Genomic DNA, 56,067 nt, shown 5'->3' with positions numbered 1-56,067 from the left:
GCCGCGGCGGCGTCAGCCACACGTCTTTCAGCGCGCCCAGGATGCCGGCCTGGTCCATGTGCTCGCGCGCGCACAGCCGTTCCACGGCAGCCTGTTCCAGCACCACGCGCACGTCGTACAGCGCCTCGAAGCGTTCGAAGTCGAAGGGCCGCGCCTGCCAGCCGCTGCGCGGACGCGGCAGCACGTAACCTTCGCGCTCCAGCCGCGCCAGCCCCAACCGCACCGGCGTGCGGCTGACGCCCAGCCGCGCCGCCACCTCGGCCTCGGTGAAGCGCTCGCCCGGCAGCAGGCGGAAGTCGAACAAGTCGTCTTTCAGGCGCTGATAAACCTGATCGGCCAGCGAGCCGGCCAGGGCCGGCGCCTGGCGGATGGCCGGAGCGGCCTGTGCGGATTCCAGGCGCATGCTCAGGCCACGGGGCAGGTCGCGTCTTCGGCCAGCACGATGAGCGGATCGCCCGCGTTCACCGGTTTGCCGGGCATGCAGCGGATCGCAACCACCGTCCCCGAGGCCGGCGCGATGACGGACAGCTCCATCTTCATGGCCTCGACCACCACCAGCGTGTCCCCGGCCGATACGCTCTGGCCCACCTGCACCGGGATCTTCCAGATGTTGCCGCACATGTCGGCGCTGACCAGGCTTTCACCTTCGCGCAACGCCGCCTCGGCTTCGGGTTCGGGCGCAGCGGCCGCTTGCTCCACCGCCGCGTCCTCGCTTTTCCACAAGGCCACCTCGGCGTCGAAGGCGCTCTTCTGGCGCGTCTGGAACGCGGCAATGCTGTCGGCCTCTTCATCCAGGAAACGCTGGTGCGCGGCGAAATCGAACACCTCTTCCTCGATGCGGACCGTGGCCCGGCCTTCGCGGAAGTCCTCGCGCAGCACATCGAGTTCGGCTTCCGTCACCGGATAGAAGCGCACCTGATCGAAAAAGCGCAGCAGCCAGGGCTTGCCGTCCTGGAACACCGGATTCTTCAGGAACTTGTTCCAGATGGGCAAGGTGCGTCCGACCAGCTGATAGCCGCCGGGCGAATCCATGCCGTAGATGCACATGTAGACCCCGCCTATGCCTACCGTGCCTTCCGCCGTGTAGGTGCGCGCCGGGTTGTACTTGGAGGTCAGCAGGCGGTGGCGCGGATCTATCGGCACCGCGCAGGGCGCGCCCAGATACACGTCGCCCAGCCCCATGATCAGATAGCTGGCGTCGAACACGATGTCGCGGACCTGCTTGCGGCTGGCCAGGCCGTTGATGCGCTGGATGAAGTCCACATTGTTCGGCAGCCACGGCGCGCTGGCGCGCACGGTTTCCTGGTAGCGCTGCACCGCGCCCAGCGTGGCCGAGTCCTCGAATGCCATGGGCAGATGGACCACGCGCGTAGGCACCTTGAGCGTGGCCACGTCGGCCAGGCCCGCCTCGATCCGCAACAGCCGTTCTATCAGCGCGCCCTGCAGGATGACGCGGCTGTCGTAGCGGATCTGCAGCGAGCGCACGCCGGGGGACAGCTCCAGCACGCCGGCGATGGGATCGGCGTCGAGCGCACCCATCAGCAGATGGATGCGCATGCGCAGCGCCAGGTCCAGCACGTTGTCGCCGTATTCCAACAGCAGGTAGCCGTCGCCCGCCTGGCGGTACGAGACCGCGGGCCGCGCGCCCTGCGCCGGCAGCGCCGCCACGATGGGTTCCGCCACGGCGGCTGGCGCCGCGGCTTGCGCGGGCTGCGCGGGCGCCGCCAGTTCGGCCACGCAACGGTCCTGCGCCGCCTCCAGCGCCACCGCCTGCTGATAATCGATGCGCACGAAGCGGATCCGGTCGCCCGGCTTGACCTGCCCGACCTTCCACAGTTCCGCGCGGGCGATGGTGACGGGGCAGACGAAGCCACCCAGGCTGGGACCGTCGCGCGTCAGGATGACGGGGCTGTCGCCGGTGAAGTTGATGCTGCCGATGGCGTATTCGCAATCGTGGATGTTGGACGGATGCAGGCCGGCCTCGCCGCCGTCCTCGCGCGCCCAGGTGGGCTTGGGGCCGATCAGGCGCACGCCCAGCCGGTTGGAGTTGTAGTGCACTTCCCAGTCCGCGGCGAAGAAGGCTTCGATGGCTTCGGGCCGGAAGAAGTCCGGCGCGCCATGCGGGCCGTAGAGCACGCCGATTTCCCAGGTGTTGCCGTAGGCTGGAATCAGCGCGGCGGGCGCCGCCTGCGGCTCGGACACGGGCGCGGCGGCGTCATCGGCAAGCTCGGGCCGGATCAACGGCAGCATGTCGCCCACGCGCAGCGTGCGGCCCGCATGGCCGCCGAACTGGCCCAGCGCGAAGGTGGAACGGCTGCCCAGGTAGACCGGCACGTCCAGGCCGTGGCGCACCGCCAGGTAGCTGCGGCAGCCCGACAGCGCGCGACCGGTGGCCAGCACCTGGCCCGAACGCACCGCCACCGGCGTCCACATGGGCACGGGTTCTCCGTCCAGCGTGGCGGCGCAGGTCGCGCCCGTCAGCGCCACGACGGCATCGCCATGAAAGCGCAAGGTCGGGCCGACCAGCGTGGCCTCGATGCCCGCGGCGTCGGACGCGTTGCCGACGATGCGGTTGGCCATGCGGAAGGCATAGTCGTCCATCGGCCCCGAGGGCGGCACGCCGATGTCCCAGTAGCCCACCCGCCCCGGATAGTCCTGCACGCTGGTGTAGGTGCCGGCGGCCAGCACCTCGATCGCCGCGGGCCGGTAGGCGAAACTCTCCAGGAAGCGCGTAGACAGGTCGCCTGCGCGAAAACGCGCGTCATCCACGATCTGCCGCAGATAGTCCAGGTTGGTGGCAATGCCGTGCAGGCGTGTGCGGGCCAACGCGTGCGCCAGCTTGTCCAGCGCGGCCTCGCGCGTATCCGCATGCACGATCAGCTTGGCCAGCATGGGGTCGTAGAACGCCGGCACCTCGGTGCCGGTCGCAACCCAGCCGTCCACCCTCACCCCTTCCGGAAAGAACACCTCGGTCAGCACGCCCGGCGAAGGTTGGAACTGGCGCAACGGATCCTCGGCATACAGGCGCACCTCGATCGAAGCGCCTTGCGGCGCGCGCGACATCGCGGCGTAGTCCAGCGGTGCGCCCGCGGCCACGCGCAGCATGCACTCCACCAGATCCAGGCCGGTGACGGCTTCCGTCACGGGGTGCTCGACCTGCAGGCGGGTATTGACCTCCAGGAAATAAAAGCTGTCGCGCGCCGGGTCGTAGATGAATTCCACCGTGCCAGCCGAACGGTAGTTGACCGACTCGCCCAGCCGCACGGCGGCGGCGTGCAGCGCCTGGCGCGTGGCGGCGGGCAGCAGCGGCGCGGGCGTCTCTTCGATGACCTTCTGGTTGCGGCGCTGCACCGAGCAATCGCGCTCGCCCAAGGCCAGCACGCGGCCGGCGCCATCGCCGAAGATCTGCACCTCGACGTGGCGCGCGTTGTCGACGTAGCGCTCGATAAAGGCGCCGCCGTCGCTGAAGAAATGCTCGCCCATGCGCTGCACGCTATCGAAGGCCGCGGTCAGCTCGGCCTCGTTGTCGCAGCGCGAAAGTCCGATGCCGCCGCCGCCCGCCGTGCTCTTCAGCATTACCGGATAGCCGATGCGTTCGGCCTGCGACAGCGCGGCGCCCAGGCTGTCCAGCAGGCCGGTGCCGGGCGTCATCGGCACGCCGGCCTCGGCCGCCAGTTCGCGCGAACGGTGCTTCAGGCCGAACTCGCGGATCTGCAGGGGCGTGGGGCCGACGAACGCGATGCCGGCGTCCTCGCAGGCCTGCGCGAACTCGGCGCTTTCGGACAGGAAGCCGTAGCCGGGATAGATGGCCTGCGCGCCATGCTTGCGGGCGGCCGCCAGCAACAGGTCCATGCGCAGGTAGCTGTCGGCGGCCTTTTCGCCGCCCAGCGCCACGGCCACGTCGGCCGCGCGCACGTGCGCGGCATTGCGGTCCGGGTCGGAGTAAACGGCCACGCTGCGGATGCCCAGCCGCTTGAGGGTGCGGATGGCGCGGACGGCGATCTCGCCGCGGTTGGCAATCAGAACGGTATCGAACACAGTGCGACTCCCTGGTGTCTTGCGGGGGTTATCGAAAGCGGAGATCAAGCCAGGCTGGCCAGATAGGCGCGCCAGCCGCCAAACTCCGTGATGTCGCGCGCGCCCTCCAGCCCGCGCGGCTCGCAAATGAAGCCCTTGACCTGGCGGCCGTCCGCCAGCTCCAGCGTGCCGATGCCCAGCGGCGCGGGGATCTCGGCCACGAAGGCGCCGAAGGCAGCCAGCGGCACATCCCAGAGTTCGACCTCGATGGGCGCGCCGCTCGCGGACTTCACCAGGCCGGGCTTGGGCGGCGTGGTATTGGCCAGGGCATACAGGCGGTAGTCGTCCGAGGTGCGCGCCGCCTCGACGAACACGGCGCGGCGCGAGGTCAGTTGGTGGTTCAACGGCATGCCGCGCAAGTGCGCGCCCACCACCGACACCCGCACCGTGTCGCGCGCGGGCGGGGCCGCATGCCCGGCCGCGGGCAGCGGCGCGCCGGTGGCGCCCAGCGGCAGCGCCAGGCGCGCCTGCCACTGGCGTCCGAACTGCGCCAGCGCGTGGTCCTGCCAGGCCATGCCGATCAGCGTGATGCCTGCGGGCAGGCCGTCGCCGCGCATGCCCGCAGGCAGCGCCAGCGCCGACAGGTCGGCCAGGTTGGTGAAGTTGGTGTAGGTCCCCAGCCGCGAATTCAGCGTCACCGGATCGGCTTCGAGCTGGGCGATGGTGTAGATCGAAGGCGTAGTCGGCACGACCAGCGCATCAAAGCCCGCCAGCGCCTGATGGATGCTGCGCGTCAGCTCGGCGCGCCGGTACTCGGCCTTGAACGCGTCCAGCGCGCTGTAGTTGGCGGCCTGTTCGACGATGCCGCGCACCACCGGATGGATGGCGTCAGGGCTCTGCTTCCACAACGCTTCCACGGCGGCAAAGCGCTCGGCCACCCAAGGCCCTTGATACAGCAGCGCCGCCAGCTCGTTGAACGGCGTGAAGTCGATGGGTTCGACCGTTGCGCCGCCCGCCTTGAGGTCGCTCACGGCCTGGTCGAACGCCGCCGCTGCCTGCGCATCGCCAAAGAACTCCAGCTGCGCGGGAATCGCCAGCCTGGGTTGCGCCGGCCAGGGATGCCCGCTGCCCACAGGCTGGGCGCGCGAATAGGGATCGCGCGCATCCCAGCCTGCCGCAATGTCGGCCACCAGTTCGGCGTCGTCCACCGTCAACGCGAACACCGACACGCAGTCCTGCGTGCGGCAGGCCGGCACCACGCCTGCCGCGCTGAGCCTGCCCTTGGTGGGTTTGAGGCCGACGATGTTGTTGAAGCCTGCCGGCACGCGGCCCGAGCCCGCCGTGTCGGTGCCCAAGGAGAAAGCGGCCAGGCCGCGCGCCACCACGGATGCGGAGCCCGAACTGGAACCGCCGCTGACGTAGTCCGGATTGAACGTATTGGGCACCGCGCCCAGCGGCGAACGCGTACCCACCAGTCCGGTGGCGAACTGGTCCAGGTTGGTCTTGCCCACCAGGATGGCGCCGGCCGCGCGCAGGCGGCGGACCACGGTCGCATCTTCCTCGGGCGTATACGCGAACTCAGGGCAGGCCGCCGTGGTGGGCCAGCCGGCGGCGTCGATGTTGTCCTTGATGGCGAACGGCACGCCGTACAGCGGCAGCCGCGTCAGGTCGCCGTTGGCCGCTTCCAGCAGCCCCTGCAGGGCATCGAGCTGCCGCGCCAGCATGGCGCCGTCCACGCGCTTGATCCAGGCCGTGTCCGGCGGGCTGCCGCGTTCGGCCCAGGCCGCCAACAAGGTCTCGGGCGTGGCGCCCTCGTTGCGATAGGCGGCCTGCCACTGCGCGATCGTCCAGGCGACGGGGCCTTTGTGCGTTGCTACGGCGTTCATGCTGGAATCCTTTCTTGTATACAAGTACGGATTCCCAAGCAATCGGCGTGCCATGTTGGCCGCCGCTGCGCGCACGCCCCTGTTCCCTGCGGCAACGCGCCGCTTGCGGCCTGAAGCCATCACGGCGGCGCGGCACGCGCGCACCGCCAGCGGGCGGCGCCCGCACCCATGTTGTGCATACGGCACCAGATCGGCCCCAGCCCGCTCCCGCGCTGTTATCGCCGGCGTCCGTCTTGTTTTCCCCCCCTTCATATAGCGAACCGCGCGTAGGCGCGCAGCTGGCATGCCTTTTGCTTTTAGGTCTTCGTTGTCGTGTGTTTTCAGATCGTTCTCGCCGGCACGGCCGGCCCATTCCATTCAGGAGTCACCATGAAACGCAGACTAGCCCTTAAGCAACTGACCGCCGTGAGCCTGTTGGCCATGTCCGGATGGATGCCGCAGGTATACGCCGCCGAGGACACCATCAAGGTCGGCATCCTGCATTCGCTGTCGGGCACGATGGCGATCTCGGAAACGTCGCTCAAGGACGTGGCCCTGATGACCATCGACGAAATCAACGCCAATGGCGGTGTGATGGGCAAGAAGCTCGAAGCCGTGGTGGTGGACCCGGCGTCGAACTGGCCGCTGTTTGCCGAGAAGTCGCGCCAGCTGCTGTCCCAGGACAAGGTGGCGGTTGTCTTCGGCTGCTGGACCTCGGTGTCGCGCAAGTCCGTGCTGCCGGTGTTCAAGGAACTCAACGGCCTGCTCTTCTACCCCGTGCAATACGAGGGCGAGGAACTGGAGAAGAACGTGTTCTATACCGGCGCCGCGCCCAACCAGCAGGCCATACCCGCCGTCGAATACCTGATGAGCGAAGACGGCGGCGGCGCCAAGCGCTTCGTGCTGCTGGGCACCGACTATGTCTACCCGCGCACCACCAACAAGATCCTGCGCGCCTTCCTGCATTCCAAGGGCGTCAAGGACAGCGACATCGACGAGGTCTATACGCCCTTCGGCCATTCCGACTACCAGACCATCGTCGCCAACATCAAGAAGTTCGCCACCGGCGGCAAGACCGCCGTCATCTCCACCATCAACGGCGACTCCAACGTGCCCTTCTACAAGGAGCTGGGCAATGCCGGCCTGAAGGCCACCGACGTACCGGTGGTGGCATTCTCGGTGGGCGAAGAGGAACTGCGCGGCGTGGACGCCAAGCCGCTGGTGGGCCACCTGGCGGCGTGGAACTACTTCCAGTCGGTCAAGAACCCCGTCAACGACGCCTTCATCCAGAAATGGAAGGCCTATGCCAAGGCCAAGAACCTGCCCAACGCGAATACGGTGGTGACCAACGACCCGATGGAAGCCACCTACATCGGCATCCACATGTGGAAGCAGGCGGTGGAACAGGCCAAGACCACGGACGTGGACAAGGTGATCGCAGCCATGGGCGGCCAGAAATTCAACGCGCCCGACGGCTACACCATCGAAATGGACAAGACCAACCACCACCTGCACAAGCCGGTCTACATCGGCGAGATCAAGGCGGACGGCCAGTTCAGCGTGGTGTGGAAGAGCAAGGGTCCGATCCGCGCCCAGCCCTGGAGCCCGTACATCCCGGGCAACGAAGGCAAGCAAGGTCTCTAACGCACCGGGAACAAGCAGCCATGCGCATCGCGGCATTCGCACTCTACTTGCGTCGTTTCCTGCTGGCATGGCTGGTGTCCCTGCCGCTCGCGGCCGCCCCGGCGGCGGCAAGCGGCGTGGACCCAGCCCTGCTGGCGCCGCTGACCGGCGACGACACGGACGCCAAGCTCCAGGCGATTGCCGCGCTGGGCCAGTTGCCCGAACCCGAAGCGGCAGCGGTGCTGCAGGCGCTGGGCGAGGACCGGCTGTATGCCGCCAATGACGGCCGCGTGCTGATCGGCAACGGCGGCACGCGCGCCATCGATGCGGCGACGGGCGCCGCCGCCGAGCTGCCCGCGGACGCGGGCTCCATCGGCATCAACAACCGCCTGCGCCGCGCCATCGAGGCCGCGCTGGCGGGTTCGCGCCTGTATTCCGAGCAGCCCGCCGAGCGCCTGGCTGCGGCGCGCCGCCTGCAGCAGACCGGCGACCCGGCGCGCCTGCCCATGCTGGAAAAAGCATTGGCATCGGAAAGGAACGAAGCCGTGCGCGACGCGTTGCTGATCGCGCAGGCCAACCTGGAGTTGAAAAGCAGCGATCCCGCCAAGCGCCGCCATGCGGTCGAGGTGCTGGGCGCCACCCGCAACGCCGCGTTTCGTCCCACCCTGGCCGCGCTGGCCGAGGCGCGCGACGGCGTTTACGCCGAACCCGATGCCGGCGTGCGTGAAGCTGCCGGCCGCGCGCTCAAGCAGATCGACCGCCACCTGGCCACCATCGAATGGGCCGGCAATCTGTTCTACGGCATCAGCCTGGGCAGCGTGCTGCTGCTGGCGGCGCTGGGCCTGGCCATCACCTTCGGCCTGATGGGCGTCATCAACATGGCGCATGGCGAACTGCTGATGATAGGCGCCTACGTGACCTACGTCGTGCAGACGGCGTTCCGCGCCTGGCTGCCGGGCTGGCTGGACTGGTATGTGCTGGCGGCGCTGCCGCTGGCCTTTGCCGTGACTGCGCTGGTCGGCATGGCGCTGGAGCGCACCGTCATACGCTGGCTCTATGGCCGGCCGCTGGAAACGCTGCTGGCCACCTGGGGCATCAGCCTGATCCTGATGCAGGGCGTGCGCACGCTGTTCGGCGCGCAGAACGTGGAGGTGGGCAATCCCGGCTGGATGTCCGGCGGTGTCACGGTGCTGGGCGGACTGGTGCTGAGCTACAACCGCCTCGTCATCATCGGCTTCGCCTTCTTCGTGGTGTTCCTGGTCTGGGCGCTGCTGAACCATACCCGCCTGGGCCTGTTCGTGCGCGCCATCACGCAGAACCGCCGCATGGCCGACTGCGTGGGCGTGCCCACTGGCCGCGTCGATATGCTGGCCTTCGGCCTGGGCTCCGGCATCGCCGGGTTGGCCGGGGTGGCGCTGTCCCAGCTGGGCAATGTGGGGCCGGACCTGGGCCGCGGCTACATCGTCGATTCATTCATGGTGGTGGTGCTGGGCGGCGTGGGCCAGTTGGCCGGCACCGTCATCGCCGCGCTGGGCCTGGGCGGCGTCAACAAATTCCTGGAGCCTTACGCGGGAGCCGTCATGGCCAAGATCACCATCCTCGCGCTCATCGTGCTGTTCGTCCAAAAGCGGCCGCAAGGCCTGTTCGCCCCCCGCGGCCGGAGCGTCGAATGAAACAGAACGCGCTGACTGACCTGAATCTGCTGACCCGCCGCCCGCTGTACTCGGGCCGGGTCTGGGCGGCCCTGGCCGCGGCCGTGGCGCTGCTGGCGCTGCTGCCCTTGCTGAATCTCGCTTTCCCGCCCGGCCATGCGCTGCATGTGTCGGCCTATGCCGTGGCGCTGCTGGGCAAGTTCATGTGCTACGCCATGGCGGCGCTGGCGCTGGACCTGGTGTGGGGCTATGCCGGCATCCTGTCGCTGGGACATGGCCTGTTCTTCGCGCTGGGCGGCTATGCGCACGGCATGTACCTGATGCGCGCCATCGGCCGCGACGGCGTCTACCAGAGCGACCTGCCCGACTTCATGGTGTTCCTGGACTGGAAGAGCTACCCCTGGTACTGGTCCTTTACCGAGCACTTCTGGTACGCCATGCTGCTGGTCGTGCTGGCGCCTGGCGTGCTGGCCTTCGTGTTCGGCTACTTCGCCTTCCGCTCGCGCATCAAGGGCGTGTACTTTTCCATCATCACGCAGGCGCTGACCTTCGCCGCGATGCTGCTGTTCTTCCGCAACGACACCGGTTTTGGCGGCAACAACGGCTTCACCGACTTCAAGCGCATCCTGGGCTTCGACATTACCGCGCCCGGCACGCGCGCGGCGCTGTACTGGATCACGCTGGCCGCGCTGGCGGGCGCGCTGGTCCTGGCGCGCGCGGTCACGCAGAGCAAGCTGGGCCGCGTGCTCACCGCCGTGCGCGACGCCGAGAGCCGGCTGCGCTTCATCGGCTACGACCCGCTGGGCTTCAAGCTCTTCGTCTGGACCCTGTCCGCGGTGCTCTGCGGCATCGCCGGCGCGCTCTACGTGCCGCAGGTCGGCATCATCAACCCCAGCGAGATGTCCACCGAGACCTCGATTGAAATGGTGATCTGGGTCGCCACCGGCGGACGCGGCACGCTGGTCGGCCCCATCATCGGCGCGGGCGCCGTCAACGGCCTGAAGACCTGGTTCACCAGCGTGCTGCCGGAATTCTGGCTGTACGCGCTGGGCCTCATCTTCGTGCTGGTGACGCTGTTCCTGCCCACCGGCATCGTCGGCCTGGCGCGCCGCATCTCCGCCCGCATCCAGGGGAACAAGGAATGAGCAGCACGCACATCGAATCCGCCGCGCTCGACGGCGGCCCCAGCGGCGATGCCGGCTACGGCCGCGTCAGCCCCAAGGGCCTGGACACCAGCCACGGCGCCATCCTCTACCTGGAAGGCATCACCGTCAGCTTCGACGGCTTCAAGGCCTTGAACGACCTGACGCTGGACATAGGCGTGGGCGAGCTGCGCTGCATCATCGGCCCCAATGGCGCGGGCAAGACCACGATGATGGACGTCATCACCGGCAAGACCCGGCCCACGGCGGGAACCGCCTACTTCGGCCAGAGCATAGATCTCACCACCCTGAACGAAGCCCAGATCGCGCATGCCGGCATCGGCCGCAAGTTCCAGCGGCCCACGGTGTTCGAGCAGCACAGCGTGTTCGAAAACCTGGAGCTGGCGATGAAGACCGACAAGCGCGTGCGGCCCACGCTGTTCGCGCGGTTGAGCGGCGAACAGATCGACAAGATCGGCGAGACGCTGGACCTGATCCGGCTGCGGCCCGAGGCGGCGTTGCCCGCCGGGCTGCTGTCACACGGACAGAAACAGTGGCTGGAGATCGGCATGCTGCTGATGCAGGAGCCGCAACTGTTGCTGCTGGACGAGCCGGTGGCGGGCATGACCGACGCCGAGACCGAACGCACCGGCGAGCTGCTCAACGAACTGCGCGGACGCCATTCGCTGATGGTGGTGGAACACGACATGGACTTCGTCAACCAGATCGCGGGCGACGGCAAGGTCACGGTGCTGCACGAAGGCTCGGTGCTGGCCGAAGGACCGATGAGCAAGGTGCAGGCCGATCCGCGTGTCATCGAAGTCTATCTGGGGCGCTGAGATGCTGGACGTGAACGCGATCGACCAATACTACGGCGGCAGCCACACGCTGCGCGGCGTCTCGCTGTCCTTGCGCCAGGGCGAATGCCTGGCGCTCTTGGGGCGCAACGGCGTGGGCAAGACCACTCTGCTCAAATGCGTGATGGGCGTGCTGCCGGTGGCGCACGGCAACATTGCCTTCGACGGCGCGGACGTCACGCGCCTGGCGCCGCACCAGCGCGCCGCGCGCGGCATGGCCTATGTGCCGCAGGGCCGCGACATCTTCGCCCGGCTGACGGTGGAAGAGAACATCCTGATGGGCATGGCGACCAAGCCGGCGGCGCGCGCCCGCCGCATCAAGGAAGAGGTGTACGAACTGTTCCCGGTGCTGCGGACCATGCTGTCGCGCCGCGGCGGCGACCTGTCCGGCGGACAGCAGCAACAGCTGGCCATCGCCCGCGCCCTGGTTGCCGAGCCCAAGCTCATCATCCTGGACGAGCCCACCGAAGGCATACAGCCGTCCATCATCAAGGACATCGCCCGCGTCATCCACATGCTGCGCCAGCGCGGCGACATCGCCATCCTGCTGTGCGAGCAGTACTTCGACTTCGCGCGCGAACTGGCGGACCATTTCGTGGTGCTGTCGCGTGGCGTCGTGGTGGCGCGTGGAGACCGCGCCGCCATCGACGGCGAGGACGTGCGGCGACATCTGTCGGTCTAGGACGGATACGAAATCGCATTTTTCACCGAGGGGCTCTGGACGGCGGCCCCAACTGCTCCGATATAATCGGGCGCCATGTGCTCCGCTGCCTACCTGCCCCGCCCCGCCGTGTGGATCGCGCTCGTCGCGATCCTGTGGGCGTCGTTGGCGCCGTCGCTGGCGAATGCGCTGAGCCTGTCTCCGGCCAGCCACAACGCCCATCGCATCAGCGTCGACTTCTGCACCAGCGAAGGCGCGGGGCAAGCCTCCCTGACCCTGGAGGTGCCGGGCGGCAACGATAACGGCACCCAGGCGGACAGTCACGGCGACAGCCATCACTGCCCGCTGTGCCGCAACCCCAATGCCGACGTGGGCATACTGCCCACGCCTGTTCCCGTCGTGCCTGCTCCTCTCGGGCGCGCCATCACCTATCCGCCGCTGTTCTTCCTTGCGGCGCATCCTCTTCATGCCTGGAGCGCGGCCCAGCCGCGCGCACCGCCAGCGGTCTGAGCCTGCGCGCCCCGTCGCCTGATGGCGATCGCTGCGCGCCGGTACGCCGTCACCCCATCGCCACGTTGCGTCCGCGTCTCCCGCGCGTGCGCACGCGTGCCGCCATTCAGGCTCATGCGCTCCGGCCAGTCCCGTCCGTTCCAGGCGGGGACTTCCTGGCGCGCGGGCCGGACCACCGGTTCCAGACATGAAGAAAACCACGACCTACACCCTGCTGCTGGGCGCGCTCGCCAGCGGCTCCGCCCAGGCCCTGACCACGGAACCCGCCGTGCCCACCCTGGCGCCCACCACCGTGCACGGCGCCGCCGCCGAAGAGCCCGCGCCCAACGGCCCCATCGACCTGAACGTACGCGACAGCACCGGCAGCCGCCTGGGCCTGACCCTGCGTGAAACGCCGGCCAGCGTCACCGTGATTTCGCGCGAACAGATCGAGGCGCGCGGATCCTTGAACACGCAGGAGATCGCCCGTGGCATCCCTGGCGTGGACAATGCCTCGCCGCCCGGCAACGCGGGCGCGGTCAGCTACCGCGGCTTCGCTGGCGGCCAGGTCTCGCAGCTGTTCAACGGCATTTCCGTGCAGTACGACTCCATCGCCGCGCGGCCGGTGGACAGCTGGATCTACGACCGGGTCGAAGCCATCGGCGGCCCCTCTACCTTCCTGTTCGGCGCGGGCGCGGTGGGCGGCGCCATCAACTACGTCACCAAGCTGCCCGAGCGCGACACCTTCTACGACGGCCAGCTGCGGGTGGGATCGTTCGACAGCCGCCAACTGTCGGTGGGGCTGAACCAACAACTGGCGGGCGAACCCGGCGGCCGCGGCCACTATCTGCGCATCGACGCCAACACCGGTTCCAGCCACGGCTGGGTCGATGGCAACCATTCCCGCGCCAGCCAGGTCGCCGCCTCGCTGCTGTCCGACCTGGGCGCGGACGTGACCCAGACCTTCGCCTTCGAGTACCAGCGCGAACAGGTCGACCGCCCCTACTGGGGCACGCCGCTGAAAACCGACGCCAACGGCGTGGTGCAGGGCACGGGCCGCATCCTCGATGGCACGCGCTTCAAGAACTACAACGTCAACGACGGCCTGTACGAGCAGTCGGTGCTGTGGGCGCGGTCGCTGACCGAATGGCGCGCCGGCTCCAATCTGACCTTCAAGAACACGCTCTACTACTACCGCGCCGAACGCGATTACCGCAACCTGGAAAACTACCGGCTGAACGCCGGCAACAGCCTGGTGCTGCGGTCCGGGGCGCTGTTGCAGCGCCACGAACAAAGCCTGATCGGCAACCGCGTGGAAGGCCTGTACCGCTCCACCCTGGCCGGCCTGCCCAGCGACTGGTCCTTCGGCGTGGACGTCAGCCAGAACAAGATCACGCGCTATCCCACCAGCCTGCCCGGCCAGGTCGACGCGGTCGATCCCTACGACTTTTCGCCCGGCGATTTCTACGACATCCCCGGCATGAAGCGCGGCCACGTCGCCGACCGCGACAACCGCATCCGCACGCTGGCGCTGACCATGGAAAACCGCACCACGGTGCTGCCGGGCGTGGCCATCGTATCGGCATTGCGCAAGGACTTCATCGACCTGGACCTGACCAATCGCCGCGCCGTCACCGCGGCCTCGCCCGCCAGCGCGCAGCGCAGCTACTCGCCGCTGACCGGGCGGCTGGGCGTGAACTGGGAGCTGAGCCCGGAGGCCTCGCTGTATGCGCAGTACGCCACCGCGGCCGATCCCCCCTCGGGCATCCTGGCCACCGCCTCGTTCGCCGACGTGCTGAACAATGACAAGCTCACCACCGGCAGGCAGGCGGAAGTCGGCGGCAAGTTCAACTTCTGGGACGGCCGCGGTTCGGCCACGGTGGCGCTCTACGAGATCAAGCGCAAGAACATGGCGACCTCGGACCCGAACAACCCCGGCGTGAGCGTGCCCGTGGGCGCGCAATCGGCGCGCGGCATCGAACTGGCCGGCGGCCTGCAGCTGACGTCCCAGCTGTCCTTGCAGGGCAACGTCGCCTTCGTCGATCCCAAGTACGACGATTTCTCGCAATCCGTGGGCGGCGTGGCGGTCTCGCGCAACGGCAACGTGCCCACCAATACGCCGCGCCGCCTGGCCAACGTCTGGCTGGACTATGCCTTCCTGCCCGACTGGACCGCCAGCATGGCCGCGCGCTACGTGGGCCGCATGTACGCCGACGCCGCCAACAGCGTCTGGACGCCGTCCTACACCGTGTTCGACGCGGCGCTGTCGCACCGCATCAACCGCAACCTCAGCGTAACGGCCCGCGTGCGCAACCTGACCGACAAGGTCTACGCCGCGAACGCGACGCCGACCATGTACTACCTGGGCGCGCCCCGCTCGTTCGAGCTCACCTTGCAGGCCCGCTTCTGAGCGGCTTGCCAGGACAGACCGCCATGAACACGACGCTCCCCCCCTCGACCCGCCATCGCGCCGGGCCGCCGCTGTCGGCGCGCGCCAAGCGCTGGCTGTACCTGATCCATCGCTGGGCAGGCATCGTGCTGTGCCTGTTCTTTGCCATGTGGTTCATCTCTGGCGTGGTGATGATGTACGTGGGCTATCCCAAGCTCACGCCGCAGGAACGCCTGGCGCACTTGCCCGCGCTGGATTCCGCGGCGATCACCGTCACGCCCGCGCAGGCGCTGGCGGCGGCGGGCGCCAAGGACGCCGCCGGCATGGTGCTGGCTGCCGCGCGCGGCGGCGCGCCGGTCTACGTGATTCCCGGCGAGGCGCGGCGCGCACCCAGGATGGTGGACGCCGCCAGCGGCGCGCTGTTGCCCCCGGCCGACGCCGCCACCGCGCTGGCCACGGCGCAGGCCTGGTCCGGCGGACAGCACGCCGCCCGCTATCTGGGCACGGTGGACGAAGACGCCTACACCCATTCGCGCGCGCTGGGTCCGGACCGGCCGCTGCACCGGTTGGACCTGGACGATCCCGCGCATACGCGGCTCTACATCTCGTCCGCCACGGGCATGGTGGTGCTGGACGCCACCCGCGCCGAGCGCATCTGGAACTACGCCGGCGCCTGGATCCACTGGCTGTATCCATTCCGCGGCAATGCGCTGGACGGCTGGTGGCACGACATCGTGGTGTGGCTGTCGGTCGCCGGGGTGCTGCTGGCCGTGACGGGCACGGTGGTCGGCATCCTGCGCTGGCGCTTCTCGCGGCCCTATGCCAGCGGCAGCCGCTCGCCCTACCGCGAAAACATGATGCGCTGGCATCATTTGAGCGGCCTGCTGTTCGCGGTCATCACCATCACCTGGATCTTCAGCGGACTGATGTCCATGAATCCGTGGAAGCTGTTCAGCACGGGCGCGCCGCCCTTGGCGCAGGCGGCCTATGCCGGCGCGCCGGGGGACACGCTGGCCGCGCCCGGTCAGCTGATCGCCGCCCTGCCGGCCGCGCCGCGCGAATTGCGCTGGGCCCGCGCCGATGGCCAGGACGTAGTGCTGGCGCGCAGCGCCGCTGGCGCCCCGCTGGTGCTGTCGGCCGGCAACGCGCAGCCCCATGCGTTCGACCCGGCGGCCTTGCGCGCCGCCGCCGCCCGGCTGGTCCCGGGCGCCCGGCTCGCCAGCGCCGAAACGCTGCAGGCCTACGACTTCTATTACTACGCCCGCGACGAACACGCGATGCTGGGCCATGTCGAGAAGCCGCTTCCCGTCTGGCGGCTGGCCTATGACGATCCCCAGGCGACCTGGGTCTATCTGGACCCGCGCACGGGACAGATCGTGAGCCGGCAGGACAGCGGCGCGCGCACCAGCCGCTGGCTGTTCGCCTTCCTGCATAGCTGGGACTGGACCGGCCTCCTGGCGCGCCGCCCGCTGTGGGACGTCCTGCTGGTGTTCCTGAGCCTGGGCGGCGCGGCGCTCAGCCTGACAGGCGCGGTGATAGGCTGGCGGCGGCTGGGCAAGAAGCTGCGCGCCTGAAGCGCGGGCGCGGATGCACTATGCTCACAGCCTTGCATGACGATCTACCGGAAAGAGGAGCTTCCATGTCCGACGTAACCATCTATCACAACCCCAAGTGCGGCACCTCGCGCAACACCCTGGCCATGATCCGCAACGCCGGCATCGAACCGGAAGTCGTGCTGTATCTGGAAACGCCGCCCTCGCGCGCCACCCTGAAGGCGCTGTTCAAGAAGGCCGGCGTCAGCGTGCGCGAGGCCCTGCGTGAAAAGGGCACGCCCTATCAGGAACTGGGCCTGGACGACGCGTCGCTCTCGGACGATGCGCTGCTGGACGCGATCGAGCAGCACCCCATCCTGCTGAACCGTCCCTTTGTCACGACGCCGCTGGGCGCGCGCCTGTGCCGCCCGTCGGAACTGGTGCTGGACATCCTGCCGGCCCCGCAGCAAGGCGCCTTCGCCAAGGAAGACGGCGAAGCCGTGATCGACGCGCAGGGCAAACGCATCCAGAAGTAAAAGGACGCGGTCCGCGGCCTTTTGTAAGCGGACTGACGGCTGGGATCATTACCATCGCGGCAATCGTTTCATTACGCCGCGATGACAATTCATGAATTCCCTTGAAAGCCTCAACCAGTCCCTTTTTCTTTCGATCAACGCCGACCCGGCCACCCCGATCTGGCAGATCCACGCCGCCATGCTGGTGGCGAACCGGCTGATCCTGCTGGTCCCGGCCGTACTGGCCGCCCTGTGGCTGTGGGGCGGCCGGCCGCAGCGCGATGTGGCGCTGAAGGCGTTGGCCAGCATCGCCTTGGCGCTGTTCGCAAGCTACCTGTGCGGCGCACTGTGGCCGCACGCGCGCCCCTTCGTCCTCGGCCTGGGACATGCGTTCTTCCCGCACAAGGCGACGTCCTCGTTTCCCAGCAATCACACCATCATCATCGCCACGCTGGCGTTCGCGCTGATCTACGACCGGCGCTGGGCCGGATGGGGCTGGCTGGCGCTGGCCGCGGCCGTCCTGGTCGGCGCCTCGCGCGTCTACCTGGGCGTGCACTTCCCGCTGGACATCCTGGGCGGACTCCTGCTGGCGCCGCTGGCCGCCGGGCTGACCGCCATGGCATGGCGCCGCTGCGGCGAGCCCCTGACAGGCGCGGCGCAGGGCCTGTACCGCAAGGCGCTGGCCCTGCCGATCGCGCGCGGCTGGATCCGCGCCTGAAGGCGCGCCGCGCTCAGTTGATCGCGACCTTGGCGTCCTTGACCAGCTTGGCGTAGTTCTCGGTATCCGTGCCGATGCGGGCCTTCATCTCGGCAGGCGTATCACCGATAGGCACCGCGCCTATTTCCGCCATCCGCCGCGAGAAGTCGGGCGAACGGATGATCTTGACCATCTCGGCATTCAGGCGCCCGACCACGTCCGCCGGCGTGGCCGCCGGCGCCAGCACGCCGAACCAGGTCCCCATGTTGAAGGGTTTGAGGCCGGCTTCCTCCATGGTCGGCACATCGGGCAGCGCGGCCGAACGCTGATTGGTGGTGACCGCCAGCGCGCGCAGCTTGCCGCTCTGGATGTGCGCCAGCACCGGCGTCACGGTGTCGAAGGACATGTCGATCTGGCCGCCCAGCAGGTCGGTCGTCAGCGGGCCGCTACCCTTGTAAGGCACATGCAGCAACTGCACATGCCCTTCCTTTTCGAACTGCGCGCCGATCAGGTGTTGTCCCGTACCCATGCCGTTCGAGCCATAGGTCAGCTTGCCCGGCTGGCCTTGCGCCAGTTTCAGCAGCGACTTCACGTCCTGCGCCGGCAGCTTGGGATTGACCACCAGCACGTTGGGCACCAGGGCCACGGTAGTCACCGGCGCGAAATCCTTCTGGAAGTCGTAATGCAGGCTCTTGTAGACGCTGGTGGCGATGGTGTGGTGCACGGCGCCCATCAGCAGCGTATAGCCGTCGGGCGCAGCCTTGGCCACGTAATCCGCGCCCAGGGTCGAACCCGCGCCCGGCTTGTTCTCCACCACCACGGGCTGGCCCAGGCTCTTGGCGAGCTCCTGGCCCAGCGCGCGCGCCAGCACGTCGGTGGTGCCGCCGGCCGGAAACGGCACCACCAGGTTCACCGGCCGGGCCGGATAGCCCTGCGCCTGCGCGCCGCCGGCGATGGTCAGGCCCGCCAGGCAGGCCAGCGCCAGGACGCGCGCGGGTATCGTTCTCTTGTGCATGCTTGTCTCCTCGGTACGAATGGAATTCGCTTGTTGTCGTGGATCCCGCGGCGGGCCTGGGGTCTCGCGCCCCGGTCCCGCTTCAGGTCTGCTTCGGGTCTGCTACGCCTATGCGGCCTTGGCCCTGCCCGCAGCCGCCAGCTTCGCGCACACGGCTGCCGTGACCTGCTCCGTGGTGGCGGTTCCGCCCAGGTCGCCCGTATGCAGAGAGGGATCGGCGGTCACGCTTTCGATCGCCTGCATCAGCCGCGCCGCGGCCTGCGTCTCGCCCAGGTGCTCCAGCAGCATGACCACGGACCAGAAAGTGCCGACCGGGTTCGCCAGGCCCTTGCCCATGATGTCGAAGGCCGACCCGTGGATGGGTTCGAACATGGAGGGATAGCGGCGTTCCGGATCGATGTTGCCGGTGGGCGCGATGCCCAGGCTGCCGGCCAGCGCCGCCGCCAGGTCGCTCAGGATGTCGGCGTGCAGATTGGTGGCGACGATGGTATCCAGCGATGCCGGGCGGTTCACCATGCGGGCGGTGGCCGCGTCGACCAGTTCCTTGTCCCAGGCCACGTCCGGAAACTCGCGGCTCACCTCCAGGGCGATCTCGTCCCACATGACCATGGCGTGGCGCTGCGCGTTGGACTTGGTGACCACCGTCAGCAGCTTGCGCGGACGGGATTGCGCCAGCTTGAAGGCGAAGCGCAGGATGCGTTCGACGCCCGCGCGGGTCATGATGGACACGTCGGTCGCGGCTTCCAGCGGATGGCCCTGGTGCACCCGGCCGCCCACGCCGGAATATTCGCCCTCGGAGTTCTCGCGCACGATGACCCAGTCCAGCTGGCCCGGCGCGCAGCGCTTGAGCGGCGCATCGATGCCGGGCAGGATGCGCGTCGGGCGCACATTGGCGTACTGGTCGAAGCCCTGGCAGATCTTCAGCCGCAAGCCCCACAGAGTGATGTGGTCGGGAATGTGCGGATCGCCGGCCGAACCGAACAGGATGGCGTCCTTGCCGCGCAGCGCGTCCAGGCCGTCGGCCGGCATCATCACGCCGTGCTTGCGGTAATAGTCGCCGCCCCAGTCGAAATCCTCGAACTCGAAGCTCAGGCCGCCGTCCCGGGCCAGTTCCTGCATGATGCGCTGTCCGGCCGGAATCACTTCCTTGCCGATGCCGTCGCCGGGGATGGTTGCGATGCGATAGGTCTTCATATGCCGACTGGGCTCCTTGCTGGTGGGATGCTGTCGGCACTGTACTGACGCCCGCGAGCGGCGGGCGCAATGGAATTCAAAACATCTTTTACCTGGAGTTGAAGGTGGCGCGCGGGCGGGAAAAGCCAACGCGCAAAAAAACAGCGCCCGCATGTGGCGCTGTTCCAGGTGGCGGCCATGACCGGCCGCAGGCATGCAGCAATCAGCAGCGGCCGATGTTCAGGTCGGAGATCAGGTTGTTGAAATTCTGGCGCAGACTGTTGGCGTCGTCCTCGATGGTGGGACGCATCATCTTGAACGCACCGGTGCGCGCCGCGTCTTCCTTGTAGCGGCCATTGTTGGTGTGCTCCAGGATCTTGCGGCCGGAGGCCAGGAAGCCGTTGACGTTCATCATCATGCCGGTGCAGCCCTTGGCATCGGCCTCGCGCGTCTTCTTGTCGAAGCCCAGCGCCATTTCGTTCATCTTGTCCAGCTCCTGCTTGAAGGCCTCCTGGTCGGCGCCCAGGCCCTTGCCCTCGAACACGCCCGACGCCTTGTCCATCGTAGCCTTGCCGTAATAGACCATGCCGGCGCGGTAATAGGCGACCGTGTCCTTCTTGGCCTTTTCAAAGGCTTCCTTGGTGTTGGCCGTGTCCTTGATGGAGATGCCGCGGTAGAAGCCGTTTTCCGCCTTCACGACTTCGGTCAGCGCCGCGACGTAGGCCGGGCTCTTCTCGCGCGCCAGCGCGCCGTTGTCGGACAGGAAGGTCTTGGCTGCAGCATAGTTCTGCAGTTCATGGCTCAGCGGCGCCAGCTTGCCCAACGCATCCGAGAACGCCTTGGCGGGCGCGTCGATCTCGGCAATAGGCGTCGACATAGCCAGCGCGCGATCGAGCTTCTCCTTGGTGCGCTGGATCGTCGAGTCGTTGCTGATGACGAAATCCTTGAGCGGCTTGCCTTCCTTCAGCGCCGGGACGGCGTAGGCCTCGTAGCGTTCCAGCGCCTGCTCGAAGGTCGTGGAAATGCTGTTGGCGGTGTCGACGTACTGGTTGTACTTGATGATCTCGGACTGAGCGGTAGTCGGCTCGGACGCTTTCGCTTCCTTCTTGGCGCTGTCGTCGCCGCACGCGGCGAGCGCCAGCGTGACGGCCAGAACTGCGAACATGCGCAAGGGGCGCGGCATAAACATCTTTGATTCCTGTTGCGGGTTGCTCTGAAGGGGACGCATGATATGCCCTCCAGATGCTTAACACGCTACAAATCTATTCAACCCTGTCACAAGAATTTTCAAGCCATCTCTGCTCGTGATCCAGCAGCCAGCGCTTGCGGTGCAAACCGCCGCCGTAACCGGTCAGGGCAGCGTCCGCGCCCACGATGCGGTGGCAAGGCACGACGATGCCGATGGGATTCGCCCCGTTGGCCGCGCCCACCGCGCGCACGGCGGCGGGACGCGCGATGCGGTGCGCCAGCGCGCCGTAGCTGATCGACTGGCCGCCCGATACTTCCCGCAATGCCCGCCACACCGCGCGCTGGAAATCGGTGCCGCCGGTGGCCACGTCCAGCGCGTCGATGGCGCGCACGTCGCCGTCGAAGTAGTCCAGCAGCGCGCGCCGCGCGGGCGACGCCTGGACCGCATCGCGCAATTCGACCTGCTGCTTGCGGTACTGCCTGCGCAACAGCAGGTGCATGCGCGCTTCGTAGTCTTCCCAATCGACCGCCCGCAGGCGCCGCTGCTCGTCGCTCAGGACCAGCATCAGGCCGATGGGCGTGGGAACGCGCTCAAGAAAGAAAGCCTGGGTTTGGACGGGCATGGCGGACTCCAGCGTAGGTGATCGACCGTAGCACTATAGGCGTTGACGCGGGCTCTGCGCTGGCGGTTTTCGGACAGGAATGCCGCATCCACAACACTGTCCGAAAACCGCTAGATCCAACGCTCGCCGCGGCGTTAGCATGATCTCATGGACCTGAACCACGACGCCTGCTACAGCGCCATCCAAGTGCGCGACTCCCGTTACGACGGCCGCTTCTTCACCGCCGTGAAGACCACGCGCATCTATTGCCGTCCGGTCTGTCCGGCGCGCACCCCATTGTCGAAGAACGTCACGTTCTATGCCACCGCGGCAGCGGCGCAAGAGGCCGGCTACCACCCCTGCCTGCGCTGCCGGCCCGAAACCGCGCCAGAGGTCGGGCCGGGGCATGAGCTGCCCGATGGCGTGGCCCGCGCGCTGCAGCTGATCGAACTGGGCGCGCTGGACGAGGACGGCGTGGACGTGCTGGCGCAGCGCCTGGGCGTGGGCGAACGCCAGTTGCGGCGCCAGTTCCGCCAGCACCTGGGCGCCTCGCCCGTGGCCGTGGCACAAACGCGGCGCGTGCTGCTGGCCAAGCAGCTGATCCACGAGACCCGGCTGCCGATGGCCGAGATCGCCTTCGCATCGGGCTTTGGCAGCATCCGCCGCTTCAACGAGATCTTCCACGACCTGTTCGCGCGCGCCCCAGGCGACCTGCGGCGCTCCGGCAAGCCGGAAGTGTCGGCGGCGCAAGAAGGCGAGATCATGCTGCTGCTGCGCTACCGCCCGCCCTATGACTGGGACGCCATGCTGGCCTTCCTGCGGCTGCGCGCGATTCCCGGCATCGAGCAGGTCACGGACGACAGCTACGCGCGCACCGTCCTGCTGGACGGCTGCCAAGGCACGGTGACGGTGCGCCCGGGCCGCGGCGATGCGCTCGAGGCCACGGTGCGCTTTCCCCGGCTGCAGGCGCTGCCGGCCATCATCGCGCGCCTGCGCCGCGTCTTCGACCTGGCCAGCGATCCGGTCGCCATCGCCGCGCAGTTCGCCAGCGATCCCGTGATGACCGAGCTGATCCGCGCGCGGCCCGGCCTGCGCGTGCCCGGCGCCTGGGACGGCTTCGAGCTGGCCATGCGCGCCGTGCTGGGCCAGCAGATCACGGTGGCCGCGGCCATACGCCTGGCCGGCAAACTGGTGGCCGCGCACGGCGCGGCCATGGCGCGTCCAGAAGGCGCGCTGACGCATGTATTCCCCTTGCCTGAAGCCGTGGCGGCGGCCGAGCTGGCCTCGCTGGGCATGCCGCGCAGCCGCGCCGCAACCTTGTCGGCGGTCGCCGCGGCGGCGGTGGCGGACAGGCATCTGTTCGATGCCGCCGGCGGCCTGGAGGATGCGGTCCGCCGGCTGCGCACAATACGGGGCGTGGGCGAATGGACGGCGCAATACATCGCGCTGCGCCAGTTGCGCGAGCCGGACGCGTTTCCGTCCGCCGACATCGGCCTGATCCGGGCCTTGGAAAGGCTGGAAGCGCGGACCTATACGCCCGCGCAATTGCTGGCCCGCGCCGAAACCTGGCGGCCCTGGCGCGCCTACGCGGCGCAGCACCTGTGGACGGCCTGAGCGAACGCCGGGCTTACCACCGGTCTTCCGCGCCCTTCCTGAAATACGCCACCAGGAAGTCCACGAACATGCGCACCTTGGCCGACAGATGGTGCCGTTCCGGAAAGACCGCGTAGATGTCGGCTTGCGGCAAGGCGTAGTCCTCCAGCACCTGCACCAGCCTGCCGCTGCGCAGATAGCGCGCCAGGTCCCATTCGGCGCGCTGCAGGATGCCCAGGCCGGCCAGGCCCCAGGTCAGCGTCACTTCGCCGTCATTGCTGCTGAGGTTGCCGCGCACCTTCACGGTTTCGCTGCGGCGTCCCTTGGTGAAGCGCCACAGGCCGTACGCGGCTTCATTCTGCCGCAGCACGATGCACTGGTGCCGCGCCAGGTCGTGCGGCGTGGCGGGAATGCCGTGGCTCTTCAGGTAGCCCGGCGACGCGCAGACCAGGCGCCGGTTGGGCGCGATCTTGCGGGCGATGAGGCGGGTGTCGGGCAGGTCGCCGAAGCGCACGGCCACGTCGACGGCGTCCTGCACGAAGTCGGCCGGGCTGTCGGTCAGCTGTAATTGCAGCGACACCTCGGGATATTTCTGGGCGAATTCCGCAATCGCGGGCGCGATGTAGCTGCGGCCGAAACCCAGCGGCGCGTTGACCTTGAGCAGGCCGCGCGGGCTGTCCTGGCGGCTGGCGATCAGCTGGTCCAGGTCCTCGATCTCGCCCAGGATGCGGCGGGCGTTTTCCAGGTAGACCTCGCCTTCCGCGGTCAGGCTCAGGCGCCGCGTGCTGCGGTTGACCAGCCGCACGCCCAGCCGCGCCTCGATCTGGGCCAGCCGCTTGCTGACCGCGGCCGGCGTGACGCCCAGCTCGCGGGCGGCGGCGGACATGCCGCCGGCGCGCACCAGTTCGACGACCAGCTGCAACTCGTTGGAATGTCCCATGGCCCCTCCAGGTCCGCAGGGTGCGCGGCACCCTGGCGCGGGGCGGATCAGTCGCGGAAGTTTTCGAACTGCAGCGGCAGGTCGACGTCGGTCTTCTTCAGCAGCGCGATGGCGGTCTGCAGGTCGTCGCGCTTCTTGCCGCTGATGCGCAGCTTGTCGCCGTTGATCTGCGATTCCACCTTGAGCTTGGCGTTCTTGATGGCGGCGATGAGCTTCTTGGCCACCGGCTGCTCGATGCCCTGCTTGATGGTGACCTTCTGGCGGGCGCCGCCCAGGTTTTCGAGGGGATCGGCCACGTCCAGGCAGCGCACGTCGATGCCGCGGGCCGACAAGCGGCCGCGCAGGATGTCCAGCATCTGCTTGAGCTGGAAGGCGCTGGAAGCGACCTGCGTTACGACAAACTCGTCGAGCTCGAACCTGGCGTCGCTGCCCTTGAAATCGAAGCGGGTGGCCAGTTCGCGGTTGGCCTGGTCGACGGCGTTGGAGAGTTCGTGTTTGTCGACTTCGGAGACGACGTCAAAAGTAGGCATGACACGGGGTCCTGTTGGGTAAATGTTGAAAAAGGCGAATACCGGGGTATCGCCTATTTTACCGGCCCCGCAGCCCGAGTCACGCCGTCAGCACCAGCAGGCGGCCGGCTTGCAGGGGATGCGCAATCACCTGCGCGTCGATGCCGTAGGCCAGATACAGATTGGCCGGCGTCAGGACCTCTGCCGGCGTCCCCTGCGCGATGCCGCGTCCGCCGCAGAGCAGCAGCAGGCGGTCGCACCAGCGCGCGGCCAGGTTCATATCGTGCAGGATCACCAGTACGCCCGTATTGCCGGCATGGGCCAGCTCCCAGGAGCGCCGCAGCAGGTCGCCCTGATGCTTGGGGTCCAGGCTGGCGGTGGGTTCGTCCAGCAACAGGTAGCGCGGCTCGTCGCGTTCGCGCGCGGCATGGCATTGAACCAATACGCGGGCGAACTGGACACGCTGCTGTTCGCCGCCGGACAGCTCGGGATAGCGCCGCCCGGCAAGATGCGCCGCGTCGGCCTCTGCCAGCGTTTGCGTCACCAGCGCGTCCACCACGGATGGCGCCAACTCCGGGAACGGATAGGCGCCCATGGCGACCACCTCGCGCACGCTCAGGTCGAAGCTCAGCCCCGGCTTTTGCGGCAGCACGGCGCGGCGGCGCGCCTGTTGCCGGTGCGGCATGGCGGCAAGCGGGGTCTCGCCCAAACTCAGCTGGCCCGCATCGGCAGCCAATTCCGCTGACAACGCGCCCAGCAGGGTGGATTTGCCAGCGCCGTTGGCCCCCAGCAAGCCCACCACTTCTCCGGGGCGGATATCCAGCGATACATCGGTGAGAATGCGCGCTGCGCCGCGGTTCACGGTCACGTTTTGCGCGGAAAGCGTCATCCTATCCTCCGTCCGCGCGCCAGCAGCCACAAGAAGAACGGCCCGCCCACCAGGCCCGTCACCAGGCCGATGGGCAGTTCGGCCGGCACCACCACGGTACGCGCCAGCCAATCCGCGAGGATCAGCGCCAGACCGCCGGCCAGGACGGTCGCGGGCAGCAGCCAGCGGTGATTGGCGCCCAGCGTCATGCGCACCAGGTGCGGCACCACCAGGCCGACGAAGACGATGGTGCCCGTGGCGGCGACCAGCGGTCCCACGATGAGCGCACTGGCCAGCACCAGCCTGGCCCGCACGCGCTTGAGCGTGTAGCCCAGGTGCTGGGCTTCGCGTTCGCCCAGCAGCAGCGCGTTCATGACGCGCCACTGACTCATCAGCCACAGGCTCACCAGCAGCACCCACGGCCCCAGGAACGACAACACCTTCCAGTTCGCGCCGCCCAGGCTGCCCATGTTCCAGAACGTCAGGTCGCGCAGCTGCGCATCGGTGGCGACGAAGGTGAACAGGCCGATCAAGCTGAACGCCATGGCCGTGATGGCCACGCCCGCCAGCAACAGCCCCGCCACACCCGGCACGCGCCGGCCCACCGCGTAGGCGCAGAGCGTGGCCAGCAGGCTGCCGGCGAAGGCGGCAGGCGCGGTGACCCAGAAACCGCCGGACGTCAGCACGATGGCGGCCACCGCCCCCAGCGCGCCGCCCGCCGATATGCCGATCAGGCCGGGCTCGGCCAGCGGATTGCGGAACAGCGCCTGCATGGCCGCGCCGGCCACCGCCAGGCCGGCGCCCGCCACCAGCGCGAACAGCACGCGCGGCAAGCGGATGTCGATCAGCACATTGCGCCACAAGGCAGTCTCGGGCGTGGGCGCGCCCCACAACAGGGACGGCAGCTCGCGCAGGGGGATCGCCACCGCGCCGTTGGCGGTGGCGGCCACCACCGCCAGCATCAGGGCCGCTGCCAGCAGGCCCAACGCCAACGGCGCGCTAACGCGCCATGACATGCGCAACCTCCTGCTTGAGCTGGGTCAGCGCCAGCGGCAGGCGCGGTCCCATGCCCAGGATGAGCAGGTCGTCCATCACCACGATGCGCCGCTTCGCGGCCGCCTGGGTGGACGCGATGCCGGGCATGCGCAGGAAGGCGTCCATGCCGCCGCCGGCGTCCAGCGATGCCTGCGTCACGATGATCAGGTCAGGCGCCAGCGCGCCCATGGCCTCGGCGGACAAGGGCTTATAGCCATGCTGATCTTGCAGCACGTTCACCAGCCCCGCCAGGTGCATGACTTCGTTGGCGGCGGTGTCGCGGCCGGCGCCTTGCGGCGAGCCCGTGCGGTTGATCAGCAGCAGCGCCCGCGCGCGCGTCGCGGGCACAGCCTCGGCGCGCGCGAGCTCGCGCGTGACGTCTTCCACCATGCGTTCGCCCGCCGGCGCCACGCCCAGCGCGTCCGCAATGCCGCGGATGCGCGACTTGAGCGAATCCACCGACGGCGCGTCCGACACGGTGACGACGCGCACGCCGACGTCCGCCAGCCGCTTGAGCGAGTCCGGCGGGCCGGCCTGCTCAGAGGCCAGCACCAGATCCGGCTTTAGCGACAAGACGCCTTCCACGGGTACCGAACGGTAGTAGCCGACGCGCGGCAGCCTGGTCGCGGCCTCGGGATAGAGGCTGGAGAGATCGTCTCCCACCAGCTTGCCGCCCTGCCCCAGCTGATACACGATTTCGGTCACGGTGCCGCCCAGGGTCACTACCCGGGCGGGCGGCGCCGCGTACGCGCCGAGCGCGATTGCCCAGCCCGCCGCCATTGCCAACCATTTTTTCATCGCTACGTCCTTATGGGCTCAGGCGGCCAGCGGCACGCTGCACAGGCTGATCATCAGTTCGCGCCATTGCGTCAGTTCCGGCTTGCCGGGCTTGCGCTCGCCGAAGAACTGCGCGATCAGGTCGCCCGTCGAGGCATACAGCTCCAGCGAGGTGACCCAACCGTCCGAGGTCGGCTTGTTCACCACCCAGGCCGAGGCAATGGCGGTGGTATCCAGGTGCAGGTTGAACTTCGGGTCCAGCACGTTGTACCAGGGGCCGGTGCGGCGCAATTGCTGCACCGGGCCGGTATGGATCTGGATCATGCCGCGGTTGCCCACGAAGCACATGATGGACAGGCCGGACTGCGCCGCGGATTCGAGCATGCGTTCGACGGCATCGGCCGGCACCTGCTGCGCCAGATCCTCGCCCGCGCCCGCCAGGGCGGCCAGGCGCGACACCTTGAACTTGCGCAGCAGGGGAAAGAACTCGTGCGTGTCCTGCATGCCCAGCCAGGCTTCGCGCCACTGCGCGCTGTTCTCGACCCGGTCGGCGTCGGCGGCGGGCGCATAGGGCTGGGTCTCGGGCCATTGCGCCTCGCCCGCGAACTTGGCGACCAGGGCATCGTAGGCGGCGGCGTCGGTAGCGTCGGTGCGGTAGACCTTGTGCACCGCCACGCCCGCGCCATCGAAGAACTGCAGGCTGTGGCGGCCGTCCTGTTCGACTGCCCAGGCCGACTTCCAGGTCGTGAAGAACACGCGCAGGTCGATGTCCGGTCCGAGCACCAGGCCTACCGGACCTTCGGCCTGGATATCCTCATACACGCCACGGCGCTCGTGCACACACCAGTCGTTGCGGGTAAGCGCCATGACCGGGCCCAGCGTGCCCAGTTCGCGGAAGATTTCCTGAGGCGTGCCGTGCAGGGCCGTGGCCTTCAGGCCGCCGCATTGCGCCGCCACCCATTCGGCTTCGGACACTCCCAGCGCCTGCGCCAGATTGCGGGCGCGCAGCTTGGGTTGCGAGGCGGCCAGGGCCTCGTTGCGGGCGCGCAGTTCCTGGGCGCGGGACGTGAAATCGGTGTTGCTCATCGTGGGCCCTCCGGCCGTTGCTAAGGTTTGCGTAAACCGCCGCCGCCCCGGTATGGTCCGGACCGGCGGCGGGTCTGGATCAATACTGGTATGTCAGTGAGACGCGCAGGCTGCGTCCCGGTTCCGTGTACCAATCGACCGGCCGCGGAATGGCGATGGCGCCGGCGGTCGGCACGTTGATGGCCTCCCAATACTTCTTGTCGAACAGGTTGAAAACGCCCGCCTGCACCTGCAGGCCCTTCACCGCGGCCGGACGCCAATAGCCCATCAGGTCCACCACGCCGTAGCCGGGCGCCTGGAAATCGGGATTGCGGGCCGTGGCCGTGGCCTCGGGGTACTCGACCTTGTCGCGCTTCAGGGCGGTGGTCAGCATGGCGTCCACGCCCCACGCATCGCGGCTATAGCCCAGGCCCAGCACCGCCTTCAGCGGCGCCACCGAGTTCAGGTACTGCCCCGTGCTTTCGTCCTTGCCCACGGCCCACGCCAGCGAACCCCAGGTGCGCCAGCCGGGCGAAAACTTCCAGTGCGCGCTGGCTTCGGCGCCGTAGATGCGCACCTTGGCGCGGTTGACGTTGCCGGTCACGCCCAAGGGGTACTGTCCGGCCCAGCCCGGCTGCCACTGGGGCGAGGACGCGTTCAGCGGCACGTCGCCGTCGATGAAGTTCTGGTAGCGGTTGTCGAACAACGATACCGCGCCGCCCAGGGAATCGGAACCGATCTTGGCGCCCAGCTCCCAGCCCTTGCTGGTTTCAGGCTTCAGATAGGGATTGCCCACGCGCAGGTAGGTGCCGGGGCCGCCATAGTTGGTGTAGAGCTGCGTCGGGCTGGGCGCCTTGAAGCCGTATGCGTATTGGGCATAGAGGCTGAGTTCGTCCGCGGCCTTCCAGGTGGCCAGCAGCTTGGGCGAAAAACGGCTGCCGCTGTTGGACGGCGGCAGCGCGCCCGCGTTCGGGTTGCTTTCGTAGCTGGCCGTGGACTGCGGCTTCTGTTCGTAGTGGTCGTAGCGCAGCGCCGGCATGATAGTGTAGCGGCCGTCGGCGAAGCTGAATTCGTCCTGCACCCACAGAGCCCACTGGTTGCCCTTGGACTGCGGCACGTCGGCCTGGTTGGTGTGCAGCATGTCGCACAGGCGCGGACCCATCGGCGCCCGCGTGCCTGCCGGGATCGCCGGGCAATTGTCGTAGCCGCCGGAGTACTGCTCGGTCTTGTTGCCGTACCATTCCCCGCCCACGGTCCACAACTGCGACACCGACGCGCCTGCCAGACGCTTGGTGATCTCGGCATTGGCGCCGAACATGGTCTGACGGATGGAGTTGCTGCGGCCATATGGCCCGCTGGGATAGCCGTAACGGAACGGATCGCCCGGTATGGCGTAGGCCCGGGAATCGACGCTGCGCACGCCGCTCAGCGAGCTGTCCAGCTGCAGGCGCTGCCAATAAACGACCGCGCTGGCCGTGTCGATCAGGCTGTCCGCGCCGGGCGCCTTGTACGAGTAATCGAAGGACACGCGCTGGCGCTCGGTTTCCTTGCGGGTGCTGTTTTCGCCGTACAGATAGCTGGTGCCCGCGCCCTGCTCGAACATGCTGTCGATGTCGGCGTTGCGCTTGAAGTATTCGCCGGTCAGGCCGAAGCGGTGGCCGCCTTCGACGCGCTGCTGCAGCTTCAGAAGGAAGCTGCGCTGGTCGTAGTCTTCCGGGCTGGGTTCGCTGCGCTTGGGTCCATAGCCGCCGACGTCGCCGCGATTGTCCAGGGCATGGCCGTTGCGTACGCCCGCCTGCACCAGCCAGAACGTGTTGCTGTGGATCTGGCCCGCCAGCGCGGCGTTGGCGCCCCAGCTGCTGTCGGCCGTGTCGTAGTCGGTCTTGGCCAGCGCGCCGAAGGTCTTGCCGTCGGTCAGCAGGTCAGACGGTTGCAGCGTGTGCAGGTCGGCAGTGCCGGAAATCGCGCCAGAGCCGCCGCCGCTGGCGTCGGCGCCGCGCACGATGTCCAATCGCGACAGGCTGTTGAAATCCACCGCTTCCAGGCCGCCCTTCAGGCCGCGCGCGCCGTCGTCCAGCCATGGCAGGCGGATACCGTCCACGCGCGTCAGCACACGGTCCTGGTCCAGGCCGCGGATATTGATGCTGTTGGTCGTGCGGTTGAAGCTCACGCCAGGCTCGGCGCGCTTGCCGAAATCGCTCCAGTTCTTGACCTGCAGTTCGTCCAGGCGCTTGCGGTCGGTGCTGGTTTCCCAGGCCGGTGCGACCGGCGCGCCCTCGCCTTCCACCTGGACCGGCGCCAACTGCGTCACGTCCGCGGACAATGCCTGCAACACGTAAACGCGGGCGCTGCGCTCCTGCACACCCAGGCCGCTGCCCGCCAGCAAGCGCGCAAAGCCTTCATTCACGGAATAGACCCCGTCGAGCCCCGCCGTGCGGCGCTGGCCCACCAGCGCCGCGTCGAACAGCACCGTCACGCCCGCGCTGTCGGCAAAGCGCGGCAGCGCCTCGGCCAGCGCACCCGCCGGAATGCGATAGCCGCGCGCCTGCGTCTGCTGCGCGGACTGCGCCCACGCGGCCCTTGCGGGCAGCAAGGCGGCGGACACGGCAGCCAGCGCCAGGGCGGCATGCACGGCGGCGGCCAGGCGGGTCATGCGGCATTGCAGGCCTCGGGCGGGTCGGGAGCCGCTTGCGCGGCCGGCGGGAAGATAAGCCATGGTCGTCCTTTCGATCCAAAAGGTGTCGGCATTCGTTTGCCTCTACAGACCATGACCCTCGTGAAATCGGAATCGGACAGCTGGCCCTCCCCTTTTTTGTAACGGCGCGGATTCAGGCCTCGGCAGCCGCGCGCAAGGTGATCGTCACCCAGTACGGCGTGCGATAGCGCACCCGCACAGGCAAGGTCGCGGGCAAGGCCGCCAGGACCGCATCGGTATCGCGCACCTGGAACGCGCCCGAGATGCGCAGATGCGCGGCCTCGGGATCGCAACGCAGGATGCCGGAACGGTAGCGGCCCAGTTCGGCCGCGAAGGCGTCCAGCCGCATGCGGTTGGCGTACAGCACGCCGCGTTGCCAGTCGCTGGCATGCGGATCCGCAGGGGATGGCGGCGACGCGCCCGCGTCCGTCAGGCTGCTCTGCTGGCCGGCCTCCAGGCTGACCAGGCTGCGCGGATGCGCGGCGCTGCCGACGCGGATCCGCCCTTCCTGCACGCTGACGCGGCACACGCCGCCTTCTTGGCGCACGCAGAATCGCGAGGACTGCGCCTCGATGTCTCCCAGGCTCGTGCGCACCACGAAGGGCCGCGGCGCAGGCGCCGTGTCGGCCACGGCATGCACCGCGATCTCGCCGGCGCGCAGCCGCAGCAGGCGCGCCGTGGAGCTGTACATCACGTCGACGGCGCTGGCCGTGTTCAGCAGCAGCGTGGAGCCATCCGCCAGCGCCACTTCGCGCCGTTCGCCCGGCGCGCTGCGGTAGTCCGCGGTCCAGTCCAGCGGATCGGCGCGCCAGGCTGCCCAACCGACGGGCCCGGCCGCCACCAGCGCAATCAGCGTCTTGAGCGCGGCACGACGGCTTCCGAGTCCGGGGCGGTTCAAGGTGGCCATGCCCAGCGCCGCCGGGATCAGGCCGAAGCGCTCATTCACGCGCTGCGCGCGCTGCCAGGCGTGCTCGTGCTCGGCCTTGCTGGCGCGCCACAGTTCACAGGCCCGCTGGTCGGCGTCGGTGGCGCGGCCCGAACTCAGCCGCAGCAGCCAGCGCGCGGCCTCGCGCGCCACGCTGCGTTCGACGGCGGGCAGCTCGGGCGCCGCCTCGGCCTGCGGGTTCAGATCGACGCCATGATGCATTGTTCGAATCCCTTGGCGATGTAGCGATGCACGGTGCGCAGCGACACGTTCAGGCGGGCGGCGATTTCGCCATGGCTCAGTCCTTCCAGCTGCGCCATCAGGAAGGCCTGGCGGGCCGGCAGCGACAGGCCGGCCAACATCTCGTCGATTTCCTGCAGCGTTTCCAGGATGATCAGGCGCTGCTCGGCCGAGGGCGCCAGCGCCTCCGGCATCAAGGCCAGGGCTTCCAGATAGGCCTGCTCCACCGAGCGCCGCCGGTGGTGGTTCAGCAGCAGGCGCTTGGCGATGGTGGTGAGATAGGCGCGCGGCTCGCGCAAGGCGTCCAGTTCGTGGCGGTGGCGCAGCACCCGCACGAAGGTGTCCTGCGCCAGGTCGGCGGCGTCGAAGCTGTTGCCCAGCTTGGCGCGCAGCCAGCCATGCAGCCATCCATGATGAGCGCGGTACAGCAGATGGACGTTGTCGCCGGCGGCGACCGCGGGATTCGGCACGGGTGGCTCCCTGAACTTTCAATCACAAATAGAAATCAATCTCATTCTAAATGCAAAACCATGATTCCGGTCAAGCCCGCGCGCCGCGCTTGACGGCGATATGATGGGGACGGATTCCTCCCTACAGGCCTGCCCCATGCTCTATGCCGCGCTCAAATTCATCCACCTGATGGCCGTGATCCTCTGGGTCGGGGGCATGCTTTTCGCGCACTGTTTCCTGCGGCCGGCGGCCGCGCAGCTGGAACCGCCGGTCCGGCTGCGGCTGATGGCGGCGGTGCTGGGGCCGTTCCTGAATGCGGTGCTGGCGGCCATTCTTCTGATCCTGGCGACGGGCGCGATCATGATCGGCCAGGAAGCCAGCCAGGCGGCGCAGACGGGCGGCGCCTTCTTCATGCCGCGCAGCTGGACCCTCATGGCCTCGGGCGGCCTGGTCATGACGGCCATCTACGCCTACATCCGCTTCGTGCTCTACCCGCAGCTGCGGGCGGCGGTTGCCGCATCCGACTGGCCCCAGGGCGGCCAGGCCATGGGCGGCATACGCCGCTGGGTGGGCATCAACCTGCTGCTGGGCATCGCCATCGTGGCCATCGTCTTTCTGGGGTAGCTGGATATCAGCCGGCGCCCGCGAGCTATCGGGCATGTGCAGGCTGGTATCGGAATTCTTTTGCTTGGTGCAATACGCATTACATCCGCGCTGGCCACACTGCGGATGACTCTCGCGGGCTTACACAAACAAAAGGAATCTCCATGATCAAGCGTGTCTTCCAGCTGGCCGCCCTCGGCCTGTTCGTTTCCGCCTCGGCCGCGCATGCCGCCGCTCCCATCGACAACAGCGCCCTGGACCAGACCGGGTTCCGCGAACACAAGGCGACCTACGGCGTGGTCTACCGCCTGCCCCAGGACGTCAACGCCATCCTGGACGCCAAGATCAACGGCACGCTGAAGGCCGACCTGCTCCAGCTGGGCCTGAAGACCGAGGCCGAAACGCCCAACATGCCGCACGTGACGGTGGTGCACATCCACAGCGCCGACCCTGAAACGCCCGCCCGCATGCTCAAGGCCCTGCCCAAGCCGCCGGCCCCGCTGCAGGTCACGCTGAAGAACTTCTATCCCACCGAAGCCGCCAAGGGCGCGGGCCATCCGTGGTGGCTGGACCTGGGCGTGGTCAAGAGCGGCCAGGGCTTCGAGGACATGATGCGCTACAACACCGTCGCGACCGCCGCGCTGGCGCCGCTGCGCGATGGCCCGCTGCCGCGCGTCACCGGCCCGGTCTACGCCAAGATGGGCGACGCCGGAAAAGACCTGGTCAAGACCATGGGCGTGAGCGGCGTGAACATCATGCAGGACGGCAAGGAAGTGCGCGCGCACAATCCGCACACCACGCTGGTCTACAGCATGGCGCTGTACGACACGCGCCTGCAGGACGCCATGAAGCAGGAGTCCGACAAGTTCAACGCCGTGCTGCCGGACGGCATCAACACCACCTTCAAGGACGTGTCCATCGTCGAGATCGGCTTCGCCGGCAACGTGGTGCGCGAGATCTACCGCGTCAGCCTGGAAGACGGCTCGGCCATCGACGTGGCGACGGGCAAGAAGGTCGGTTCCTAAGCCGCACCGGCTGCGGGAGCGTCCACGCGTTCCCGCAGCACCTCGCGGATCTGCCCGCGCAGCCAGGCCTGCAGCGGCGACGTATGCAGGCGCCGCGGCCACACCATCACCAGTTCGATCTTGCGCAGGCTGGCAGGCAGTTCCAGCGTCGCCAGGGGGAAATGCCGGGCGTGCACCCGCGCCACGCTGGCCGGCATGGTGGTGGCGTAATCAGTGTCCAGCAGCACATAGGGCGTGATGCCGAAGCCGGACAGGTAGGCCGAAAATTCCAGCCGGCTGGCATCCGGCTTGAGCGCGCGGTCGAAGTTGGTTTCGCGGCCATACATGTGCGCGAAGGCGAACCACTTGATGGACGGCAGATCCGCCAGCGCCAGCGCGCGCTTGCCTGCCCAGGGATGCCGCGCCGACACCACGCACACGCGCCGGTCCTTCAGCAGCGTATCGCGATGGAAACGCGCCGGCACCTTGCCGAACAGGCCGATGGCCATGTCCAACCGTTCCGCGTCCAGATCGTCCGGCACGAAGTCTCCGTGCACCGACTGGAAACGCAGCGTGATGCCCGGCGCGGCGCGGTGCAGCCGTTCGATCAGCGGCGCCGCCAGCAGGATCTCGCTGTGCGCGCCGGTGCCGATGTTGACCACGCCGCTGGCCTTGGCCGGATCGAAAGCCTCGGCCGGACGCAGCGCCGCTTCGATCTGCGCCAGCGCGTCATGCACCGCCGAATGCAGTTCCAGCGCCCGCTCCGTTGGAATGAATCGGCCCTTCACCACCACCAGCAAGGGATCTTCCAGCCGGCGGCGCAGGCGCGCCAGGTCACGGCTGATGGCGGGCTGCGTCTTATGCAGCAGGGCTGAACTGGCGGTGGCGCTGCGAGTGCGCATCAGGACGTCGAACGTCAGCAGCAGGTTCATGTCCAGCCGGCGCAGATAGGGCAAGGATTGGGCGTCGCTCATGCCGCCCATACTATGCCTGAAATGCATGCTTTGAAAATTCCATACCATTTTCGACATATATGGCTTGCGCAGCCAGCATTGGGCAAGGCCGCCGGCCTTGGCTACAGTCCGCGGCAGATCGGGGCCTTCCGCACCCGACCCGACTTTCCGGAGACTGCCGCAATGAACCCCTTGGGCCCGACCGCCGCGCGCTGGCGCGCTTCCCCCCGCCGCTGGATGGCGGCCGCGCTGGCCGGCGCAGCGCTGCTGGCGGGCGCAGCCCAGCCGGCCGCCGCCGCCTTCCCCGAACGCCCCGTGACGCTGGTGGTGCCCTTCCCCGCCGGCGGCACGCCCGACATCCTGGCCCGCATCCTCAGCGACAGCCTGGCCAAGCGCCTGGGCCAGCCCCTGATCGTGGAAAACCGCGCCGGCGCCGGCGGCAACATCGGCGCGCAGGCGGTGGCGCGCGCCGCGCCCGACGGCTACACCTTGCTGATGTGCGCCTTCGGCTGCACGGTCGCGCCCTCGCTCTACCAGCCCGCGCCCTACGACATCGTCAAGGACTTCGCGCCCGTCGCCATGGTCGGCACGGTGCCCAGCGTGCTGGTCGTCAATCCCAAGGTGCCGGCGCAGACCGTGGCCGAGCTGCTGGCCTACGCCCGCGCCCATCCGGGCAAGCTGAACTCGGCCTCGTCGGGCGTGGGCGGCTCGGCCCACCTGGCCACCGAACTGCTGAAGCTGCGCACCGGCATCGACGTGGCGCACATCCCCTACAAGGGCGCCGGACAGGTCGCGGCCGATCTGCTGGGCGGCCAGGTCGACATGTATTTCGACAACCTGCCGGCATCGCTGGCGAACATCCGCGCGGGCAAGCTGCGGGCCCTGGCCGTGGCCAGCGCCAAGCGCGCGCCGGCCATTCCGGACGTGCCGACCTTCGCGGAGGCCGGCGTGGCCGATTTCCTGATCACGCCCTGGTTCGGCATCATGGCGCCGGCCGGCACGCCGGACGCCACGCTGGCCGCGCTGCACCAAGCCTTCAACGACGCCTTGCAGGCGCCCGAGGTCGCCGCCAAGATGCGCGAACTGGGCGTGGAAACCGCCGCCGGCCCGCGCCAGGCGCTGGGCGACTTCGTGCTGGCCGAGACCGCGCGCTGGAAGGACGTGATCCAGGCCAACCACATCCGGGCGGAATGATGGCGGACGAACCCGGCCGCGCCGCATCGGACGCGCTCGCGCCGATCCGTCTGCGCGACATGGGCGCCTTCCATGTCGGCGGGCGCGAGGTCAGCTTATCCGGTCTGCCGCGGCGCGAAGTCGTCATGGCCGAGGGCGGCCAGCCCGTCGCGCTGGACCCCAACGGCACCTACCGCGTCGAGCAGATGTACGCGCAGTACTTCCTGGCCGAGCCGGCCAGCGGCCGCCCGCCCCTGGCCTTCTGGCATGGCGGCGGCATGACCGGCGCGGCGTGGGAGACCACGCCCGACGGCCGCCAGGGCTGGCTCCATGCCTTCCTGCGGCGCGGCTGGGACGCCTATCTCTGCGATGCCGTGGAACGCGGCCGCTCGGGCTACGCGCCGGTCCCCGAGATCTGGCCGGAAGGCCCCATCGTGCAGGCGCAGGAAGACTGCTACACGCGTTTTCGCATCGGCCGCCCGGGCGCCCGCCCCGGCCCCGGCAGCGCCTATGGCAATACGCAGTTCCCGGTGGAAGCCTTCGGCGAGCTGGCCGCGCAGATGGTGCCGCGCTGGGTGCATACCGACGCCGCCGTCCTGCGCGGCTATCTGGCCTTGCTGGAGCGGGTCGGCCGCATGATCGTCATCTGCCATTCGCAGGCGGGCGTATTCGGCATCCGCGCGGCCGCCGCCCGGCCCGATCTGGTGCGCGCCGTGGTGGCGCTGGAGCCGGCCAGCATCCCGGAACTGGACGCCGGCTACCGCACGCCCACGCTGATCCTCATGGGCGACAACATGGACACGGACCCGCGCTGGCCGCGCATGCGCGAGCGGGTGCGCGATTTCGCGCGGCGGCACGCTTGCGTCACCCTGCTGCCGCTGCCCGAACTGGGCATCGCCGGCAATTCGCACATGCTGATGATGGACCGCAACAGCCTGGACCTGGCCGCCCGCGTGCACGACTGGCTGATGGCCCTGCCGCCCGCCTGACATCCCCGCTGCGGACGGGTCCCGCCTGCTGCCATTTCGTGGCAGCATTATGGATCCGTCATCCCCGTCCGCCCCCATGTCCCGCACCGAACGCCTCCTGGGCCTGATGCAGACCTTGCGCTGCCATCGCCGCCCCGTCAGCGGCCGCCAACTGGCCGCCGACCTCGGCGTCAGCATCCGCACGCTGTACCGCGACATCGCCACCCTGCAATCGCAAGGCGCCGAGATCGAGGGCGAACCAGGCGTGGGCTACGTGCTGAGGCCGGGTTTCATGCTGCCGCCGCTGATGTTCAGCACCGAGGAGATCGAGGCGCTGGTGCTGGGCACCCGCTGGGTGGCGGACCGCGCCGACCCGCGCCTGGCGCAGGCCGCGAGCAACGCGCTGGCCAAGATCGGCGCCGTGCTGCCAGGCGAACTGCGCGACGGGCTGGACGCGATACCGCTGCTGGTCGGTCCCAGTTCGATGCAGGTGGTGGACCGCGTGGACCTGTCGCTGATCCGCCAGGCCATACGCTGCGAACAGAAGATCGACATCACCTACCGCGACGACAAGGGCGCCGATTCCACGCGGGTGATCTGGCCGTTCGCGCTGGGTTTTTTCGACAGCGTGCGCATCGTCATGGCCTGGTGCGAACTGCGCCAGGATTTCCGCCATTTCCGCACCGACCGCATCGCCACGCTGACGCCCGGTGAGCGTTATCCCAAGCGCCGCCATGCGCTGCTGAAGGAGTGGCGCGCGATCGATCGCACGCCAAAGAATCGCGGCTGAAAACACGGCTGAAAGCTACTGCCAAAAACTGACAGTACCCCTGTCTAAGATGAGCGCGTCTACCACCCGGAGCGCATCATGTCAGACACCAATTTCGTGATTTTCTACGTTGAAAAGCCCGCCGCCAGCGCCGCGTTCTACAGCGCCCTGCTGCAGCGTCCGCCCATGGAAAGCTCCCCCACCTTCGCGCTGTTCAGGCTGGATTCCGGCCTGATGCTGGGCCTGTGGTCGCGCTACACGGTGGAACCTGCCGCCGCCGGCCGCGGCGGCGCCACCGAACTCGCCTTCACCGTTGCCGACGCGCAGGCGCTGGACCGCCGCCACCTGGACTGGAGCCTGCGCGGCCTGCCCATCCTGCAAGCGCCCACCGACATGGATTTCGGCCGCACCTTCGTGGCGCTGGACCCCGACGGCCACCGGTTGCGCGTGTTCGCGCCAGCGCCTCAGGAACAGGCTGCGGAGCAGCCCGCGCCGGCCATGGCCAGCGCTTGAAGCGCAGTCATGCCGCGCGCTCATGAAATACGGGCCTGAGGCGCTGGCCCCAGGCCCGTGGCTGAACCGGGCGTAGCAATGTCAGGAACGCTGGCCGCGCGGGGTCAGCGCCACCGCTTCGCCACGCCTGCGGAACAGCAGCTGGTACAGCACGGCCAGCACCACCAGGAAGGGCACGCCGAACACCAGCGTCATCTTGAAAACGCTGGTGAAGTAGGTGGTGGCCAAAATGGCCAGCATCGCGCCCGCGCCCAGCAGCGTCAGCACCGGAAAGCCCGGCATGCGGAACGACAGCTTGCCGCCGCCTTCGCGCGCCCAGCGGCGGCGAAAGCAGTAGTGGGTCACGAAAATCATCATCCACGTAAACAGCGCGCCGAACATCGAAATCGCCATCATCAGCGTGAACGAGGTCTCGGGGTACAGCACGTTCAGCACCGCGGCGATGGCAATGCCGCTGGTGGACAGCAGCAGCGCGTTCAGCGGCGTGCCGCTGCGCGTCAGCTTGCCGAACGCGGACGGCGCATGGCCGGCGCGCGACAGGCTGAACATCATGCGCGTGGTGATGTAGAGCTGGCTGTTCATGGCCGACAGCGCCGCCACCAGCACGATGAAGTTGATGACGCCTGCCGCGCCCGGGATCTCAAGCGCCTGCATCACCTTGACGAAGGGGCTGCCGCCCTTGCCGGCCTCGTCCCAGGGCACGATGGCCAGGATCAGCGCCAGCGTCAGCAGGTAGAACACCACCAGCCGGACGATGGTGGCGCGGAACGCCTGCTTGACCGCGCGCTCGGGGTCTTCGGCCTCGCCCGCCGCCACCGCGATCATCTCCACGCTGAGATAGCTGAAGATCGAGATGACCACGGCGATCCACATGCCCCAGACGCCATTCGGGAAGAACCCGCCATGCGACGTGTACAGCGCCGTGCCGTACTGCGGATTGCCCCAGACCACGTAGGCGCCCAGGATGATGAAGGCCACGATGGCGGTGATCTTGATCGTGGAAAACCAGTATTCGACCGTGCCGAAGGTCTTGACGCTCATGGCGTTGATGAAGATCAGCGCCGCCGAGAACAGGCAGACCCACTGCCAGCCGGGCACGTCCGGGAACCAGAACTTCATGTATTCCGCGACGGCCGTGACTTCGGTGCCTACCGCCAGCACCACGCAGGACCAGTACGCGTAGCGCACCAGAAATCCCGCCAGCGGGCCGACGTAGTGTTCGGCATAGGCGCCGAAGGAGCCCGAGGTGGAATGCGCCACCGTCATTTCCGCCAGGCAGCCCATCAGCAGCAACGTGATCAAGCCGCCGATGGCATAGCTGATGATCACGCTGGGTCCGGCAAAGCCGATGGCGAACTTGCTGCCCAGGAACAGGCCCGTGCCGATGGCGCCGCCGATGGCGATCATGCTCATCTGCCCCGACGTCAGCCGCCGCTTCAGGCCCTGCTCGCGTTCGGCGATCTGGCCGAATCCTTTTTGTTGTTGCATTGTCTCCTCCAGGTCCCGCGCTCTCTTTGTGGATACAGGGCCGGTTTGGCCCGCGCAATGGGGTTATGTTGCGGCGCTCAGGTCACGGCGGCGCGGTGCTTGAATTCCGGCTTGTCCCAGGAACGCGTGTCCAGCACGTCCTTCAGGATGTCGACGGCGTCCCAGACGTCGGCATAGCCGAAATACAGCGGCGTCAGGCCGAAGCGCAGCACCTCGGGTTCGCGATAGTCGCCGATCACGCCGCGCGCGATCAGGGCCTGCATCACCTCGAAGCCGTTGGGATGGCGGAAGCTGACATGGCTGCCGCGGTCGGCGTGCTTTCGCGGCGTCACCAGCGTGAGAGGATGGCCGGCGCAGCGCTCTTCGACCAGCGCGATGAACAGGTCGCCCAGCGCCAGCGATTTCTTGCGCACCTCGGCCATGTCGGCGGCATGCGCCACGTCCAGGCCGCATTCCACCAGCGACAGCGACACGATAGGCTGGGTGCCGCACAGATAGCGGCGCACGCCGCCGGCGGGCTCGTAGGCCACGGTCATGTCGAACGGCCGCGTGTGGCCCCACCAGCCGGACAGCGGCTGCCAGAAGTCCTTGGTGTGGCGCGGCGCCACCCAGATGAAGGCGGGCGAGCCCGGGCCGCCGTTCAGGTATTTATAGGTGCAACCCACGGCGAAGTCGGCGTCCGCGCCGTTCAGGTCCACCGGCACCGCGCCCGCGGCGTGAGCCAGGTCCCAGATCGCCAGCGCGCCGCGCTCGTGCGCCAGCGCGGTCACCGCGGCCATGTCGTGCATCTGGCCGCTGCGGTAGTTCACGTGCGACAGCAGCATCACCGCCACGGACTCGTCCAGCGCCTTTTCCAGCGGCAGCTCGTCGTCGATCAGGCGCATTTCGTAGCCCTGCTGCAGCAGGTCGATCATGCCCTGGATCATGTAGAGATCGGTCGGAAAGTTGTCGCGTTCGGACAGGATGACGCGGCGCTTGGGGTGCTGGTGCTGCTGGATGCGCAGGGCGGCGGCCAGCGCCTTGAAGATGTTCAGCGAGGTCGTGTCGGTCACGACCAGCTCGCCTTCGCGCGCGCCCAGCAGGCGGCCCAGCTTGTCGCCCAGGCGGGTGGGCAGTTCGAACCAGCCCGCGGTATTCCAGCTGCGGATCAGGCCCGAACCCCATTCCTGGCCGATCACGGCGGCGGCGCGGCCGGCGGCCTCCTTGGGCAGCACGCCCAGGGAATTGCCGTCCATGTAGAGGACGCCGGGCGGCAGGTCGAAACGGTCCTTCAGGGGCGCCAGGGGATCCTGGCGGTCGGCATTTACGCAGGCTTCACGGGTGTTCATTCTGTGCTCCGGGGGGGGCTATATTCTGGGTACATACTATCAGCGCGATCAGGCTGATAAATTGCAAATTCAGGCGCGGATTACCCTAGGTTTCCGCATTGAATTGCACATAATCCACTTTTTTGGAATTTGATTGCACCATGCAGATCGACGCCATAGACCAGCGCATTCTTTACCGGCTGCAAGAGAACGGCCACCTCAGCAACCAGGACCTGGCCGAGCAGGTGGCGCTGTCGCCCTCGGCCTGCCTGCGGCGGGTGCGCGCGCTGGAAGAAAGCGGGCTGATCCGCCACTATCGCGCCGTGCTGGACGCCGAAAAACTGGGGTTCGAGCTGGAGGCCATCGTCCATGTGTCGCTGGACCAGTCGCGTCCCGGCTGGCACGAGGAATTCCTGGCCGGCATCGCCCTGCATGACGAGATCACCGAGGCCAGCATCGTGACGGGCGCGTCCAACTACATCCTGACGGTGTGCACGCGCAACCTGAAGGCGTTCTCACAGTTCGTCGAAGACAAGCTCAGCAAGATCCCGGGCGTGCGGAACCTGTCCTCGCATATCGTCATGCGCAAAGTGAAGGACCGCGGCGGCATGCTGCCGCTGGCAAGCTGGCGCTAGCGGCCCGCTGAAACCCCGCTCAGGCCGGGCTCAGCCGCAGGAAGCCGAACACCGTCACGAAGTGGCAGGCGGTGCCGCCCATGACGAACAGGTGCCAGATGCCGTGGGCATGCGGCCAGCGCTGGTCGTTGGCGTAGAACAGCGTACCGGCGGTATAGACCGCCGCGCCCGCCAGCAGCCAGGCCAGCCCAGCCGCGGACAAGGCGCCCGCGATCGGCGCGGCGAACATCACGCCCAGCCAGCCCATCGCCAGATAAAGCGGCAGCGCCGGCGCCGCGCCCCGCGCCCACCACAGCTCGCGGCTGATGCCGACCGCCGCCAGCAGCCAGATCGCCACGCCCATGGCCGCGCCCCAGCCATGCTCCACCGGCCCGTAGGCCAGCGGCGTGTACGTGCCGGCGATCAGCAGGTAGATCGCGCAATGGTCGGCCTTGGCCCACCAGGCCTTGCGGCGGCCGCGCGAGCAATGGAACAGTACAGAAGAGGCATAGACGGCGATCATCGACGCGGCGAACACGGCGCAGGCAACCACCTGCCGCGTGTCCACCTTGAGTTCGGCGGCGCGGGCGATCAGGGCGCCCGAAGCGGCCACCGCCAGCGCCAGGCCGGCCAGGTGCGTCGCGCCGTTGAATCGTTCGCCCTTGTACATGCACGCCCTCCGCCCGCCGGCCACGCGCCGGCGCCATCCATGATGGCGCCCTTGTGTGACAGGCCGAGGTCAGGACGCGCGGCCGTCAGGAAACGAAGTCCACCGCCGCCGGATAGCCTTCCAGCGCGCGCGCCGACAGGATCGCGCGCTGCACCGCGATCGCCATCGCCTCGGCCGCCATCACGCCCAGCAGCATCACGTTGCCCGGCTTGCCGGACGTGCCCGTGCCCAGCGCGAAGATGGTGTCGCCATCCAGCATGGTGTGGATGGGATTGATGGTGCGGGCCAGGCCGTCATGCGCCATGCCGGCGATCTTCTGCGCCTGCGCCTTGGTGAGCTTGGCGTCGGTGGCGACCAGCCCTATGGTGGTGGCGGTGCCTGGGCGCATGGACTTGGGCAAATCGCCCGCCAGGATCGCGGCGCGGGTATCCAGCAGCATCTTGCCGTCGGCGGTGCGCGCGCCTGCCAGGACGCGCCCGGTGGCCGGATCCACCACGTCACCCACCGCATTGACCGCGACGATGGCGCCCACCGTCACGCCCGCCACGGTCAGCGAGGCGCTGCCGATGCCGCCCTTCATGGCGCGCTTGGGACCGTACAGCTTACCCACCGTCGCGCCCGCCCCCGCGCCCACGTTGCCTTCCTGCGGCGCGGCGTCCGTGGCCGACTTGCAGGCCTGGTAGCCCGCGGCCGCGTCGGGCCGGATCGAGGCGTCGCCCACGCCCAGGTCGAACAGGATGGCCGAAGGCACGATGGGCACGTGCGCCACGCCCACGTCGAAGCCGATCTTCTTTTCTTCCAGATAGCGCATGACGCCCGAAGCCGCATCCAGGCCGAAGGCGCTGCCGCCGGACAGCACCACGGCGTGCACTTTCTCCACCATGTTGACGGGATTGAGCAGGTCGGTTTCGCGTGTGCCCGGCGCCGCGCCGCGCACGTCGACCCCGGCGGTCGCGCCGGCCTCGGCGATGATGACGGTGCAGCCCGTGGGCCGGCGCGTGTCGGTGTAGTGCCCCACCCGCAAACCCGCCACCTGCGTGATGCTGCCGCTGCCCGGCATCAGCCGCGTGCCGTCCGCGGCCTGGGCGGGCATTGCGCTTGCTGCTGCCGCGCCTGCGGCCGCGATCATGAAAGCCCGCCTGTTCCATTGCTGTTCCACACCGATCTCCACTGAAGTCCTGCCTGGATGAACCCCGGCGGCAACGCGCCGGAGCATGGGTATCGCCATATGACTTGCCGCTATATTTTTACTATTCCTTATGCTTTGTGGAAAAATAGACGCGTTGTTAGAGTGCGGCTACGCCGGAGGGCATTGCAGGCACGGATGCTCTCCACCGAGATATCTGCCATCCGTGGAGCACCGCCATGAAACTCTTCCGTACGCTGTTCGTCGCCGGCCTCGTCCAGGTCGCCGCCTTGTCCGCGGCCCATGCCCAATCCGGACTGGACCAGATCAAATCCGCCGGCGTGTTCAAGATCGGCACCGAAGGCACCTACGCCCCCTTCACTTTCCACGACGCATCCGGCCAGCTTACCGGGTTTGACGTGGACATCGGCCGCGCCATCGCGGAACGCCTGGGCGTCAAGGCGCAATTCGTCGAAGGCAAGTGGGACGGCCTGATCGCCGGCCTGGACGCCAAGCGCTACGACGCGGTGATCAACCAGGTCGGCATCACCGACGCGCGCCGCGCCAAGTACGACTTCTCGGATCCCTACATCTCGTCCGCCGCCGTGCTGATCGTGCGCGACGACAACACCAGCATCAAGTCCTTCGACGACCTGAAGGGCAAGAAATCCGCCAACACGCTGACCAGCAACTTCGGCAAGCTGGCGCAACAGCACGGCGCGGAAGTGATTGCTGTGCAGGGCTTCAATGAAGCCATCGACCTGCTGACCTCGGGTCGGGTCGAGGCCACGGTGAACGACAACCTGTCGTTCCTGGACTTCAAGAAGCAGAAGCCCAATGCCAAGGTAAAGATCGCCGCCACCGACAAGACCGCCGAGTTCAGCAATTCGGGCGTGCTGATCCGCAAGGGCAACCCCGAACTGCAGGCCGCCATCAACAAGGCGCTGGCCGACATCAAGGCGGACGGCACCTACAAAACCATCTCGGTCAAGTATTTCGGCACGGACCTGTCGGCGCAATAAGCGAGCGGAGCGCATATGACGCTACCCCCCTGGCTGCAATCCGTCCTGCCCGACTGGCTGCTGGCGCAACTCGGCAACTGGGCGGTGCCGGCCTGGGTGCAACTGATGCTGGACTCGTTCTGGCCCCTGCTGCACGCGGGGCTGATGTTCACGGTTCCGCTGACGCTGATGTCATTCGCGCTGGGCCTGGCGCTGGCCTTCGTGGTGGCGCTGATCCGGCTGTTCGGACCGGCGCCGCTGGTGGCCGTGGTGCGCTTCTACGTCTGGCTGATCCGCGGCACGCCGCTGCTGGTGCAGCTGTTCGTGATCTTCTACGGCCTGCCCAGCGTCGGCATCGTGCTGGATCCGCTGCCGGCCGCGCTGATCGGCTTCACCCTCAACGTGGGCGCGTACAACTCGGAAGTGATCCGCGGCGCCATCGAGTCCATCACCAAGGGCCAATGGGAAGCGGCGTACTCGCTGAGCATGACGCGGGCGCAGGCGCTGCGCCGGACCATCCTGCCGCAGGCGGCGCGGGTGGCCGTGCCGCCCCTGTCCAATTCCTTCATCGCGCTGGTCAAGGACACCTCGCTGGCGGCGGTGCTGACCGTGCCCGAGATCTTCCAGGCGGCGCAGCGCATTGCCGCCGTCACCTATGAACCGCTGATCCTGTACACCGAGGCGGCGCTGATCTACCTGGTGTTCAGTTCCGTCCTGTCCGCCGCGCAGGTGCGCCTGGAACGGCGCTTCGGCCAGCACGCGGTCTTTACCGAGAAAAACCGATGATCCGCCTGGAAAAGATAGAAAAGGCGTTCGGCGGCAATCCCGTGCTCAAGCAGGTGGACGTGAGCATCGCCGAAGGCAGCGTCACCGCCCTGATCGGCCCGTCCGGCAGCGGCAAGAGCACCTTGCTGCGCTGCGTGAACCTGCTGGAAGTGCCGGACCGAGGCACGCTGGAGATCGGCCCGGAAACGGTGCATTTCGAACCCGGCCGCAAGCTCTCGCGCGACCAGGTCCAGCGCGTGCGCAAGCAGACCGGCATGGTGTTCCAGAACTTCCAGCTGTTCCCGCACCAGACCGTGATCGGCAATGTCATGGAAGGCCTGCTGACCGTGCAGAAGTGGCCGCTGGACCGCGCGCGCGCCCGCGCCGAGGAATTGCTGCGCAAGGTCGGCATGCTGGAAAAGCGCGACGCCTGGCCCGCCAACCTGTCGGGCGGACAGCAGCAGCGCGTGGCCATCGCCCGCGCGCTGGCGCCCGCGCCGCGCGTGCTGCTGTGCGACGAGCCGACCTCGGCGCTGGATCCGGGCCTGGCCGCCGAAGTGGTGGACGTGCTGCGCCAGCTCGCCGCCGAAGGCATGACCATGCTGATGGCCACCCACGACCTGCGCCTGGCGGCCAGCGTATCGCGCGAAGTGGTGTTCCTGCTGGATGGCTCGGTGGTCGAATCCGGCGACTCGCGCACGCTGTTCAGCCAGCCGGCGGACCCGCGCACGGCGGCGTTCATATCGACGCTGACGCAGGATGCCGCGCTGTAGGACGGCAGGAGCCGGTGGGGCGAGCCCCCGTCAGGCCCGCCGTCCCTGCCGTCTCAGCCCTCCTGGCTTTCCATTGCCCGAAAATCGAACAGCGTTGCAGGTTCGGCCGCGATGACCCGCGCGGCGATATCGCGCCGCAGTTCGGCGTGAACGCGCTGGGCGTTCGGCGCGGGATTTCCCAGCAAGTCAAAAAATTCCGGCGGCAGCACGCCGGGGCGCAACACGCCCTGGACGCTGCGCGCGCCGCGGCGCAGATGGAAGCTGTATGACTTGTCCGCGCCGCGGCTGTAGCGCGCTTCGGGCAGCGTCAGGTCCACCTCGTAGCAACCGCGCGTGACGGCGCGCGTGACGAATTCGAATGCGTCGCGCACGCCTGGGCCGGGATGCCCGCTAATGACGGACAACTCCTTGCGCGGCACTGGCACGCCATCCTGTTCCAGCCTGGACAGCGCGCCGCGCAGACCCTGGAAAGTCAGCGCCAGCATGGCAAGCGCGCCATGGCCATGATAGGCCTGGACCGCGTCGAAACAGATGGGCAGCGGCCCTTCCTCGGCCATCACGGTCAATGAGGAAACTTGTTGTTCAGGGGTGATCATGGATTCTCTCCGTATCGTGCGCGGCGACGGGCCGCCGCCATGGCGGCCCGCCTGCGCGTGGGTGGGTCTGGGATTGAATGACGCGCCTGGGCGCGCCGGGGCGGACAAGCCGACTCAGAAGCGCGTGCGCAGCGTCAGGCTGAAACTGCGGCCGGGTTCCAGCAGCGGATTCAGATCCGTCATGGCGTAGGCCACGTTGGATGAGGTCGCCGCGGTGCGGTAGGCGCGGTCGAACAGGTTGTTCACGCCCAGCACGACCTGGGTATTGCCTAGCTGCGGCAGCCCAAGGCGATCCAGCTGGAACTGGGCGTAAAGATTCACGACGCCAAAGCCCGCCGCCGGATACTCCGCGCGTTCCGCGTAGCGGCTCTGGCCCTTGGCCCATTGCAGTTCGCCGCTCAAGGCATAGGCTTCATTGGGGCTCATGTATTGCAGGCCGACCAGGCCGCTGAAGGGCGCGATCGATTGCAGCGGCGTGTCGGTCGTGCGGTTGGTGCCGTACAGGTAGCTGGCGTTGCCGTACAGGTTGACCTCGCGGCTCAGCTGCCAGCGCCAATCCAGCTCCAGGCCCTGGATCCGCGCCTTGCCCACGTTGCGGCGCTGCGTGGCGGGCAGGCCTTCATAGGTGGTGGTGACGTTCTCCAGAAAGTCGCTGTAGTTGCTGCTGAAGGCGGTCAAGCCGACGGTGGCCTGCTCGAAGTGCAGCCGGGTGCCGGCCTCCACGGTCACGCCGCGCTCCGGTTTCAGGCCCGGATTCGGAATGGTGTAGCTGGTGCCGGTATAGCCGCTGCTGAACATCTCCGAGGTCCACGGCATGCGGAACGAGCTGCCCACGCTGCCCAGCAGTTCGACGACTTCGGTGGCGCGGTAGGACAGCCCCAGGCTGCCGGTGGTGGCGGTCTCGGTCGTGTTCTGCGCGGCGCGGAATGCCGGCAGCAGATTGGGCGACGGCAAGGGCTCCAGTCCCACGTCGGACTTGAACCAGTCGAACCGGCCGCCAGCAGTAACGGTCCATTTGGGAGCGGGTTTCCACTCCGTGGTCAGGAACGCGCCGACGTTGGTCTGGTACTGGTCCGGTCCGGTCTTGACGTAGGGCGTGCTGGTGGTGGTGGTGCCGTTGGGACGACGCACCGTGATATCGCTGCGCGATTCCGATCCGGGACGGCGCTCGTGCATGAAGTCCAGGCCAAAAGTCGTATTGGTGTCGGCCCAAGGCACCGTGGCGGCCACGCTGCCGCCCCACACGACGGGACCGATCACGTTGTTGCGCGCGTCGACCACGCGCGCCGGATTGGTTTCGTTGTGCGTAGCCATGACGGTGCCGAACTCGTTCACATAGACGCTGGCCTTGAGCGCGCTGATGGCGCCGTCGAACTCGCCGCTGTAGGCCAGCCTGCCCTGCTTCACCTTGAGCGGATCGCGGCGGCTATAGCTCAGCGGATACGGCGGCACCGTGCCGGCCGCGCCGTCCTTGACGTAGGCCACGCGGGCGCTGGCCTCGATGCGTTGGCGCGCATCCGGCATGTAGCCCAGCACGATGCCCCCGCCCGCGCCGCGGAAGTCGCTGTTCGGCACTTCGCCCGCCGCGCTGTCATAGTTGCTGGCGCGGCGTCCGGTGGCGTAAACGCGCAGGTCGAAGCCGTCGCCGGCGCCTTCCAGCGCCACGTTGCTCTGCACGCCATCGCCGTTGGTGTTGTACGTGACCGAAGCCTCGCCGCCGTTCAGGCCAAAGGGCTGGCTCAGGTTGCCGTGCGCCCGCTTGGTTACGAAATTGACCAGCCCGCCCAGGCCATCGCTGCCGAAGCGCGAGGAGTTCGGCCCGCGCACCACTTCGACTTGTTCGATCTCGGTCGGACTGATCAGCATGAACTGCAGCGTATTGCGGCCGCGGAAGCGGTCGCCGTCGATGAACATCGGCACCCGCATGTCGTTGGTGTTCAGCCCGCGCAGGAATAGCGTACCGGCGATGCCCCCACTGCGGCTGATGGTGGCGTTGGGCACGCGGCCCAGCAGGTCCAGCGTGCTCATCGTGTTCAGCCGGTCGATGTCCTGGCTGTCGACCACGCTGACTGCCTGCGTGACATTGTGGTCGATCGAGGCCGCGGGCGGCGTCGCCCCCATCGGCCGCAGGCGGCCGTCATCGGGCTGGCCTTCGGCCGTGACCTGGATCGACGGCAGTTGCGGAACGTCGGCGGCGGCGCTGGGCGCGGCCATGGCGGCGGTCAGCAGTCCGGCGCCGACCAAGGGGGCATACAAATAGGAGCGTTGCATACAAGCACACAAGAGAGAGGGGCAAAATCGGAATGGGCGCGGAGAGCCGCGCTGCGTCAGCCGGGAGGGATGTCCTGACCGACGGCAGGCGTGGAATCCTTCAACCAGGGCAGAAACCCGCGCAGGAAGCGGCTGGACGCCGGCATGAAATAGCTGCCGTGGTGGTACATCGGGTCCAGCGAGGTCACGATCAGCCGGCCCGGCGTGCTGCACCTGTCTTCGTACAGCACCGATCCGGCGCCGGCCTTGTCGATCAGGGACAGCGCGCCCGGCGGCGGCGCGAAGGAACCGTGCTGATGCCAGGTGGCGTCGGCCAGCGTCAAATAGCGGAACAGCGGATGTTCGGGCGCCGCCAGGCGCAGGCCGGAGTCGGCGTCCGGCTCCTTCCACCACCAGAAGTTCACTTCGGACGGGGTCCAGCGCACGCCGTCCAGCCAGCGTTCGGAATGCGTTTCGCCCATGGCGACCAGGGTCTTGCCCGCGGCCAGGAAGCGGCGCCAGAGTTCCCGGTGCGGCGTCAGCAGATCCGGATTGCTGCGGCAGGACACGATCAGCGCATCGCAGCCCTCCAGCGCGGCCGGGTCCAGGTCGCGGATGTATATCGTGCGGTCGATATGCGGCATCAGCTCCGGCGTGCGGAAGGTGCGATGGTGGTAATAGGTGCCGGCGTCCAGCGCCGCGATCACGGGGGTGGGGCCTGCAGTCATGCCGCATCTCCGTTCAGCCAGGCGCACAGTTGCGGGACGATGCGGCCGGCGCTGTCGGCGCTGCCGGCATACATCCACAGGTCATTGCCGGAATGCACCAGCAGCCGCCCGCCGCCCGGCAGGGCCAGGATCCAATCGATGGCCTGGGCGTCAGGTCCCAGCGTGTTGAGGACCAGCGCGCCGGCCGGCGCGGGGTTGCTGCCGCGGGCGTAAAAGCCAGCCACGCCGCGGCGGAACGTCAGGTGCTCGGGATCCACGCCGTCAAAGAGCGGATGGGGCGCGGCGCGCTGCACTCGCAGGCCCGCGATGCCCGCGCCGGAGCCCGGCACGAAGGGCGCGAGCCAGCGCAGAAAGGGATAGGCAACATGGCCGTTGAAGACCAGCGTGCCGCCCGATTCCAGATAGGCTTCCAGCAGCGCGCCCTGCTGCAACAGATAGCGCTGGTCCGTGTGTGCCGGGAGCAGCAGCGCGCGGAATCCGGAAAGATCGCGCTCATGCAGTTGATACAGCGGCACGCAGGCCGCGCGCGGCGCGGCGCCGCCGGTCAGCGCGGCGGGACCGTCCCCGCTCCAGTTGTTCAGGTAGGCAATCTTGTTTTTCATGATTCAACGGAAGACGGGGATCACGCCGACGATGTCGCCGGACTCGCCGTGCAACGTGGCCACGCGCACCGGCAGGCCATACAGGCGGCTCAGGCGCTCGTCCACGCACATGCTGGCGGTGGGGCCGGTTTCGCAAGCGCCGGCATGCATGAGCAGGGTCTGGTCGGCGATGTGTTGCGCGTGCTGCGGCTGGTGCGTGGTGAAAACCACCGCCAGGCCCTGCTCCTGCGCCAGCCGGCGCAGCAGCGACAAAACCACGTCCTGGTTGCGCAGGTCCAGGGCCGCCGCGGGCTCGTCCAGGATGATGATGGGACTGGCGCTGGCCAAGGCGCGCGCAATGCAGGCCAGTTGTTGCTCGCCGCCGCTCAAGGCGTGGAACGGGCGGTCCGCCAGATGCCCCAGGCCGACCTGCCCCAGGCAGTCGCGAGCGATGCTCCAGTCCCGGGCGCCAGGCGCCGCATACCAGCGCAGATGCCGCGCGCGCCCCATGCTGACCATGGTCAGCACGTCGTAGGCGTAGAGCGTGTCGCTGCGCTGCGGAACATAGGCGGCGTGGCCTTGCAGGCGCACGGTGCCCGCGGCAGGAGGGTTCAGCCCCAATATCGTGCGCAGCAGCGTCGTCTTGCCGCGCCCGTTCGGCCCCAGCACGGCCAGGATCTGGCCCGCGGGCAGACTCAAGGACAGGTCGCTCAGCAGGCGCCGGCCGCCTGCCTGCACGGACAGTTGTGCAAGTTCAAGCATGCTGCGCCCCCTTGCTCTGGGCGCGGCGCAACAGCCATGCGAACAGCGGCGCGCCGATCAGCGCGGTAATCACGCCCAGCGGAATCTCGGCGCTGGTGGCGCTGCGGGCCACGGTATCGACCCACACCATGTAGGTGCCGCCGATCAGGGCGCTGGCCGGCAGCAGCACCCGGTGGTCGGGGCCGACCAACATGCGCGCAATGTGCGGCACCACCAATCCCACCCAGCCCACCGTGCCCGATACGGCCACGCTGGCCGACACCACCAGCGTGGCGCAGCCCAGCAGCAGCCAACGCAAGGGCTCCACGGCGATACCCATGGCGCTGGCCTGCTCGTCGCCCAAGGACAGCACGTTGATGCGGAAACGCAGCGCGACCAGCAGCGCCATGCCAGCCACGATGGGCGGCACGGCGGCCGCCAGCTTGACGTAGGTTGCGGTGGCGAAGCTGCCCATCAGCCAGAACACGATGGCCGGCAAGCTGTCGTTCGGATCCGCGAAGTACGTGGTCAGCGATATCAACGCGGAAAAGAAGGCGCTGGTCACCACGCCCGCCAGCACCAGCATCAGGATCGTCGTGCGGCCGTTGGAACGGCCCAGCAGATAGACCACGGCCACCGCCAGCAGGCCCCCGGCAAACGCCAGGCCCAGCGTTGCCCACAGCGATGAGAACAACAGGATCGCCGCGCAGCCGCCAAACGCCGCGCCCGAGGAAATGCCCAGGATCTGCGGCCCGACCAGCGGATTGCGGAAAGCGCCTTGCAGCGCCGCGCCGCACATCGCCAGGCTGGATCCGGCCAGCACCGCCAGCAGCACGCGCGGCAAGCGCACCTGCATGACGACGCGATGCTCCGTGGCGCCGACCGACGGCAGCCAGTTCGCCAGGCCGTCCGGCAATGCGAGCCCGGCCAGCACGCTGGACACCTGCGACAGCGCCAGGGGGTAGCGGCCGACGCACAGCGCCGCCAACACGGACGCCGGCAGCGCCAGCGCCATCAGCAGCCACGACCACGCCCACAGCCCCGGCCGCGCGCAAGTGCCCGCGGCAGGCGTGCGCGCCGTTTCAACGGAAGCGTTCATAGCCCGCGGCTCCCTCGTTCATTTTCAGGCGCAGCACTGCGTCGACCTCGCCAGCCGCAGGCTGATATCCATAGAGTTCGCCGTAGGCCCGCGCGATGTTGTCCCGCAAGGGCCAGGAGAATTTTTCCGGGTGCAGCAGCATGCTCAGCCACTGCCAGTACAAGGGCGATTCCTGGCTGGGGGGATCCCACAGATAGCCGCCCATCGGCACCTTGTAGACGCGGCGATCGCGCACGGCGGGGATGTCGGCAAACAGCGGGTCGCCATACAGGGTTTCGGGCGTCAATCCCGATTCGAAGTTGTTCAGCAGGATCACCTCGGGCGCCCAGGCCATGATCTGCTCGATGTTCACGGTCTGGCCGCTGGCGATGGCAGCCGAAACATTGCGCCCGCCCGCCAGGGTGATGTCGTCCTCGAAGCTGGTGTTGCCGCCGGCTGCGCGCAGCTGCGGCGCATAACGCGACAGGTACAGCACCCCCGGCCGCTTGGCGGCCGGAATGCCATCGGTGACGACGCGGATGTCCGCGCGCACCTGATCGCGCCAGCGCAACTGGGACTGCGCGCGAGCCTCCTGCCCCAGCGACTGGCCCATCAGGCGTATCCATACGCGGGTACGGTCTTCGGTGCCGTACACCAGCGCCGCGGTCGGCAGTCCGGCATTGCGCAGAGGTGCGATCAGATCGTCGCCCATGTGCCCCCACTGCCACACCAGATCGGGCTGGATCTGCAGCAGCGTTTCCACATTGGGCACGAAGCCGGACCGGGTGATGTCGGTGCGCACCTGGGCCGTGGCCGGAAAGATCCGCGCCAGCAGCCCGTCCTTCATCAACCCGTGGGCGCTGGGATGCATGCCGGCCAGGCGCTGTGCGCCCCCATCCAGCGAGATGAGCAGCGATCCGGCCGGCATCGGCAGGGTCACTGCGCGTTGGGCTGGCGCTGACAGGCTCACGGGATTGCCCAGCATGTCCTGGAACACGATGGGCGCCGCGTTGGCGGCGGACGACAAGAAAACCCCTGCCGCCGCGGCGGTGCGGAAATACGCTGAGATGGTCATGTGGGAGTGGGTTGCGCAGCAAAGGCCGGTCATTGATGGCGGCCTCCGCAGTGGTACCATTACAAATAAGAATCAATCGCATTAATTCTATTTGCCAGAGCCCCCAGACCAAATGACTATTGTCAATTCACGATCCGCGCTCTTGATCGCGGCGCTGCGCCAGCATCCCTGGTTCGATGGCGTGGACGATGCCGCCCTGCTCGCCCTGGCGGGCGGCAGCCGCTGGTTGGAGTTCAACGCGGGCGACACGATTTTTTCGGAAGGCCAGGCGGCCTCCTCCTGCCTGCTGGTGTGCGCGGGATCGCTGCAGGGCGTGCGCTACACGGCGGATGGCGGCGACAAGGTATTCGGCCATGTCGGGCCGGGCGGCTGGCTGTCCGTTTCCACGCTGTTCGAGGCCACGCCGCGGCACCTGCACGGCGTGCGCGCGCGTACCGAGGGCAATGGCTGCCTGCTCAATGCCGCGGCATTCCGCCAGCTCTGCCTGAACGACGCGCGCTTCGCCTGCCGCGTCATGGCGCATTGCGCCAACCTGATCCGCCATCACACGGATCAGATCGATTGGCTGACGTCGAGTTCGGCCGAGGAACGCCTGGCCGAATACATCCTGCGCGCGGGCAAGCCGCAAGACAACCGGCCCGTGGTGCTGCCGCTGAGCCATTCGCAGATAGCGGTCAAGCTGGGCATGCGCGCCGAAACGCTGAGCAGGATATTCTCGAAATGGCGACGCCAGGGCTATATATCGGACCGCCGCGGCGAGCTATGCATCCTGCAGCTGGATTCGCTCAAGCAGCTGGTGCAACTCTAAGCGCCTACTTCGGCGGCAGGGACCCCGCCGGGTCGACCGCCTGGCCGTCGTAGCGCAGCTCGAAATACAGCCCGACCTGCTTGCTGTCGCTATTGCCCATTTCAGCGATCTTCTGCCCCTGGCTGACGCGCTGCCCTTCCTTGACCAGCAGCTTGCTGTTGTGGGCGTAGATGCTCAGGAAGCTGGCGTTGTGCTTGACGATGACCAGGTGGCCATAGCCGCGCAGGCCGCTGCCGGAATAGGCCACGGTGCCTTGCGCCGCCGCCACCACCGGCGTGCCGGAGGAATTGCTGATGACGATGCCGTTGGAACCCGAACCGTCATAGCCGCGCGTGACCTTGCCCTGGGCGGGCCAGACCAGCGAGATCGCCCCCGGCGGGGCGGTGCGGCGCTTGGCGGTCGAGGTAGACGACTTGGGCGAAGGGGCAGGCTTGCCGCGCGCCTTGCTGGGCGCGGTGGACGTGCTGGCCTGCCCAGCCGGCGGCGCCACCCGCAACAATTGCCCGACTTCGATGGCATTGGAATTCGACAGATTGTTCCAGCGCACCAGATTGCTCACGCTGGTGCCCTGCTTGCGCGCGATCTGGGTCAGCGTGTCGCCCGACTGCACACGGTAGTAGCCGGGCTGGACCTTGGTGGTGCCGCAGGCGGACAGCAGGGCCAGCAGCGCCACGGCCAGCACGCACATCCACAAGCGGAAGGACGGCCTGCCCCGGCGTACGGCAGCGGGCAACGTGGAAAGAGGCAGGGTCTGGGCGGACGAGGAAAGCACTGAAACCTGAGGCACTGAGTGGGATGTCGGGAGATATTTGAGTGCGTTCAAGGGTACCAAGATTTTGGCGGGCCATGGGCGCCGGCGTCAGATGCTTGCGCCGGTCGCGCGGGATAGAATGCCGCCATGACCCGCCTGATCCGCCTCCAGCACCTCGGCAGCGCCGCACGCGCGCGGGGCGTGCTGTGGCTGGCGCTTCTGGCCCTGGCGCTGCGCGCGCTGGTGCCGGCGGGCTACATGCCCGACGCCCGGGCGCTGCACGACGGCCGGCTTGAAGTCACGTTCTGCTCGGCCGCGGGCGACGTCTCCGCGCTGACGCTGGCGTTGTCGCCCGGCGACAAGAACAAGGCCGGCCACGATGCCGCCGATGCCGGCGCGCTCTGCCCCTTCGGCCTGCTGGCGCACGTCGCGCCCGCTCCGGCCCCCGCGCTCACCCCCCTGCTGCTGGCCGCCGGCCGGCACGCACTGCCCGCGCCTGCCAGCGCCGCCCCGCCCGCATCCACCGCCGCGGGACCGCCGCTGGGTTCCCGCGCTCCTCCACGCCTCGCCTGACTCCGCCTGCACGCGCGGCCCCGCCGCGCCCCTGGACGAACCGTCAACCGACGAGGTTTTCATGCATTCCCCCTTTCTGCGCGCGCCATCCGGCGCGGCGCGCTCCCATGCGCCCGATCCGCGGCGCCGCCTGCTGCTGTCCTCTTTCGCCCTGCTGGCCTTGGCAGGCTGCGGCCCCGATGCGCCCAAGCTGCACGGCATGGATCTGTCCGGCATGCCGTCCGGCGACTTCCAGCTGCAGGACACCGAGGGCCGCGAGCGCAAGCTGGCCGACTACGCCGGCCAGCCGATCATGCTGTTCTTCGGCTTCACGCAATGCCCGGACATCTGCCCCACGGCGCTGACCCGCGCCGTCGAGATCAAGAGCCTGCTGGGCGCGGACGCCAAGAAGCTGCGCGTCCTCTTCATCACCGTCGATCCCGAACGCGACACGCCGGAAATCCTGCGCGCCTATACCCAGGCCTTCGATCCCGACTTCGTCGGCCTGCGCGGCAATGCCGAGCAGACGCGCGCCGCCGCGCAATCGTTCAAGGTCTTCTACCAGAAGGTCGCGACCGGCTCGTCCTACACCATGGACCACACCGCGCTGACCTACGTCATCGACGCCAGCGGCAAGCTGCGCATCGCCCTGCGCCATCAGCAAAG

General features: G+C 68.2%; 53 protein-coding genes (2 of these 53 cut by a window edge). 24 read left to right on the top strand and 29 right to left on the bottom strand.

All coding sequences use genetic code 11. From position 1 onward, the window contains the following. The 3 genes in view from IAG39_RS06245 to atzF are tightly spaced (at most 44 nt apart) and all read right to left on the bottom strand, a layout consistent with a single transcriptional unit that may run on beyond the window. A protein-coding gene (locus IAG39_RS06245; protein WP_118933793.1) for a GntR family transcriptional regulator crosses the window boundary here: on the bottom strand, positions 1 to 403 show its 5' portion. The gene continues 347 nt to the left of window position 1, outside the view; 403 of the gene's 750 nt are visible here — the first part of the coding sequence; its start codon is at positions 401 to 403; the stop codon falls past the left edge of the window. A 2-nt stretch (positions 404 to 405) separates the two neighbouring features. Continuing rightward, the gene (uca, locus tag IAG39_RS06240) at positions 406 to 4,038 is read right to left on the bottom strand and encodes an urea carboxylase (protein WP_187524052.1); all 3,633 of its coding nucleotides are present in this window, start codon (positions 4,036 to 4,038) and stop codon (positions 406 to 408) included. A gap of 44 nt (positions 4,039 to 4,082) precedes the next feature. Beyond that, a complete protein-coding gene (gene atzF / locus IAG39_RS06235) occupies positions 4,083 to 5,903 on the bottom strand; it encodes an allophanate hydrolase (RefSeq protein ID WP_187774084.1) in 1,821 nt (606 codons plus the stop codon). Positions 5,904 to 6,272: 369 nt separating this feature from the next. On the opposite strand from atzF, the gene urtA reads away from it, so the two are divergent. From urtA to IAG39_RS06185, 10 genes are all read left to right on the top strand, one after another. Then, entirely contained in the window at positions 6,273 to 7,526 is a 1,254-nt protein-coding gene (gene urtA, locus IAG39_RS06230; RefSeq protein ID WP_059377801.1) for an urea ABC transporter substrate-binding protein, read from the top strand. 20 nt (positions 7,527 to 7,546) lie between these two features. Next, positions 7,547 to 9,178, top strand: a complete 1,632-nt coding sequence (gene urtB / locus IAG39_RS06225) for an urea ABC transporter permease subunit UrtB (protein WP_118935111.1) — start codon at positions 7,547 to 7,549, stop codon at positions 9,176 to 9,178. After that, positions 9,175 to 10,302 carry an urea ABC transporter permease subunit UrtC gene (urtC, locus tag IAG39_RS06220; RefSeq protein WP_118935109.1) on the top strand — a complete coding sequence of 376 codons (1,128 nt, stop codon included), beginning with the start codon at positions 9,175 to 9,177 and terminating at the stop codon, positions 10,300 to 10,302. Before urtB ends, urtC begins: the two co-directional genes overlap by 4 nt. Next, positions 10,299 to 11,138, top strand: a complete 840-nt coding sequence (urtD, locus tag IAG39_RS06215; protein ID WP_059377787.1) for an urea ABC transporter ATP-binding protein UrtD — start codon at positions 10,299 to 10,301, stop codon at positions 11,136 to 11,138. Before urtC ends, urtD begins: the two co-directional genes overlap by 4 nt. A 1-nt stretch (position 11,139) precedes the next feature. Beyond that, positions 11,140 to 11,838, top strand: a complete 699-nt coding sequence (gene urtE / locus IAG39_RS06210; protein WP_059377784.1) for an urea ABC transporter ATP-binding subunit UrtE — start codon at positions 11,140 to 11,142, stop codon at positions 11,836 to 11,838. 75 nt (positions 11,839 to 11,913) lie between these two features. Further along, positions 11,914 to 12,327 carry a DUF2946 domain-containing protein gene (locus IAG39_RS06205; RefSeq protein WP_118935107.1) on the top strand — a complete coding sequence of 138 codons (414 nt, stop codon included), beginning with the start codon at positions 11,914 to 11,916 and terminating at the stop codon, positions 12,325 to 12,327. Positions 12,328 to 12,514: 187 nt separating this feature from the next. Next, entirely contained in the window at positions 12,515 to 14,716 is a 2,202-nt protein-coding gene (locus tag IAG39_RS06200) for a TonB-dependent receptor (protein WP_059377781.1), read from the top strand. Between the two features lie 23 nt (positions 14,717 to 14,739). Further along, positions 14,740 to 16,269: a PepSY-associated TM helix domain-containing protein gene (locus tag IAG39_RS06195; RefSeq protein WP_187774083.1), complete on the top strand. Its 1,530-nt coding sequence runs from the start codon at positions 14,740 to 14,742 to the stop codon at positions 16,267 to 16,269. A gap of 65 nt (positions 16,270 to 16,334) precedes the next feature. Beyond that, a complete protein-coding gene (arsC, locus tag IAG39_RS06190; protein ID WP_118934816.1) occupies positions 16,335 to 16,763 on the top strand; it encodes an arsenate reductase (glutaredoxin) in 429 nt (142 codons plus the stop codon). Between the two features lie 91 nt (positions 16,764 to 16,854). After that, positions 16,855 to 17,460 (top strand): phosphatase PAP2 family protein, encoded by a 606-nt coding sequence (locus IAG39_RS06185; RefSeq protein WP_118934818.1) that lies wholly within the window; start codon positions 16,855 to 16,857, stop codon positions 17,458 to 17,460. A gap of 13 nt (positions 17,461 to 17,473) precedes the next feature. Here the strand turns inward: IAG39_RS06185 and IAG39_RS06180 are convergent, their stop codons facing one another. From IAG39_RS06180 to ogt, 4 genes are all read right to left on the bottom strand, one after another. Next, on the bottom strand, positions 17,474 to 18,454 hold the full coding sequence (locus IAG39_RS06180) for a Bug family tripartite tricarboxylate transporter substrate binding protein (RefSeq protein WP_059377772.1): 981 nt from the start codon (positions 18,452 to 18,454) through the stop codon (positions 17,474 to 17,476). A gap of 108 nt (positions 18,455 to 18,562) precedes the next feature. Next, positions 18,563 to 19,648, bottom strand: a complete 1,086-nt coding sequence (locus tag IAG39_RS06175) for a tartrate dehydrogenase (protein WP_059377770.1) — start codon at positions 19,646 to 19,648, stop codon at positions 18,563 to 18,565. Between the two features lie 202 nt (positions 19,649 to 19,850). Beyond that, a complete protein-coding gene (locus IAG39_RS06170) occupies positions 19,851 to 20,816 on the bottom strand; it encodes a DUF3829 domain-containing protein (RefSeq protein WP_059377767.1) in 966 nt (321 codons plus the stop codon). A gap of 73 nt (positions 20,817 to 20,889) precedes the next feature. Next, entirely contained in the window at positions 20,890 to 21,438 is a 549-nt protein-coding gene (gene ogt / locus IAG39_RS06165; RefSeq protein ID WP_118934820.1) for a methylated-DNA--[protein]-cysteine S-methyltransferase, read from the bottom strand. 147 nt (positions 21,439 to 21,585) lie between these two features. Here ogt and IAG39_RS06160 point away from each other — a divergent pair, with 147 nt between their 5' ends. Next, positions 21,586 to 23,031 (top strand): AlkA N-terminal domain-containing protein, encoded by a 1,446-nt coding sequence (locus IAG39_RS06160; protein ID WP_118934822.1) that lies wholly within the window; start codon positions 21,586 to 21,588, stop codon positions 23,029 to 23,031. A gap of 13 nt (positions 23,032 to 23,044) precedes the next feature. Here IAG39_RS06160 and IAG39_RS06155 read toward each other — a convergent pair whose 3' ends face one another. The 9 genes from IAG39_RS06155 to IAG39_RS06115 all read right to left on the bottom strand — a co-directional run bounded on the left by IAG39_RS06155 (position 23,045) and on the right by IAG39_RS06115 (position 32,534). Then, entirely contained in the window at positions 23,045 to 23,950 is a 906-nt protein-coding gene (locus IAG39_RS06155) for a LysR family transcriptional regulator (protein WP_118934825.1), read from the bottom strand. A gap of 47 nt (positions 23,951 to 23,997) precedes the next feature. Then, a complete protein-coding gene (locus IAG39_RS06150; RefSeq protein ID WP_118934827.1) occupies positions 23,998 to 24,480 on the bottom strand; it encodes a YajQ family cyclic di-GMP-binding protein in 483 nt (160 codons plus the stop codon). Positions 24,481 to 24,559: 79 nt separating this feature from the next. Further along, positions 24,560 to 25,348 (bottom strand): heme ABC transporter ATP-binding protein, encoded by a 789-nt coding sequence (locus tag IAG39_RS06145; protein ID WP_059377754.1) that lies wholly within the window; start codon positions 25,346 to 25,348, stop codon positions 24,560 to 24,562. Beyond that, positions 25,345 to 26,289: a FecCD family ABC transporter permease gene (locus IAG39_RS06140; RefSeq protein ID WP_118934840.1), complete on the bottom strand. Its 945-nt coding sequence runs from the start codon at positions 26,287 to 26,289 to the stop codon at positions 25,345 to 25,347. The genes IAG39_RS06145 and IAG39_RS06140 overlap by 4 nt, the downstream gene beginning before the upstream one ends. Positions 26,290 to 26,326: 37 nt before the next feature. Next, positions 26,327 to 27,160 carry a hemin ABC transporter substrate-binding protein gene (locus IAG39_RS06135; protein WP_118934828.1) on the bottom strand — a complete coding sequence of 278 codons (834 nt, stop codon included), beginning with the start codon at positions 27,158 to 27,160 and terminating at the stop codon, positions 26,327 to 26,329. A gap of 18 nt (positions 27,161 to 27,178) precedes the next feature. Beyond that, entirely contained in the window at positions 27,179 to 28,225 is a 1,047-nt protein-coding gene (locus tag IAG39_RS06130; protein WP_118934829.1) for a hemin-degrading factor, read from the bottom strand. Between the two features lie 79 nt (positions 28,226 to 28,304). Further along, entirely contained in the window at positions 28,305 to 30,920 is a 2,616-nt protein-coding gene (locus IAG39_RS06125; RefSeq protein ID WP_373429066.1) for a TonB-dependent receptor, read from the bottom strand. Positions 30,921 to 31,032: 112 nt separating this feature from the next. Then, positions 31,033 to 32,046, bottom strand: a complete 1,014-nt coding sequence (locus tag IAG39_RS06120; RefSeq protein WP_118934834.1) for a FecR domain-containing protein — start codon at positions 32,044 to 32,046, stop codon at positions 31,033 to 31,035. Beyond that, complete coding sequence (locus IAG39_RS06115; RefSeq protein ID WP_118934836.1) at positions 32,025 to 32,534, bottom strand: sigma-70 family RNA polymerase sigma factor; 510 nt, start codon at positions 32,532 to 32,534, stop codon at positions 32,025 to 32,027. Before IAG39_RS06115 ends, IAG39_RS06120 begins: the two co-directional genes overlap by 22 nt. A 136-nt stretch (positions 32,535 to 32,670) precedes the next feature. On the opposite strand from IAG39_RS06115, the gene IAG39_RS06110 reads away from it, so the two are divergent. Together IAG39_RS06110 and IAG39_RS06105 are read left to right on the top strand one after the other, a co-directional pair. Beyond that, on the top strand, positions 32,671 to 33,138 hold the full coding sequence (locus IAG39_RS06110; RefSeq protein WP_059377732.1) for a CopD family protein: 468 nt from the start codon (positions 32,671 to 32,673) through the stop codon (positions 33,136 to 33,138). Positions 33,139 to 33,281: 143 nt separating this feature from the next. Further along, a complete protein-coding gene (locus tag IAG39_RS06105; protein WP_059377730.1) occupies positions 33,282 to 34,142 on the top strand; it encodes a hypothetical protein in 861 nt (286 codons plus the stop codon). On the opposite strand, the gene IAG39_RS06100 is transcribed toward IAG39_RS06105, so the two are convergent. Continuing rightward, entirely contained in the window at positions 34,139 to 35,095 is a 957-nt protein-coding gene (locus IAG39_RS06100) for a LysR family transcriptional regulator (RefSeq protein WP_059377956.1), read from the bottom strand. The two genes, IAG39_RS06105 and IAG39_RS06100, sit on opposite strands and share 4 nt — an antisense overlap. A 162-nt stretch (positions 35,096 to 35,257) precedes the next feature. Between IAG39_RS06100 and IAG39_RS06095 the strand changes: the two genes are divergently transcribed. From IAG39_RS06095 to IAG39_RS06080, 4 genes are all read left to right on the top strand, one after another. Beyond that, positions 35,258 to 36,268, top strand: coding sequence for a tripartite tricarboxylate transporter substrate binding protein (locus IAG39_RS06095; RefSeq protein ID WP_187774082.1), 1,011 nt, complete (start codon positions 35,258 to 35,260; stop codon positions 36,266 to 36,268). Then, on the top strand, positions 36,265 to 37,236 hold the full coding sequence (locus IAG39_RS06090) for a hypothetical protein (RefSeq protein WP_059377728.1): 972 nt from the start codon (positions 36,265 to 36,267) through the stop codon (positions 37,234 to 37,236). Before IAG39_RS06095 ends, IAG39_RS06090 begins: the two co-directional genes overlap by 4 nt. Before the next feature lie 76 nt (positions 37,237 to 37,312). Further along, on the top strand, positions 37,313 to 38,005 hold the full coding sequence (locus IAG39_RS06085) for a helix-turn-helix transcriptional regulator (protein WP_118934795.1): 693 nt from the start codon (positions 37,313 to 37,315) through the stop codon (positions 38,003 to 38,005). Positions 38,006 to 38,083: 78 nt separating this feature from the next. Beyond that, a complete protein-coding gene (locus IAG39_RS06080) occupies positions 38,084 to 38,497 on the top strand; it encodes a VOC family protein (RefSeq protein WP_118934793.1) in 414 nt (137 codons plus the stop codon). Between the two features lie 81 nt (positions 38,498 to 38,578). Here the strand turns inward: IAG39_RS06080 and IAG39_RS06075 are convergent, their stop codons facing one another. Together IAG39_RS06075 and kynU are read right to left on the bottom strand one after the other, a co-directional pair. Further along, positions 38,579 to 39,985: an amino acid permease gene (locus tag IAG39_RS06075; protein ID WP_118934791.1), complete on the bottom strand. Its 1,407-nt coding sequence runs from the start codon at positions 39,983 to 39,985 to the stop codon at positions 38,579 to 38,581. Positions 39,986 to 40,062: 77 nt separating this feature from the next. Beyond that, a complete protein-coding gene (kynU, locus tag IAG39_RS06070; RefSeq protein ID WP_059377717.1) occupies positions 40,063 to 41,313 on the bottom strand; it encodes a kynureninase in 1,251 nt (416 codons plus the stop codon). Positions 41,314 to 41,453: 140 nt separating this feature from the next. Between kynU and IAG39_RS06065 the strand changes: the two genes are divergently transcribed. Further along, positions 41,454 to 41,927 (top strand): Lrp/AsnC family transcriptional regulator, encoded by a 474-nt coding sequence (locus IAG39_RS06065; protein WP_059377705.1) that lies wholly within the window; start codon positions 41,454 to 41,456, stop codon positions 41,925 to 41,927. A 19-nt stretch (positions 41,928 to 41,946) separates the two neighbouring features. On the opposite strand, the gene trhA is transcribed toward IAG39_RS06065, so the two are convergent. Next, on the bottom strand, positions 41,947 to 42,576 hold the full coding sequence (gene trhA, locus IAG39_RS06060; RefSeq protein WP_118934789.1) for a PAQR family membrane homeostasis protein TrhA: 630 nt from the start codon (positions 42,574 to 42,576) through the stop codon (positions 41,947 to 41,949). Positions 42,577 to 42,661: 85 nt separating this feature from the next. Continuing rightward, positions 42,662 to 43,705 (bottom strand): P1 family peptidase, encoded by a 1,044-nt coding sequence (locus IAG39_RS06055; RefSeq protein WP_059377950.1) that lies wholly within the window; start codon positions 43,703 to 43,705, stop codon positions 42,662 to 42,664. A 236-nt stretch (positions 43,706 to 43,941) separates the two neighbouring features. Here IAG39_RS06055 and IAG39_RS06050 point away from each other — a divergent pair, with 236 nt between their 5' ends. The 3 genes from IAG39_RS06050 to IAG39_RS06040 all read left to right on the top strand — a co-directional run bounded on the left by IAG39_RS06050 (position 43,942) and on the right by IAG39_RS06040 (position 46,241). Beyond that, a complete protein-coding gene (locus IAG39_RS06050; protein ID WP_013395870.1) occupies positions 43,942 to 44,724 on the top strand; it encodes an amino acid ABC transporter substrate-binding protein in 783 nt (260 codons plus the stop codon). Positions 44,725 to 44,808: 84 nt separating this feature from the next. Next, positions 44,809 to 45,489 carry an ABC transporter permease subunit gene (locus IAG39_RS06045; protein WP_054452260.1) on the top strand — a complete coding sequence of 227 codons (681 nt, stop codon included), beginning with the start codon at positions 44,809 to 44,811 and terminating at the stop codon, positions 45,487 to 45,489. Then, positions 45,486 to 46,241: an amino acid ABC transporter ATP-binding protein gene (locus IAG39_RS06040; RefSeq protein WP_118934788.1), complete on the top strand. Its 756-nt coding sequence runs from the start codon at positions 45,486 to 45,488 to the stop codon at positions 46,239 to 46,241. The genes IAG39_RS06045 and IAG39_RS06040 overlap by 4 nt, the downstream gene beginning before the upstream one ends. 53 nt (positions 46,242 to 46,294) lie before the next feature. On the opposite strand, the gene IAG39_RS06035 is transcribed toward IAG39_RS06040, so the two are convergent. From IAG39_RS06035 to IAG39_RS06005, 7 genes are all read right to left on the bottom strand, one after another. Further along, positions 46,295 to 46,837: a hypothetical protein gene (locus IAG39_RS06035; protein ID WP_118934786.1), complete on the bottom strand. Its 543-nt coding sequence runs from the start codon at positions 46,835 to 46,837 to the stop codon at positions 46,295 to 46,297. Positions 46,838 to 46,951: 114 nt separating this feature from the next. Then, entirely contained in the window at positions 46,952 to 49,108 is a 2,157-nt protein-coding gene (locus tag IAG39_RS06030) for a TonB-dependent receptor (RefSeq protein ID WP_118934784.1), read from the bottom strand. A gap of 56 nt (positions 49,109 to 49,164) precedes the next feature. Beyond that, complete coding sequence (locus IAG39_RS06025; protein ID WP_118934782.1) at positions 49,165 to 49,815, bottom strand: hypothetical protein; 651 nt, start codon at positions 49,813 to 49,815, stop codon at positions 49,165 to 49,167. After that, a complete protein-coding gene (locus tag IAG39_RS06020; RefSeq protein WP_118934781.1) occupies positions 49,812 to 50,417 on the bottom strand; it encodes a hypothetical protein in 606 nt (201 codons plus the stop codon). Before IAG39_RS06020 ends, IAG39_RS06025 begins: the two co-directional genes overlap by 4 nt. 3 nt (positions 50,418 to 50,420) lie before the next feature. Beyond that, positions 50,421 to 51,158 (bottom strand): ABC transporter ATP-binding protein, encoded by a 738-nt coding sequence (locus IAG39_RS06015; protein WP_118934779.1) that lies wholly within the window; start codon positions 51,156 to 51,158, stop codon positions 50,421 to 50,423. Continuing rightward, positions 51,151 to 52,236, bottom strand: coding sequence for a FecCD family ABC transporter permease (locus IAG39_RS06010; RefSeq protein ID WP_223283507.1), 1,086 nt, complete (start codon positions 52,234 to 52,236; stop codon positions 51,151 to 51,153). The genes IAG39_RS06015 and IAG39_RS06010 overlap by 8 nt, the downstream gene beginning before the upstream one ends. After that, positions 52,220 to 53,290 carry an ABC transporter substrate-binding protein gene (locus IAG39_RS06005; RefSeq protein WP_118934777.1) on the bottom strand — a complete coding sequence of 357 codons (1,071 nt, stop codon included), beginning with the start codon at positions 53,288 to 53,290 and terminating at the stop codon, positions 52,220 to 52,222. The genes IAG39_RS06010 and IAG39_RS06005 overlap by 17 nt, the downstream gene beginning before the upstream one ends. Before the next feature lie 112 nt (positions 53,291 to 53,402). Here IAG39_RS06005 and IAG39_RS06000 point away from each other — a divergent pair, with 112 nt between their 5' ends. Next, entirely contained in the window at positions 53,403 to 54,098 is a 696-nt protein-coding gene (locus IAG39_RS06000; RefSeq protein WP_165867971.1) for a Crp/Fnr family transcriptional regulator, read from the top strand. Between the two features lie 4 nt (positions 54,099 to 54,102). On the opposite strand, the gene IAG39_RS05995 is transcribed toward IAG39_RS06000, so the two are convergent. Next, complete coding sequence (locus IAG39_RS05995; RefSeq protein ID WP_059377697.1) at positions 54,103 to 54,786, bottom strand: M23 family metallopeptidase; 684 nt, start codon at positions 54,784 to 54,786, stop codon at positions 54,103 to 54,105. 264 nt (positions 54,787 to 55,050) lie between these two features. Between IAG39_RS05995 and IAG39_RS05990 the strand changes: the two genes are divergently transcribed. Then, positions 55,051 to 55,422: a DUF2946 family protein gene (locus IAG39_RS05990; protein WP_262422095.1), complete on the top strand. Its 372-nt coding sequence runs from the start codon at positions 55,051 to 55,053 to the stop codon at positions 55,420 to 55,422. Between the two features lie 61 nt (positions 55,423 to 55,483). After that, positions 55,484 to 56,067 carry the 5' portion of an SCO family protein gene (locus IAG39_RS05985; protein WP_059377692.1) on the top strand. Its footprint extends 40 nt past the window's final position, so only the first 584 of its 624 coding nucleotides appear in the window; the start codon lies at positions 55,484 to 55,486; its stop codon lies beyond the right edge, outside the window.

The sequence above is a fragment of the Achromobacter xylosoxidans genome (genome assembly GCF_014490035.1).
Classification (GTDB): Bacteria; Pseudomonadota; Gammaproteobacteria; order Burkholderiales; family Burkholderiaceae_B; genus Achromobacter; species Achromobacter bronchisepticus_A.
Note: the sequence above shows the minus strand (reverse complement) of the source record. Positions and strands in the feature narration are given on the sequence as shown.

Bases quoted from the DNA above. Each gene is read 5' to 3' on its own strand.
- IAG39_RS06155 (WP_118934825.1), bottom strand. From the start codon at position 23,950: ATGGGACATTCCAACGAGTTGCAGCTGGTCGTCGAACTGGTGCGCGCC.
- IAG39_RS06015 (WP_118934779.1), bottom strand. From the start codon at position 51,158: ATGCTTGAACTTGCACAACTGTCCGTGCAGGCAGGCGGCCGGCGCCTG.
- IAG39_RS06185 (WP_118934818.1), top strand. From the start codon at position 16,855: ATGAATTCCCTTGAAAGCCTCAACCAGTCCCTTTTTCTTTCGATCAAC.
- IAG39_RS06195 (WP_187774083.1), top strand. From the start codon at position 14,740: ATGAACACGACGCTCCCCCCCTCGACCCGCCATCGCGCCGGGCCGCCG.
- ogt (WP_118934820.1), bottom strand. From the start codon at position 21,438: ATGCCCGTCCAAACCCAGGCTTTCTTTCTTGAGCGCGTTCCCACGCCC.
- IAG39_RS06200 (WP_059377781.1), top strand. From the start codon at position 12,515: ATGAAGAAAACCACGACCTACACCCTGCTGCTGGGCGCGCTCGCCAGC.
- IAG39_RS06170 (WP_059377767.1), bottom strand. From the start codon at position 20,816: ATGTTTATGCCGCGCCCCTTGCGCATGTTCGCAGTTCTGGCCGTCACG.
- IAG39_RS06095 (WP_187774082.1), top strand. From the start codon at position 35,258: ATGAACCCCTTGGGCCCGACCGCCGCGCGCTGGCGCGCTTCCCCCCGC.
- IAG39_RS06100 (WP_059377956.1), bottom strand. From the start codon at position 35,095: ATGAGCGACGCCCAATCCTTGCCCTATCTGCGCCGGCTGGACATGAAC.
- IAG39_RS06110 (WP_059377732.1), top strand. From the start codon at position 32,671: ATGCTCTATGCCGCGCTCAAATTCATCCACCTGATGGCCGTGATCCTC.
- IAG39_RS06090 (WP_059377728.1), top strand. From the start codon at position 36,265: ATGATGGCGGACGAACCCGGCCGCGCCGCATCGGACGCGCTCGCGCCG.
- IAG39_RS06055 (WP_059377950.1), bottom strand. From the start codon at position 43,705: ATGATCGCGGCCGCAGGCGCGGCAGCAGCAAGCGCAATGCCCGCCCAG.
- IAG39_RS06020 (WP_118934781.1), bottom strand. From the start codon at position 50,417: ATGAAAAACAAGATTGCCTACCTGAACAACTGGAGCGGGGACGGTCCC.
- kynU (WP_059377717.1), bottom strand. From the start codon at position 41,313: ATGAACACCCGTGAAGCCTGCGTAAATGCCGACCGCCAGGATCCCCTG.
- IAG39_RS06130 (WP_118934829.1), bottom strand. From the start codon at position 28,225: ATGAGCAACACCGATTTCACGTCCCGCGCCCAGGAACTGCGCGCCCGC.
- urtB (WP_118935111.1), top strand. From the start codon at position 7,547: ATGCGCATCGCGGCATTCGCACTCTACTTGCGTCGTTTCCTGCTGGCA.
- IAG39_RS06145 (WP_059377754.1), bottom strand. From the start codon at position 25,348: ATGACGCTTTCCGCGCAAAACGTGACCGTGAACCGCGGCGCAGCGCGC.
- IAG39_RS06075 (WP_118934791.1), bottom strand. From the start codon at position 39,985: ATGCAACAACAAAAAGGATTCGGCCAGATCGCCGAACGCGAGCAGGGC.
- IAG39_RS06085 (WP_118934795.1), top strand. From the start codon at position 37,313: ATGTCCCGCACCGAACGCCTCCTGGGCCTGATGCAGACCTTGCGCTGC.
- IAG39_RS06150 (WP_118934827.1), bottom strand. From the start codon at position 24,480: ATGCCTACTTTTGACGTCGTCTCCGAAGTCGACAAACACGAACTCTCC.
- IAG39_RS06065 (WP_059377705.1), top strand. From the start codon at position 41,454: ATGCAGATCGACGCCATAGACCAGCGCATTCTTTACCGGCTGCAAGAG.
- IAG39_RS06120 (WP_118934834.1), bottom strand. From the start codon at position 32,046: ATGCATCATGGCGTCGATCTGAACCCGCAGGCCGAGGCGGCGCCCGAG.
- IAG39_RS06050 (WP_013395870.1), top strand. From the start codon at position 43,942: ATGAAACTCTTCCGTACGCTGTTCGTCGCCGGCCTCGTCCAGGTCGCC.
- urtA (WP_059377801.1), top strand. From the start codon at position 6,273: ATGAAACGCAGACTAGCCCTTAAGCAACTGACCGCCGTGAGCCTGTTG.
- urtD (WP_059377787.1), top strand. From the start codon at position 10,299: ATGAGCAGCACGCACATCGAATCCGCCGCGCTCGACGGCGGCCCCAGC.
- IAG39_RS06035 (WP_118934786.1), bottom strand. From the start codon at position 46,837: ATGATCACCCCTGAACAACAAGTTTCCTCATTGACCGTGATGGCCGAG.
- IAG39_RS06125 (WP_373429066.1), bottom strand. From the start codon at position 30,920: ATGGCTTATCTTCCCGCCGGCCGCGCAAGCGGCTCCCGACCCGCCCGA.
- IAG39_RS06000 (WP_165867971.1), top strand. From the start codon at position 53,403: ATGACTATTGTCAATTCACGATCCGCGCTCTTGATCGCGGCGCTGCGC.
- IAG39_RS05995 (WP_059377697.1), bottom strand. From the start codon at position 54,786: ATGTGCGTGCTGGCCGTGGCGCTGCTGGCCCTGCTGTCCGCCTGCGGC.
- IAG39_RS06010 (WP_223283507.1), bottom strand. From the start codon at position 52,236: ATGAACGCTTCCGTTGAAACGGCGCGCACGCCTGCCGCGGGCACTTGC.
- IAG39_RS06105 (WP_059377730.1), top strand. From the start codon at position 33,282: ATGATCAAGCGTGTCTTCCAGCTGGCCGCCCTCGGCCTGTTCGTTTCC.
- IAG39_RS06160 (WP_118934822.1), top strand. From the start codon at position 21,586: ATGGACCTGAACCACGACGCCTGCTACAGCGCCATCCAAGTGCGCGAC.
- IAG39_RS06030 (WP_118934784.1), bottom strand. From the start codon at position 49,108: ATGCAACGCTCCTATTTGTATGCCCCCTTGGTCGGCGCCGGACTGCTG.
- atzF (WP_187774084.1), bottom strand. From the start codon at position 5,903: ATGAACGCCGTAGCAACGCACAAAGGCCCCGTCGCCTGGACGATCGCG.
- IAG39_RS06080 (WP_118934793.1), top strand. From the start codon at position 38,084: ATGTCAGACACCAATTTCGTGATTTTCTACGTTGAAAAGCCCGCCGCC.
- urtC (WP_118935109.1), top strand. From the start codon at position 9,175: ATGAAACAGAACGCGCTGACTGACCTGAATCTGCTGACCCGCCGCCCG.
- IAG39_RS06005 (WP_118934777.1), bottom strand. From the start codon at position 53,290: ATGACCATCTCAGCGTATTTCCGCACCGCCGCGGCGGCAGGGGTTTTC.
- arsC (WP_118934816.1), top strand. From the start codon at position 16,335: ATGTCCGACGTAACCATCTATCACAACCCCAAGTGCGGCACCTCGCGC.
- IAG39_RS06025 (WP_118934782.1), bottom strand. From the start codon at position 49,815: ATGACTGCAGGCCCCACCCCCGTGATCGCGGCGCTGGACGCCGGCACC.
- IAG39_RS06175 (WP_059377770.1), bottom strand. From the start codon at position 19,648: ATGAAGACCTATCGCATCGCAACCATCCCCGGCGACGGCATCGGCAAG.
- trhA (WP_118934789.1), bottom strand. From the start codon at position 42,576: ATGTACAAGGGCGAACGATTCAACGGCGCGACGCACCTGGCCGGCCTG.
- IAG39_RS06135 (WP_118934828.1), bottom strand. From the start codon at position 27,160: ATGAAAAAATGGTTGGCAATGGCGGCGGGCTGGGCAATCGCGCTCGGC.
- IAG39_RS06140 (WP_118934840.1), bottom strand. From the start codon at position 26,289: ATGCTGGCGGTGGTGGCCGCCACCGCCAACGGCGCGGTGGCGATCCCC.
- IAG39_RS06040 (WP_118934788.1), top strand. From the start codon at position 45,486: ATGATCCGCCTGGAAAAGATAGAAAAGGCGTTCGGCGGCAATCCCGTG.
- IAG39_RS06205 (WP_118935107.1), top strand. From the start codon at position 11,914: ATGTGCTCCGCTGCCTACCTGCCCCGCCCCGCCGTGTGGATCGCGCTC.
- IAG39_RS06180 (WP_059377772.1), bottom strand. From the start codon at position 18,454: ATGCACAAGAGAACGATACCCGCGCGCGTCCTGGCGCTGGCCTGCCTG.
- urtE (WP_059377784.1), top strand. From the start codon at position 11,140: ATGCTGGACGTGAACGCGATCGACCAATACTACGGCGGCAGCCACACG.